Origin of the sequence: Sphingobium phenoxybenzoativorans (genome assembly GCF_001757355.1) — a bacterium.
In the GTDB taxonomy this organism is placed as follows: Bacteria; Pseudomonadota; Alphaproteobacteria; order Sphingomonadales; family Sphingomonadaceae; genus Sphingobium; species Sphingobium phenoxybenzoativorans.
This window is the reverse complement of sequence record NZ_MINO01000032.1, coordinates 1-42,343: the sequence shown is the minus strand read 5'-3', so window position 1 is coordinate 42,343 and position 42,343 is coordinate 1. Positions and strand designations below refer to the sequence as shown.

At 63.2% G+C, this 42,343-nt stretch carries 40 protein-coding genes and 1 tRNA gene; 16 read left to right on the top strand and 25 right to left on the bottom strand.

The genetic code is table 11. The features are described 5' to 3' along the window. The 4 genes from BHQ40_RS14945 to phhA all read right to left on the bottom strand — a co-directional run. A partial coding sequence (locus BHQ40_RS14945) for a peptidoglycan-binding domain-containing protein (protein WP_171905865.1) occupies positions 1 to 414 on the bottom strand: 414 nt, incomplete at its 3' end. Between the two features lie 35 nt (positions 415 to 449). Continuing rightward, positions 450 to 1,016: a hypothetical protein gene (locus BHQ40_RS14940; RefSeq protein ID WP_253183373.1), complete on the bottom strand. Its 567-nt coding sequence runs from the start codon at positions 1,014 to 1,016 to the stop codon at positions 450 to 452. Next, on the bottom strand, positions 1,013 to 3,364 hold the full coding sequence (locus tag BHQ40_RS14935; RefSeq protein ID WP_070156656.1) for a patatin-like protein: 2,352 nt from the start codon (positions 3,362 to 3,364) through the stop codon (positions 1,013 to 1,015). The genes BHQ40_RS14940 and BHQ40_RS14935 overlap by 4 nt, the downstream gene beginning before the upstream one ends. A gap of 78 nt (positions 3,365 to 3,442) precedes the next feature. Continuing rightward, a complete protein-coding gene (phhA, locus tag BHQ40_RS14930) occupies positions 3,443 to 4,303 on the bottom strand; it encodes a phenylalanine 4-monooxygenase (RefSeq protein ID WP_070156655.1) in 861 nt (286 codons plus the stop codon). 220 nt (positions 4,304 to 4,523) lie between these two features. Here phhA and BHQ40_RS14925 point away from each other — a divergent pair, with 220 nt between their 5' ends. After that, entirely contained in the window at positions 4,524 to 5,054 is a 531-nt protein-coding gene (locus BHQ40_RS14925; protein WP_070156658.1) for a cytochrome b, read from the top strand. Positions 5,055 to 5,210: 156 nt separating this feature from the next. Here the strand turns inward: BHQ40_RS14925 and BHQ40_RS14920 are convergent, their stop codons facing one another. The 3 genes from BHQ40_RS14920 to BHQ40_RS14910 are packed head-to-tail and all read right to left on the bottom strand — an operon-like array spanning position 5,211 to position 6,730. Next, a complete protein-coding gene (locus BHQ40_RS14920; protein ID WP_070156654.1) occupies positions 5,211 to 5,594 on the bottom strand; it encodes a type II toxin-antitoxin system death-on-curing family toxin in 384 nt (127 codons plus the stop codon). Between the two features lie 8 nt (positions 5,595 to 5,602). After that, a complete protein-coding gene (locus BHQ40_RS14915) occupies positions 5,603 to 5,830 on the bottom strand; it encodes an AbrB/MazE/SpoVT family DNA-binding domain-containing protein (protein WP_070156653.1) in 228 nt (75 codons plus the stop codon). A gap of 39 nt (positions 5,831 to 5,869) precedes the next feature. Further along, entirely contained in the window at positions 5,870 to 6,730 is an 861-nt protein-coding gene (locus tag BHQ40_RS14910) for a transporter (RefSeq protein WP_083276950.1), read from the bottom strand. A 241-nt stretch (positions 6,731 to 6,971) separates the two neighbouring features. On the opposite strand from BHQ40_RS14910, the gene rpsM reads away from it, so the two are divergent. The 9 genes from rpsM (at position 6,972) to BHQ40_RS14865 (ending at position 17,193) form a co-directional block, all read left to right on the top strand. Further along, positions 6,972 to 7,340, top strand: a complete 369-nt coding sequence (gene rpsM, locus BHQ40_RS14905) for a 30S ribosomal protein S13 (protein ID WP_070156651.1) — start codon at positions 6,972 to 6,974, stop codon at positions 7,338 to 7,340. Between the two features lie 64 nt (positions 7,341 to 7,404). Continuing rightward, entirely contained in the window at positions 7,405 to 7,794 is a 390-nt protein-coding gene (gene rpsK / locus BHQ40_RS14900; RefSeq protein WP_070156650.1) for a 30S ribosomal protein S11, read from the top strand. A 111-nt stretch (positions 7,795 to 7,905) separates the two neighbouring features. Then, positions 7,906 to 8,970: a DNA-directed RNA polymerase subunit alpha gene (locus BHQ40_RS14895; protein ID WP_070156649.1), complete on the top strand. Its 1,065-nt coding sequence runs from the start codon at positions 7,906 to 7,908 to the stop codon at positions 8,968 to 8,970. Positions 8,971 to 9,141: 171 nt separating this feature from the next. Continuing rightward, positions 9,142 to 9,567: a 50S ribosomal protein L17 gene (gene rplQ, locus BHQ40_RS14890; RefSeq protein WP_070156648.1), complete on the top strand. Its 426-nt coding sequence runs from the start codon at positions 9,142 to 9,144 to the stop codon at positions 9,565 to 9,567. Between the two features lie 195 nt (positions 9,568 to 9,762). After that, positions 9,763 to 11,973, top strand: a complete 2,211-nt coding sequence (locus BHQ40_RS14885; RefSeq protein ID WP_070156647.1) for a prolyl oligopeptidase family serine peptidase — start codon at positions 9,763 to 9,765, stop codon at positions 11,971 to 11,973. 46 nt (positions 11,974 to 12,019) lie between these two features. Next, complete coding sequence (locus BHQ40_RS14880; protein WP_253183372.1) at positions 12,020 to 12,691, top strand: hypothetical protein; 672 nt, start codon at positions 12,020 to 12,022, stop codon at positions 12,689 to 12,691. Between the two features lie 96 nt (positions 12,692 to 12,787). Next, entirely contained in the window at positions 12,788 to 14,041 is a 1,254-nt protein-coding gene (locus BHQ40_RS14875) for a TCR/Tet family MFS transporter (protein ID WP_070156645.1), read from the top strand. A 42-nt stretch (positions 14,042 to 14,083) separates the two neighbouring features. Beyond that, positions 14,084 to 15,643: a glutamine-hydrolyzing GMP synthase gene (gene guaA / locus BHQ40_RS14870; RefSeq protein ID WP_070156644.1), complete on the top strand. Its 1,560-nt coding sequence runs from the start codon at positions 14,084 to 14,086 to the stop codon at positions 15,641 to 15,643. Positions 15,644 to 15,936: 293 nt separating this feature from the next. Beyond that, positions 15,937 to 17,193: a tyrosine-type recombinase/integrase gene (locus BHQ40_RS14865; protein WP_070156643.1), complete on the top strand. Its 1,257-nt coding sequence runs from the start codon at positions 15,937 to 15,939 to the stop codon at positions 17,191 to 17,193. On the opposite strand, the gene BHQ40_RS25195 is transcribed toward BHQ40_RS14865, so the two are convergent. Beyond that, positions 17,159 to 17,443: a helix-turn-helix transcriptional regulator gene (locus BHQ40_RS25195; RefSeq protein ID WP_083276949.1), complete on the bottom strand. Its 285-nt coding sequence runs from the start codon at positions 17,441 to 17,443 to the stop codon at positions 17,159 to 17,161. The two genes, BHQ40_RS14865 and BHQ40_RS25195, sit on opposite strands and share 35 nt — an antisense overlap. 379 nt (positions 17,444 to 17,822) lie before the next feature. On the opposite strand from BHQ40_RS25195, the gene BHQ40_RS14860 reads away from it, so the two are divergent. Then, positions 17,823 to 17,907: transfer RNA gene (locus BHQ40_RS14860), tRNA-Leu, on the top strand. A 244-nt stretch (positions 17,908 to 18,151) separates the two neighbouring features. On the opposite strand, the gene BHQ40_RS14855 is transcribed toward BHQ40_RS14860, so the two are convergent. Then, positions 18,152 to 18,517, bottom strand: a complete 366-nt coding sequence (locus BHQ40_RS14855) for a winged helix-turn-helix transcriptional regulator (RefSeq protein ID WP_070156642.1) — start codon at positions 18,515 to 18,517, stop codon at positions 18,152 to 18,154. A 131-nt stretch (positions 18,518 to 18,648) separates the two neighbouring features. On the opposite strand from BHQ40_RS14855, the gene BHQ40_RS14850 reads away from it, so the two are divergent. Next, on the top strand, positions 18,649 to 19,404 hold the full coding sequence (locus tag BHQ40_RS14850) for an SDR family oxidoreductase (protein ID WP_070156641.1): 756 nt from the start codon (positions 18,649 to 18,651) through the stop codon (positions 19,402 to 19,404). A 216-nt stretch (positions 19,405 to 19,620) separates the two neighbouring features. On the opposite strand, the gene BHQ40_RS14845 is transcribed toward BHQ40_RS14850, so the two are convergent. Next, complete coding sequence (locus tag BHQ40_RS14845; RefSeq protein WP_070156640.1) at positions 19,621 to 19,983, bottom strand: aldo/keto reductase; 363 nt, start codon at positions 19,981 to 19,983, stop codon at positions 19,621 to 19,623. Positions 19,984 to 20,048: 65 nt separating this feature from the next. On the opposite strand from BHQ40_RS14845, the gene BHQ40_RS14835 reads away from it, so the two are divergent. Beyond that, a protein-coding gene (locus BHQ40_RS14835; RefSeq protein ID WP_139139315.1) for an IS3 family transposase occupies positions 20,049 to 21,220 on the top strand; the annotation gives its coding sequence in 2 pieces (ribosomal slippage) (positions 20,049 to 20,313 and positions 20,313 to 21,220; 1,173 coding nt in all). 58 nt (positions 21,221 to 21,278) lie between these two features. Here the strand turns inward: BHQ40_RS14835 and BHQ40_RS14830 are convergent. Both BHQ40_RS14830 and BHQ40_RS14825 read right to left on the bottom strand, forming a co-directional pair. Next, positions 21,279 to 21,947: an aldo/keto reductase gene (locus tag BHQ40_RS14830; RefSeq protein ID WP_070156637.1), complete on the bottom strand. Its 669-nt coding sequence runs from the start codon at positions 21,945 to 21,947 to the stop codon at positions 21,279 to 21,281. A 152-nt stretch (positions 21,948 to 22,099) separates the two neighbouring features. Next, positions 22,100 to 22,696, bottom strand: coding sequence for a TetR/AcrR family transcriptional regulator (locus BHQ40_RS14825; protein ID WP_070156636.1), 597 nt, complete (start codon positions 22,694 to 22,696; stop codon positions 22,100 to 22,102). Between the two features lie 111 nt (positions 22,697 to 22,807). Between BHQ40_RS14825 and BHQ40_RS14820 the strand changes: the two genes are divergently transcribed. Then, positions 22,808 to 23,551, top strand: coding sequence for an SDR family NAD(P)-dependent oxidoreductase (locus BHQ40_RS14820; protein ID WP_070156635.1), 744 nt, complete (start codon positions 22,808 to 22,810; stop codon positions 23,549 to 23,551). Beyond that, positions 23,529 to 23,975, top strand: a complete 447-nt coding sequence (locus tag BHQ40_RS14815) for a VOC family protein (RefSeq protein ID WP_253183371.1) — start codon at positions 23,529 to 23,531, stop codon at positions 23,973 to 23,975. The genes BHQ40_RS14820 and BHQ40_RS14815 overlap by 23 nt, the downstream gene beginning before the upstream one ends. Here BHQ40_RS14815 and BHQ40_RS14810 read toward each other — a convergent pair. From BHQ40_RS14810 to BHQ40_RS14790, 5 genes are all read right to left on the bottom strand, one after another. Next, the gene (locus BHQ40_RS14810; RefSeq protein ID WP_083276948.1) at positions 23,962 to 24,669 is read right to left on the bottom strand and encodes an SDR family oxidoreductase; all 708 of its coding nucleotides are present in this window, start codon (positions 24,667 to 24,669) and stop codon (positions 23,962 to 23,964) included. The two genes, BHQ40_RS14815 and BHQ40_RS14810, sit on opposite strands and share 14 nt — an antisense overlap. A 91-nt stretch (positions 24,670 to 24,760) precedes the next feature. Beyond that, entirely contained in the window at positions 24,761 to 26,866 is a 2,106-nt protein-coding gene (locus tag BHQ40_RS14805) for a molybdopterin-containing oxidoreductase family protein (protein WP_171905864.1), read from the bottom strand. Between the two features lie 168 nt (positions 26,867 to 27,034). Continuing rightward, a complete protein-coding gene (locus BHQ40_RS14800) occupies positions 27,035 to 28,249 on the bottom strand; it encodes an MFS transporter (protein WP_070156633.1) in 1,215 nt (404 codons plus the stop codon). 409 nt (positions 28,250 to 28,658) lie between these two features. After that, a complete protein-coding gene (locus tag BHQ40_RS14795) occupies positions 28,659 to 30,125 on the bottom strand; it encodes an aldehyde dehydrogenase (protein ID WP_070156632.1) in 1,467 nt (488 codons plus the stop codon). A 10-nt stretch (positions 30,126 to 30,135) separates the two neighbouring features. After that, positions 30,136 to 31,749, bottom strand: coding sequence for a GMC family oxidoreductase (locus tag BHQ40_RS14790; RefSeq protein ID WP_070156631.1), 1,614 nt, complete (start codon positions 31,747 to 31,749; stop codon positions 30,136 to 30,138). A gap of 463 nt (positions 31,750 to 32,212) precedes the next feature. On the opposite strand from BHQ40_RS14790, the gene BHQ40_RS14785 reads away from it, so the two are divergent. Further along, a complete protein-coding gene (locus tag BHQ40_RS14785) occupies positions 32,213 to 34,303 on the top strand; it encodes a TonB-dependent receptor (RefSeq protein WP_171905863.1) in 2,091 nt (696 codons plus the stop codon). Between the two features lie 310 nt (positions 34,304 to 34,613). Here the strand turns inward: BHQ40_RS14785 and BHQ40_RS14780 are convergent, their stop codons facing one another. The 8 genes from BHQ40_RS14780 to BHQ40_RS14745 all read right to left on the bottom strand — a co-directional run. After that, positions 34,614 to 35,858, bottom strand: coding sequence for a thiolase family protein (locus BHQ40_RS14780; RefSeq protein ID WP_070156629.1), 1,245 nt, complete (start codon positions 35,856 to 35,858; stop codon positions 34,614 to 34,616). A gap of 21 nt (positions 35,859 to 35,879) precedes the next feature. Beyond that, positions 35,880 to 36,671, bottom strand: coding sequence for an SDR family NAD(P)-dependent oxidoreductase (locus BHQ40_RS14775; protein ID WP_070156628.1), 792 nt, complete (start codon positions 36,669 to 36,671; stop codon positions 35,880 to 35,882). A 10-nt stretch (positions 36,672 to 36,681) separates the two neighbouring features. Beyond that, complete coding sequence (locus BHQ40_RS14770; protein ID WP_070156627.1) at positions 36,682 to 37,839, bottom strand: acyl-CoA dehydrogenase family protein; 1,158 nt, start codon at positions 37,837 to 37,839, stop codon at positions 36,682 to 36,684. A gap of 47 nt (positions 37,840 to 37,886) precedes the next feature. Next, entirely contained in the window at positions 37,887 to 38,669 is a 783-nt protein-coding gene (locus BHQ40_RS14765; RefSeq protein ID WP_070156626.1) for an enoyl-CoA hydratase/isomerase family protein, read from the bottom strand. Further along, positions 38,666 to 39,487 (bottom strand): alpha/beta fold hydrolase, encoded by an 822-nt coding sequence (locus tag BHQ40_RS14760; RefSeq protein WP_070156625.1) that lies wholly within the window; start codon positions 39,485 to 39,487, stop codon positions 38,666 to 38,668. Before BHQ40_RS14760 ends, BHQ40_RS14765 begins: the two co-directional genes overlap by 4 nt. Beyond that, entirely contained in the window at positions 39,484 to 40,845 is a 1,362-nt protein-coding gene (locus tag BHQ40_RS14755; protein ID WP_070156624.1) for an MmgE/PrpD family protein, read from the bottom strand. The genes BHQ40_RS14760 and BHQ40_RS14755 overlap by 4 nt, the downstream gene beginning before the upstream one ends. Positions 40,846 to 40,890: 45 nt before the next feature. Further along, positions 40,891 to 41,367: a MaoC/PaaZ C-terminal domain-containing protein gene (locus BHQ40_RS14750; protein WP_070156623.1), complete on the bottom strand. Its 477-nt coding sequence runs from the start codon at positions 41,365 to 41,367 to the stop codon at positions 40,891 to 40,893. A 2-nt stretch (positions 41,368 to 41,369) separates the two neighbouring features. Then, the coding region (locus tag BHQ40_RS14745) for a CaiB/BaiF CoA transferase family protein (protein ID WP_070156622.1) at positions 41,370 to 42,343 on the bottom strand (974 nt) is incomplete at its 5' end.

Sequence of the window (42,343 nt, the reverse complement as noted above, 5' to 3'; positions counted from 1 at the left end):
CGCGTCGCGCAGGGCGGCCACGAAGCGTTTCGCCTTGTCGCGGAAAGCGGGGGCGAGGTCGGACAGGGCGGCGCTGTTGGCGTATTTGCCCTGATTGGCCTTCCACCAGTCAGCGCCGCTGAGCTTGGTGGCGGGCCTGGGCGGGGGCTGCTGCGTGGCGGCTGCGGCGGCGCTCTGCAGCTTCAGGAAGGTGCGGCCGCCGGGGTCCATGCGCCCGTCAGGCGCGGTGAGGCCGGTAAAGCGGAACTGGAACGCCTTGATCGCGGCGATCGTCCCCTTGCCGCACAGCCCGTCCGCATCGAGCGGCGCGAGGCCCAAAAGTCCGATGACCGCGTTGAGCAGCGTCTGCACCTGTGCGACGTCCGCCCTATCATTGTCGCCGCCGTCGCCGACCGACCTTGTTATTCCCGGCAAATCTTCCTCCCCCTTCAGCCTCTCTGCTGGCCTGTCTATTCCGCGCCGCCCTCTATCCTGTCCTCATAATGGGCGAGGGCGGCGATCACGTCCGGGTTTCCGGCGTAACGGCCGCGCAGGGCGGCGAGCCGGGCGTCGGTGCCTGTGCAGAGCTGGCGCAGATTTTCCTCAAGAAATGCCGCCCGGTCGGCGTCATAGGCTTCTTCGCCCCGGAAATGGTCGCAACCGTCCCGGTCGATCATGAAGGCGGTGACGGCGGGCGGGAAGGGCTTGGGATCGGCGGCGCCTTCCCCCGGCGGCAGGTCTTGCGGCAGGGTGGTCGTGACGGGCGGGGGCAGAAAGGCGTCGGGCTGCGTTTTCAGGGGCGGCAGCGGCTCCTCCAACGCGACTTCGGCGGGCGTCACCTTCGGCAGAGGGGGCGGGGCAGGGCTGTCCTCCGCAGGTTCGGCGGCGGATGGTCCGGCCGCGGACAGGGCATGCGGCGAGGGCGCAGACCCGCGCTCCGTCTCCGCGGGCTTTTCCGCCGGGGACGGTGTGCAGGCAGGCAGCAGCAGGGCACAGGACAATGCGGGCAGGACCGCCCCCCACAGGCGGATGCTCACCCGATTTCCCTTCGCAGGCTCGCAATCAAGTCCGACGTCAGGCTCAGCCTCTCCTCCTCCTCATCCAGGATCGCGTTAAAGGCGCGTTTCCTATATCCGGCGATTGTTTCGGGGGAAAGCTGCGCTCCGGCAGGCAGAGCCGAAATCACGATATCCATCAGCCTCTCCGCACCATGCAGGCGGCCCCAGAGATAGTCATTTTCCCGATAGGCCCTGCTAAAGAATGCGCCGAAATTATTGAATTCTATGCCTTTCAAGGTCGTGTCAGCGCCGCCGGGGCGAATGGCGGAGCAATCTTCGGGCGAAATGCGGTCGACCTTCACCGGATCATATTCGTCCAGCGCCTCCCCCTGAAGCAAGGGCAGGGTGGCGATGTCGTAGAAGGGGAAGCCCAGATAGGCGAGGAGCATCAGCCGCCGCTCGTCCTTCGGCAGACCCCAGAGCGCCTCTGACAGCATGATGTCGGTCCGCTCATCCTTGGTGCGCAGGTCGCGGGCGTCGGCCAGCACGGTCATCGCGCGGGCGGGATCGTCCAGGGCTGCGCGCGCGGCGTAGGTGACGTCCGGGCCGTAATAGTCGCTCGCCTCGCACTCCAGATAGAGGGCAAGGCCGTCATAGATGGCGTCGTGCAGGGCGGTGACGGCATCGCTTTCCGCCGCGCTTTCAATCTCCAGCGTGTCGGTGAGGCGGCGGGCGAGGAAGCGCAGGCGGCGGACGCGGAAGCCCAGGTCATGCGCGCGGAAGAACAGGATCAGGTTGGACTTCACGCCGCCGCCGGCATCCTCGCGGATCTGGTCGATCCCTTCCTCGCGGATATGCGCCCAGATGGCCTGGCGATAGTGCTCGCGCATCATCCCGCTGCCGTCCCCGCCCAGGCGGAACAGCCGGTCGGCGATATCCTCGACAATGCCCGACAGCTTGAGATGGCCATAAGCGGGATAGGCGAAACCGGCGGCCTGCGCGGCGCGGCCCTGCGCCTTGGCGCGCCAGCCGGACAGGCGGGCGGGGGTGGGGCGGTTGAGAAACAGGCTGCGGCCGACGGCGGCCTCGACATCCTGCTCAATCTGTTCGCGCAGCGCATCGGTGATGCGGCGCATGCGCCTGATCCGGCGGGACCGGCTTTCAATCGCCTCCAGATTGTCGCGGATCGGCTGTTCGCGCGGGATGTCGCTCAGCGAACCGAAGATGGTGCGGAAGAAGCCGGGGGGCGGGGGATGCTCGCCCTCTTTCAGAGGCTCCTGTTCGCCGGAGCGGGTCAGGCGGATGCTGCGGTGCCGGGGCTTGGGATCGATATAGACGAAGCGGCGATCCACCTCCCGCCGGGAGGGGCGGCTGCGCAGCGCGCCGATGGCGGGGGCGAAGGGGGCGTTGGCGAGCACTGACCCGTCGATCAGGATCGCATCCTCCGCCGTGCCCAGGACCGTATGCCGGGGCAGGGCGCGGGCGAGGAAGTCCGCGCGGCCGGGCCAGGCGCGTTCCTTGTCCGCCAGCACCTTGTCCAGTTCCCGCACGGTGAAGGGCGGGAAGGCGCCGGGGAAGCTGGCGGTGGCGCGGGCGGCGAACACCAGTTCGGCGGGGTCCGCGAGGCGGCGATTGCCCTCATTGCCGCGCGCGCGGAAGCCGATGGTCAGGCGATGCTCCGTCTCTATCACATGGGCGGGGCTGTTGAGGGTCAGGCTTTCGGGATAGCCCTCAAAATCCGTGACGGTGACGAACAGGTCGAGCGGATGGCCGGGCGGCAGCAGCGGCAGCAGCGGCAGGTCGCAGGGCGTTTCCGCCATCGCGTCGAACGCCTCCAGCAGCATGGCGGTGAAGCCCGCCCCGCCAAAGGGCGGCTCGAACCAGCGGGAGCGGATGAAATTGGAGAGCTTCTGCCGCACTTCCTCCCGCGTGTCGGGGGCGACCGTGCGCTCCACCGTGTCGCCGGGGCGGCGCGCGGCCATCCAGACGAGGGGGGCGGCCCAGAATTTGGTGAGCCGCGCGCCCGGCCGGGCGTCCGGGTCCAGAAGCCGGTCGACATCGGCATTTTTCAGCCAGAGGTCAGTCAGCGGTTCGAGCGACTGGCCGGTCTCTATCGCCTGCGCCAGAAAGATGCCGTTGATGCCGCCCGCGCTTGCCCCGGCGATGATATCGGGCAGGATGCGGAGCCGGGTGCCGGTCTCCTGCTCGACATCCTCCAGTATCTGGCGATAGACCGCGCCGCTGCCGTCCGGCGCGGGCAGACCGTCATGATAGGCGCGGCTGGCGCGGGCGAGGCGCCAGATTTCCTTGGTGATGCCGTGCATGTAGATGGCGAGGCTGACCCCGCCATAGCAGACCAGCGCCAGCCTCAGTTCCTTCTCCCTCATGCGAAAGAGATGGCAAATGCTTAAGGGCCTGTCATCCAAATATCACGGGCAAATATCACGGGCCGTGCGGCTGGCCGGCTATTCCGCCGCCTTCGCGAGAGCATAAGCCTGCGTGCCATGGGTAATCACCCGGTCATCGGAGATCAGGGCGTCCGGTTCCAGATCATCGCTATCCTCCAGCTCGGCATAAAGCGGGGCGAAATCCGTCTCCATCGTCTGGCGCAGCAGATCGTCGAAACTGTCGATGACGAAATAGCTCTGCTGATAATCGTCGATCCGGTATTTCGTCCGCATCAGGCGCTTCAGGTCAAAGCCGATCCGGTTGGGCGACGGATCATCCAGCGCGAATTTGGACTCGCCGAAGGACGACACGATCCCCGCGCCATAGAGGCGCAGGCCGCCATCCTCGCGGATCAGGCCGAACTCCACCGTGTACCAGTAAAGCCGGGCCAGCTTGTGCAGCGCGCCGAAGCCCAGGCTGCGCAGACCGCCCTGGCCATAAGCCTGCATATAATCAGCAAAGACCGGATGGGCGAGCAGGGGAACATGGCCGAATACATCATGGAAGATGTCCGGCTCCTCCAGATAATCGATCTGCTCCGGCGTGCGGATGAAGCGCCCGGCGACGAAACGGCGATTGGCGAGATGATCGAAAAATACGGCGTCCGGGACAAGGCCGGGGGCGGCGACGACCTGCCAGCCGGTCCGCTGCATCAGCCGGTCATTCAACTCCTCAAAATTCGGGATGCCCGGCCGGGTCATGCGCAGCACGTCCAGGCCATCCAGGAAGGCCGGCGTCACGCGGCCCGGCAGCATTGCGGACTGGCGCGCAAACAGCCTGTCCCACATCGCATGTTCAGCAGGCGTGTAGCTGTCCCATGCCTGAGGCACGGTCCAGTCGGCGGCGGCGCCGGGAGGCGGGGGAGAGTCAGCAGCCATCCCTGCCTATATGGGCAATATAGTTTCGTTTGTCACTATCTGCGCGGTGGGAAAAGCACCCAATATGTCGCGCATCTTGCCCGATATGACCGGGTGTGAACCGACCGAAAGTATCTTTGACGGATGGCCCGTTTTCCCGGAGGTAATGGAGCATAAGATCGTCCCGGCCGTTCGACAGGGGGAGGGCCGGAAAAAGGCCGGAAACAGGAATGAGGCGCGCATGATTGAAGATCACACCGTCCGTTACAGCCAGGTGGCGCGCTGGCTTCACTGGACGATAGCCCTGCTGGTGATCTTCAACATAGTGGGCGGGATATTCCACGACGCGCTGGGCAAGGCTTTCCCGGTCATGCCGCTGCACAAGGCGGCGGGGATCACCATCCTGTTCCTGACATTGGCGCGGATCGCCTGGCGCTTGTCGCATCCCGCGCCGCCCCTGCCATCGGCCATGCCCGCCTGGGAAAAGCTGGCGGCCAACGCCACGCATTTCGCCTTCTACGCCCTGCTACTGATCGTGCCGCTGACGGGATGGGTCATGACATCCGCCGGAGACCGCCCGCTGACATGGTTCTGGCTGTTCGACATCCCCAAGTTCGCCGTGACGAAGGGGGAGGCCGTCGTCGACATATCGCGCGGCGGACATGGAGTGCTGGGATTGCTGTTCGGCCTGCTGGCGCTGCTGCATATCGGCGCGGCGCTCCGCCATCATTTCGTGCTGAAGGATGGAGTGCTGCGCCGGATGACCGGTTAGGGCTGGTCAAAATTCAGCGCATATGGGCCTGCAAAGCGCGATTTTCTGCGCTCCGGTGCTCACGTACCTTAAGTACGCTGCGCTTCGGTGCTCAAAAATCCCACTTTTCGGCTCCATCTGCACTGAATTTTGACCAGCCCGGCGTTCGTCTTGTTCCTATGCCAGCTGCTCGCGGAACCAGAGGGCGAGTTCATCCTCCGGCAGATCTCCGGATGCGAGGGCGAGAAACTGCACGACAAGCTCTGCGTCCGTCGCGTCGAGCCATTGGCCGTTCAGATTAAGGAATGTTTCGCTGACGACCAGAGCCGTCCGCTTGTTGCCGTCAACAAAAGGGTGATTTCGCGCGATGCCATAGGCATAGCTGGCCGCAAGCGCAGCCGCATCAGGCTCGACATAGGCGGCAAGGTTGACCGGACGCGACATGGCGCTTTCCAGGAGAGCCATGTCGCGCACGCCATCGCCCCCGCCATGTTCGGCGAGTTGCGCACGATGTGCGGCGATGGCCACTTCAAGCGCCACCCAAATCCATTCCTGGGCCATGGGTCAGCTTATTTTGCGAGTTCGCGCAGCGCGCGCCGCCGGCGATCCATGACCGCTTGCGCCGCAGCCATTTGCGCTTCGAAATCGCCATCGCTCGCGCGCAACTCCACGCCGCCGGGCGTATCGGATACGCTCAGTTCATCGCCCAACTGGACCTGCAGGCGCGACAGCACCTCTTTCGGGAGAATGACGCCGGTCGAATTGCCGATCTTGATGAGTTTCAGCGGCTTGTTCATACAAATGTTATAACAGACACTGGGGCCGCGCGCAATCGGTCAGAAGCGGCGGGTTATGCCTGCATATATTTCCGCGTCCGGGCTGTCATGGTTGAGGCCGGCGACGCCGCCAATGTCGAACTGTATATTGTCGCCCGGCTGCCAGCCGAAGGAGAGGCTGGCCAGGGCCTCAGTCATATGGCCGGAGGGATCATCGTCGCGGGTGGCCTGAAATTCCAGCGCTCCAGTCAGGCTGTCCGTAAGATCGACGCCAAGGCCCGCGACGCTGCCATAGGCGAGATGGCGGCCGTTGCGATCCTCATCCACGGCGGCATCGGCTTGTGGCGTCAGGCTAAGGGTGATGCGGTCGCTCAGGCTGAAGCTGAGAGGGATGAGCAATCCGAAAGCCGTGTCCCCCGCTCCGATGGCCTGACCGCCCGTGGGCAGAGTGACATAGGGCATGACGGCCGCGGAAAAGCGCGACCCGTCGGGATTGCGCAGGTTCTGGCGAACGGCGAGCGTCAGGTCGCCAGTGCCGGAGCGATGCGTGAGGGCGCCGGTTTCGCGGTCACGCTCCCGGACATGGCCGAAGGCGGTCCATCCGGCCTGCACCTCCATATCATCCGTGACGCCGAGCCGCAGAAGGAGATCCCCGGCGGTCAGGGTGCTGGTTCGCGTGTCAGCGTCCTTCTCATGCGTCCAGTCGCCAAGGCCGGTTTCCACCACCAGATGTCCCTTGTCCACCGTGCATGGCGGGGTGTCGAGGCCGGGGCGGTCGGCGCAGAGATTGCGCAGCGGCTGGTCATGGGAGGTTTGGGCGCTGGCCGGAACCGTGCAGGCGAAGAGCGCGCAGAAGCAGAGGGCGGCGTAGAGGACCGCGCAGAGGGCCACAGGGCTGGCGTGACATGCTATACGCTGCATTGGCTGGTCCCCCATCCGTCCGCCGCTTGCCTGATGCGGGGCGGGGGTTGAAACACGTTGAGAAGCGGGTGGTTCCCCGCCGCCCGCTTGACACCCCACGCCCGACTCAGTAAGGGCAACCCATCCCGACACGCTTGGTACCGGCAGCGCAGCGCGCTGGCCGTCTTTTTTGCGTCCGGGGTCATGGAAGCTTTGAGATGGGGCAACGCCACACGCCCCGTGGAGCAGGAGACTAGACTACATGGCACGTATCGCGGGCGTTAACCTGCCCACAAACAAGCGCGTTATCATTGCGCTCACCTACATTCACGGTATCGGCCGCAAGACCGCCGTGGACATCGCGACCAAGCTGGGCATCGACCAGAGCCGCCGCATCCAGGACCTTTCTGACGCCGAAGTGCTTCAAATTCGTGAAGCGATCGACGCCGACCTGACGGTTGAGGGCGACCTGCGCCGCGAGACGGCGATGAACATCAAGCGTTTGATGGACCTCGCCTGCTATCGTGGCCTGCGCCATCGCAAGGGCCTTCCGGTTCGTGGCCAGCGCACGCACACCAATGCGCGCACCCGCAAGGGCAAGGCCAAGCCGATCGCTGGTAAGAAGAAGTAAGCCGCGCGGCCCCGTCCGGGGTCTGGACGCAGCTTTCCTCAAGGTTTCGAGTAGGATTTAGCAAATGGCACGTGAACCTCAGCGCATCAAACGGCGCGAGCGCAAAAACATCTCCAGCGGCGTCGCGCATGTGAACGCCAGCTTCAACAACACGATGGTCACCATCACCGACGCCCAGGGCAACGCGATCTCCTGGTCCTCCGCCGGCATGATGGGCTTCAAGGGTTCGCGCAAGTCGACCCCCTATGCCGCGCAGGTCTGCGCCGAGGATGCGGGCCGCAAGGCGGCCGAGCATGGCGTCCGCACCCTGGAGGTTGAGGTCAAGGGTCCGGGTTCGGGCCGTGAATCGGCCCTGCGCGCCCTGCAGGCGGTTGGCTTCACCATCACCTCGATCCGTGACGTGACGCCGATCCCGCACAATGGCGTGCGTCCTTCCAAACGCCGTCGCGTTTAACAGTTCCAGCCGTTACCGGGGGCGGCGGACGCGCCACCCTCCACATTTTGCACCGGCCGGAGCTTCCAAGGACCACCAGAGCGGTTCCGGCCACATTCCCAGGGGAATTACATGACTGTCAACATGAAGAACTGGCAGGAATTGAAGAAGCCGAACGCCCTTGAGATCAAGGTCAGCGGCGAAGGCAAGCGGAAGGCGACGTTCGTTGCCGAGCCGCTGGAGCGCGGTTTCGGCCTGACGCTCGGCAACGCGCTGCGCCGCGTACTTCTGTCGTCGCTGCAGGGCGCGGCAGTGACCTCGATCAAGATCGAGAACGTGCTGCACGAATTCTCCTCGCTTGCCGGCGTGCGCGAGGATGTGACCGACATCGTCCTCAACGTGAAGCAGATCGCGCTGCGCATGGAAGGCGAAGGCCCCAAGCGCCTGCAACTGGCCGCCACCGGCCCGGCGGAAGTCAAGGCCGGCGATATCGCCGTGTCCGGCGACATCGAGGTGATGAACCCGAACCTGGTCATCTGCCATCTGGACGAGGGCGCGACCCTCAACATGGAACTGACCGCTGACGTCGGTAAGGGCTATGTCCCCGCCGTCGCCAACCGTCCGGCGGATGCGCCCATCGGCCTGATCCCGATCGACGCGCTCTATTCGCCGGTCCGTCAGGTCGCCTACAAGGTCGATAACACCCGCGTCGGCCAGGAACTGGACTATGACAAGCTGTCGCTGACCGTCGAGACCGACGGCACCGTGACCCCGGAAGACGCCGTGGCCTATGCCGCGCGCATCCTTCAGGACCAGTTGCAGCTTTTCGTCCATTTCGAGGATGCGCTGCCCGCGGCTGCGCCTTCGATCGGCGGCGGCGCCGTTTCGTCGGCTTCCGAAGGCGAGAGCGACACGAACACCATCAACCGCTACCTTCTCAAGAAGGTGGACGAGCTGGAACTGTCCGTCCGTTCGGCCAACTGCCTCAAGAACGACAACATCATCTATATCGGCGATCTGGTTCAAAAGACCGAAGCCGAGATGCTGCGCACCCCGAATTTCGGCCGCAAGTCGCTGAACGAGATCAAGGAAGTGCTGTCGTCGATGGGCCTGCGCCTTGGCATGGACATCCCCGGCTGGCCGCCCGAGAATATCGAGGAAATGGCCAAGAAGCTGGAGCAGGAACTGCTCGGTTAAGAAACAACCGTCATCCCAGCGAAGGCTGGGATCTTGGGCCTCTAGGTCGTATCTGGCGGCATGAGACCCCAGCCTTCGCTGGGGTGACGAAACAGGGGGATGGCGGTCCCCTGATAAACCGCCTGGTCTGGGATACCTGATACGGTCCCTTAACGAACGAAGGAAAAAGACATGCGTCACAAGGTTGGTCATCGCAAGCTGCAGCGCAGCGCCGGGCATCGCACCGCGCTTCTCCGCAACCTCGCGGCTTCGCTCATCAAGCATGAGCAGATTCTCACCACCACGCCGAAGGCGAAGGAACTGCGTCCCTACGTCGAGAAGCTGATCACGCTGGCGAAGAAGGGTGGCCTGTCCAACCGTCGCCTGGCGAACAGCCGCCTGATGGACGATGCGCAGCTCACCAAGCTGTTCGACGTTCTGGCCGAGCGCTACAAGGGCCGCAACGGCGGTTACACCCGCGTCATCAAGGCCGGTTTCCGCGCTTCGGACGCCGCGCCGATCGCGATCATCGAACTGGTCGATCGCGACGTTTCGGCCAAGGGTCAGGATTCCGGTCCGGTCCAGAACGCCGACGAGGACGAGCTGGAAGCCGCATAATCCGCTTGGCTGGCCCGGTAAGGGCTGGAAATGCTTCACAAACAGGCCGCCGGTCCGTAGATCGGCGGCCTGTTTTGGTCTAGACGCCGTCCGATTTCGATAGGATCAAAGTGGCGGTTTAGTCCTTTGTCGCGCCGTGATTTCCGGGCCATGAAATGTTCCATTTCATCCGAAATCGCTCAGGAGAGGATATCGATGCAGTTGCCCGCCAGGCTGATCGCCGCGCTTCTGGCGATGTCCGTGCTGATCCATGGCGGCGCATATGCAGAACCGGCGGCGATGGGCGGAGCGGCCGGACTGACGGCTGGCGCGTCCGCGAAGCCGCTCATCCGCTATCCCGCCACGCGCGCCCTTGACTTGGTGGAAGACCATTTCGGCGTGAAGGTCCGCGATCCCTATCGCTGGCTTGAGCAGGATGTGCGGCGGGACAAGGCGGTCGAGGATTGGGTGGCGGCCGAAAACCGGGTGACGCGCGCCTATCTCGACAAGCTGCCCGGCCGAGACCTGTTGCGAAAAAGAATGGCCAAGCTGTTCGATTATGGCCGTTTTTCTACGCCGCGCAAAGCCGCCGGGCTATATTTCTACACCTATAATAGCGGCCTGCAGAATCAGTCGCCGCTCTATGTGCGGCAGGGGCTGCATGGCGAGCAACGGCTGCTGCTCGACCCCAATGCGCTGGCGGATGACGGGACGACGGCGCTGGCGGAGTGGGAGCCTGCGCCCAATGGCCGTCTGCTGCTCTACGCAACGCAGGATGCCGGGACGGACTGGCGCACGCTGCACATGCTGGACGTCGCCACGGGCCGGACATTCCACGAAAATATCCCCTGGGTGAAATTCTCCAGCCTTAGCTGGGATGCGCGCAGCGAGGGCTTCTTCTATTCGCGGTTCGAAGCGCCCGCGCCGGGGGAAGCGTTCCAGTCCGCCAGCCGGGGGCAGAAGGTCTGGTATCATCGGGTCGGCACGCCGGCGGCGCAGGACCGGATGGTCTATGAAACGCCCGACAGGCCGGAGCTTAATCACCGTGCGCGGGTGACGGATGACGGGCAATGGCTGGTCATCACATCGTCGCGTGGAACGGAGGCGCGGCAGGAGATCACCCTGATCGCGCTGAACGGTTTCCTGGCCGGAGGACCGGTAAAGACCCGGCCGCTGGTGCGGGGCCTGCAGAATGAATGGCGTTTCGTCGGCAGCCGCGGCGACACCATGTGGTTCGTCACCAATCTGGATGCGCCCAACAGCCGCCTGGTGACGCTGGACGCCAGGCGAAGCCGCCGCAGACCCGCAGAAATCGTGGCGCAGCGCGCGCAAACCCTGTCGGGCGCATCGATGATTGGCAGCCGCATCGTCATCGCCTATCTGGCCGATACGCGGACCTATGCCGAACTGGTGGAGATGGATGGCCGGCGCGTGGGCGACGTGCCGCTGCCCGGCATTGGGACGGCGGCGGGATTTGCGGGCAAGGGCGGAGACCCGGAGACTTTCTTCAGCTTCTCCGGCTTCACCATGCCCTCGACCGTCTATCGCTATGACACCGGGACGGGGACCATCGAGATTTTCGCCCAGCCGCGGCTTGCCTTCGATCCCGAAGCGTTTGTGACGGTGCAGCTCACCTATCCGTCGAAGGACGGCACGATGATCCCGATGACCATCATCCGGCGCAGGGACATAGCGATCAGCGGCCGCACCGCGCCGACCCTGCTTTACGGCTATGGCGGGTTCAATATTTCCCTCAATCCCGGCTTTTCTGCCACGCGCCTTGCCTGGCTGGAGCAGGGCGGGGCTGTCGCCATCGCCAATCTGCGCGGAGGCGGGGAGTTCGGCCAGTCCTGGCACGATGCCGGGCGGTTGCAGAACAAGCAGAATGTCTTTGACGACTTCATCGCCGCTGGCGAATATCTGAAGGCGAACGGCTATACGGGCAAGGATCAGTTGGCGGTCGAGGGGCGGTCCAATGGCGGATTGCTGGTCGGCGCGGTCGTCAATCAGCGCCCCGACCTGTTCGCAGCCGCGCTGCCCAGCGTCGGCGTGATGGACATGCTGCGGTTCGACAAATTCACCGTCGGCCGCTTCTGGATCGACGATTATGGCGATCCGGGCAAGGCGGAGGACTTCCCGCTCCTCTACAGTTACTCGCCCTATCACAACATCCTGCCGGGCAAGGATTATCCGGCGATACTGGTGACGACGGGGGACACGGACGATCGTGTCGTGCCCGCCCACAGCTTCAAATATGCCGCGGCCCTGCAGGCGGCGGACATCGGGCCGAAGCCGCATCTGATCCGCGTGGAGACGCGCACCGGCCACGGATCGGGAAAGCCCGTCGACAAGGTGATCGACGAATATTCCGATATATACGCCTTCGCCGCCTATTGGACCGGCCTCAAAATATCCGATCCCGACTGACCGGCAGCCCGATTTGTTCAGACATGCGACAGCCGGGGGCGTATAGATGCTGTCCGGTACAGCAGAGGATATGGCCATGCGGCTCGGACGGATTGCAGTGAGTTCCCTGGTTGGCGCAGCGCTGATCGCTGGCAGCATCACTCCCGCCATGGCGCGCGACGGGCGCTGGGACCGTGGATATGGGCGCGGCTGGGGCGATTACGGTCACGGGCATCATCGCGGCAACGGCTTCGGCTTCGGCGATGCGGTCGGCATCGCCGCCCTGCTGGGCGCGGCCGTGATCGTCGCCAATTCGATGAAGAAGGATCGCGATTCGCGGGATCGCTCCTATGAGGGCGACAATGGCGGCCCGGTCACGGCCGACGGCGGCAGCAGCACCGGCGTTGGCGGCGCCTATGCCGGAAACGCAGCCGATCGCGATGCCGGGGATTATTCGGATGACTATGCCGGCAAGGGCGACATCGCCAGCGAGGAAGCGGCGGTTGACGCCTGCGCCGTCGCGGCGCGCGACAAGGCGTCGTCGGGCGGGACCTATGCGGAGGTCAAGGACATCGGCAATCCGCAGGCGACCGGCAATGGCGGATGGAATATCGACGGCAGCGTCGAGCAGCGTTCCGGCTATCGCAACAGCGGCGGCAAGCTGCGCAACTTCACCTGCACGGTGAAGAATGGCCGGGTGGCCGAGGTCTATCTGGCGCGCGACCCGGCGACTATCTGAGGCGCGCCCGCCACTCTGATCAGCTTGCATCGCGCCGCTTCGGGCGGTAGGCGCCGGACGGCACGATAACTGCCCGCGGGGCGTCCGGAGTTTGCCATGCCCCTGGTGGGCCACACCCATCGCAAGGCGGCGGTCGCCTTCATCCTGGTGACAGCGCTCCTCGACATCATGTCGATGGGCATCGTCATTCCCGTGCTTGCCCCGCTGATCGAACAGCTTGCCGCTTCGCCCCATTATGCCGGGGTGTGGAACGGCGTGTTCGTGTCCCTCTGGGCCGCGATGCAGTTTCTGTGCTCGCCCATTATCGGGTCGCTTTCCGACCGGTTCGGGCGGCGGCCGGTCGTCCTTCTTTCGGTTGCCGGGCTGGCCGCGGACTTCCTGCTGATGGCCGTCGCGCCAAGCATGTGGTGGCTGGCGGTCGGCCGGATATTGGGGGGGATCACCTCCTCCAGCTTCACCACGGCCTTTGCCTATATGGCCGACATCACCGCGCCGGAGGATCGCGCGCGGGGCTATGGCCTGATTGGCGCGGCGTTCAGCGCCGGTTTCGTCGCCGGGCCGCTGATCGGCGGCGCGCTGGGCGAGATATCGCTGTGCGCGCCATTCTGGGCGGCGTCGGGCCTGTGCGGCATCGCCTTCCTCTACGGATATTTCGTGCTGCCGGAATCGCTGGCGCCGGAAAAGCGCATGGCTTTCTCCTGGAAACGCGCCAACCCGTTCGGCGCGATGCGCCTGCTACAGTCGCACCCGGAATTGGCGGGCCTGGCGACCGTGAATTTCCTGCTTTATTTCGCCCATCATGTCTTTTCCGCCGTGTTCGTTCTTTACGCGGGCGAACGCTATGGCTGGAGCGCGTGGCAGGTCGGCGCGCTGCTGGCGATGACCGGCGGTCTCGACATGATCGTGCAGGGGATGCTGGTCGGCCCCGTGGTGAAGCGGCTGGGCGACCGGCGGACGATGATCATCGGCCTGTGTTTCGGCGCGATCGGCCTTGCCTGCATGGGGCTGGCCCCGACCGACTGGCTGTTCGTGGCGGCGATGTTCCCCAATGCGTTGTGGGGCCTCGCCATGCCGACCATACAGGCGCTGATGACCCGCCGCGTGTCGGAATCCGAACAGGGCCAGCTTCAGGGCGCGAACAACAGCGTGGGCAGCATAGCGGGCGTCATCTCCCCTCTGTTCTTCGGCACCATCTATTCGCTGTCGGCCGGGTCCGGCGCGCCATTGCCCTTCCTCGGCAGCGCGTTCCTGATCGCGGCGCTGGTGCTGGCCCTGGCCGCTTTCATCGGCCAGAGGGGAACGGCCAGGGATGAAGGCGGTTCGCTGGACTTTGCCGCCCCGCCGCATTAACCGCGCCGCATTCCCCACCGGCGCGCGAGAAAAGGCGATTCGATGACTCTCCCCGTCCAGGACTCCATCCTGATAGTCGATTTCGGCAGCCAGGTGACCCAGCTCATCGCGCGCAGGGTGCGCGAGGCGGGCGTCTACAGCGAGATCGCTCCGTTCAACAGCGCCGCCGAAGCGTTCGAACGGATGAACCCGAAGGGCATCATCCTGTCCGGCGGGCCATCCTCCGTCATGTGGGAGGACAGCCCGCGTGCGCCGCAGCCTTTCTTCGACGCGGGCATTCCGATCCTGGGCATCTGCTATGGCCAGCAGACGATGATGCAGCAGATGGGCGGCAACGTGGAAGGCGGCGAGAGCGGCGAGTTCGGCCGCGCCTTCATCGAAGTGAAGAAAAGCTGCAGCCTGTTCGACGGTCTGTGGAAGGCAGGCGAGCGGCATCAGGTGTGGATGAGCCATGGCGACAAGGTGACGCGCCTTGCCGAAGGGTTTGAGGTGGTCGCGACCAGCGAGGGCGCGCCCTACGCCATTGTCGCGAATGAGGCGAAGCGCTTCTACGCCATGCAGTTCCACCCGGAGGTGGCGCACACGCCCGACGGCGGCAAGCTGATCGCCAATTTCGCGCGTCATGTCTGCGGTCTGGCCGGCGATTGGACGATGGCCGAGTTCCGCGCGACCAAGATCGCCGAAATCCGCGCACAGGTGGGTGACGGCAAGGTGATCTGCGGCCTGTCCGGCGGCGTCGACAGCGCCGTGGCCGCCGTGCTGATCCATGAAGCGATCGGCGACCAGTTGACCTGCGTGTTCGTCGACCATGGCCTGATGCGGGCGGGGGAGGCGGAGCAGGTCGTTTCGCTGTTCCGCAACGCCTATAATATCCCGCTTGTCCATGTGAATGCGGAGACGCTGTTCCTCAGCGGGCTGGCGGGCGTCACCGACCCCGAGGCCAAGCGCAAGTTCATCGGCAAAACCTTCATCGACGTGTTCGAGGATGAGGCGAAGAAGATCGGCGGCGCCGGGTTCCTGGCGCAAGGCACGCTCTATCCTGACGTGATCGAGAGCGTCAGCTTTACCGGCGGCCCTTCGGTGACGATCAAGAGCCATCACAATGTCGGCGGCCTGCCTGAGCGGATGAACATGAAGCTGGTCGAGCCGCTGCGCGAACTGTTCAAGGATGAGGTGCGGGCGCTGGGCCGTGAGCTGGGGCTTCCCGACATCTTCGTCGGGCGGCATCCCTTTCCGGGGCCGGGCCTTGCGATCCGCATTCCGGGCGAGGTCACCAAGGAGCGGTGCGACATATTGCGCAAGGCGGATGCTGTCTATCTGGAGGAAATCCGCAATGCGGGCCTCTATGACGCGATCTGGCAGGCTTTCGCCGTGCTGCTGCCGGTGCGGACCGTGGGCGTGATGGGCGATTACCGCACCTATGACAGCGTGTGCGCGCTGCGGGCGGTGACGTCCACGGACGGCATGACGGCCGACATATACCCCTTCGACGCGGCATTCCTGAGCCGCGTGGCGACCCGGATCATCAATGAGGTGAAGGGCATCAACCGGGTGGTCTACGACTATACGTCAAAACCGCCCGGCACGATCGAGTGGGAATGATTTTTGCCTGTCCGGGCATATCCGAAACCACGCTAAAGTACGATCTAACCCACTGATAAAAATAAACATTCCTGCCGGCATCTATCGATGCCTATCGGTGGGGAGAGATCGCGGCCGTCGGCCCCGTTGACGGGCCTTGGCCATATTGATCGCGACGAAATTTGAAAGTACCGTCAAGGGAGATGAGGCTCCTGACGGTACTTTTTTGACGCTAAGCTGCTGACAATACGCAGACTTTTCCGACGAGAGCCCCCCAAAACCGCGCGACGGTACTTTTTTGGAGGCGGCATGGCATGTTGACGGATGCAGCGATCAAAGCGCTGAAACCCAAAGAGAAAATGTACAAGGTGACGGACCGCGACGGCATGTATGTGCGCGTCGCGCCATCTGGTGCGGTGTCGTTCAGGTTGGACTACCGGCTTAATGGTCGACGTGAGACAGTCTATCTGGGCAAATACGGGCGAGATGGAATATCGCTAGCGCGAGCGAGGGAGCTTTGCCTGGACGCGAGGCGAGCTATCAGCGAGGGCAGGTCGCCAGCCATTGAAAAGCAGCGGGAAAAGCGCCGCATCAAGGAGGCGAAGAGCTTCGGCGAGTTCGGCGAAAAATGGTTGGTGAACGCGCCGATGGCCGACAGCACCCGAGCAATGCGTCGTTCCATCTTCGAACGAGAGCTATTGCCGGTTTGGCGCAACCGCCTTCTCACCGAAATCACGCCGGACGATCTTCGCGCGCAATGCGGAAAGATTGTCGATCGCGGCGCGCCAGCTACCGCGATCCATGTCCGGGATATCCTGAAGCAGATCTACGGCTTCGCGATCTTGTACGGCGAGAAGGTGGCCAATCCGGCCGATGACGTCGGACCATCATCGATCGCGACGTTCGCGCCGAAGGACCGCGCACTGTCGCCTGCGGAAATTCGAGTGATGTTGAAAGAGCTGGAAAAGGTCGCGACGTTGCCGACGATCCGGCTCGGAATGCGACTCTTCTTACTGACGATGGTGCGCAAGAGCGAACTGCAGGACGCGGTGTGGGATGAGGTCGATTTTGAGAACGCCGTTTGGACGATTCCCAAGGAGCGAATGAAGCGGTCGAAGGCGCACAACGTCTATCTCTGCCGCCAGACTCTCGACATTATGATTGCGCTCAAGACCTGTGCCGGCAACTCCCGGTATCTGCTACCTTCGCGCTACGACGCCGACGCTCCAATGTCTCGAGCGACGTTCAATCGGGTCACTTATTCGGTTGTGGAGCAGGCCAAAGAAGATGGGCTGCCGCTCGAACCATTCACGGTACACGACCTGCGGCGAACCGGATCGACCCTACTGAATGAGTTGGGTTTCAATCGCGACTGGATCGAAAAGTGCTTGGCGCACGAGGACGGGCGATCGTCTCGCGGCGTCTACAACAAGGCGGAATACGAGGTGCAGCGCCGGCATATGATGCAGGAATGGGCGGATACCGTGGACGCTTGGGTGGAAGGTCGCAGGCATACCCCCACGCTAATGCCTGCAACTATACCTTTGATGGAGCTTGATCCCGCTCTCTGACCGGACGGGATTTGCGCTTAGTGACGTCGGGGTGCTGCGCACGACGGATCGGGGCGGTCCGTCGTGCGATCAACCAAGCCTCGACCTCGGCCAGATCCCACACGATGCAACGTGGCGAGAGCGCGAACCGTCGTGGGAATTCGCCACGTTGCTCCATTTCATAGATAGTGCTGTCGGCCATCGGCACCATTTCACGCAACTGCTGCCGCCGGATTGTTCTTCGGATTTGCGTAGCTTCAAGCTTTGCCATCTCAATCTCCTACGTTGCCGGAGCGATTGAGACCGATAGATGTTGATACTGGAAGCCTTCTCGAGATGCTGTGCGGTATTTTCGGGCAATGGCGTACACATCGGCGGGTTTCCCTGACCGGTAGGTGCAGCATAGGAGCGAACAGGCGCTGTTGAACGCGCTCGAAAAGGGGTTGGCTCGCCACAAGAAGGAAGCATTCAGTAAACGCGCCTCCCTTCAAAAAGTGGTTTGTCTACCAATCCACAGAAAAACACGACGAGTTGGAAACGTCTTGTTTTGAGCGGGTTACGGGTGAAGGCAAAGTGGCTGTTGAAGTTCGGTTTTCGCTCTAGGTGCAGTATAGGCGCAGAGAGCGTCGGCTAGAATCGGCGGCAAATGTGCGGGTGTGGTGAAACTGGTAGACGCGCCGGATTCAAAATCCGGTTCCGAAAGGAGTGTCGGTTCGATTCCGACCACCCGCACCAATTCTCCTGATAATGATTGAGACGACCCGGAACGGCGGAGTCGTCCTACCATCAGGATGGAGCAGACCCCATTCCGCGCGTTTCCTTTCGGCTTAGCTGTCGGATAATCGAAGCCGACGCATCTTGACCGACATCGCCTTCCCCCAGATACCGCGCCGAGGTTTCGCGTGGTGCTCTGGTCGCGCCGAGGGCCGCGCTAGGCCCAGGCCGGGATGCCCGTATCGGTTGGCCGCTGAGGACTGACTCAGCTGGCCATCGCGGGTTCGACCTGCATGGGCTGGCCGGAGATGCGTTCGATATTCTTGGCGCCCCAGTCGCATAGCGGCTGTGTTGCCTCGCCGAGCTCGATGCCCAGCGCGGTCAAGCTATACTCCACGCGCGGCGGCACTTCCTTGAAGTCCTTGCGGCCAATGATGCCGTCGAGTTCCAGTTCCTTGAGTTCCTGGATCAGCATCTTTTCGCTGATACCCGTTACCGCCCGCCTCAGTTCGCCGAAGCGTTTGGTGCCTTGGTGCGAGAGCACCCACAGTATGAGGAACTTCCATCTGCCGCCGGTCACCGCGAGTGCGGCCTCAAGGCCGCAACTGTACGTCTTTTTCCGTTTGCGCATCGTATGTCTCCTCACGAACCAAAAAGTTCGTGTCGCCACGGCCACATACCAAAAGGTATGTACTATATAGCGGTCGCTATATCACCTAAATCGGATGGGAGACAACGGGAAACAAGCGAAAGGTTCAGTCCATGTCCGGCAAACTTGAAAACAAGGTCGCGGTCATCACCGGGGGTTCGAGCGGCATCGGCCTTGCCATAGCCAAAGAATTCGTCGCGGAAGGCGCATATGTCTTCATCACCGGCCGTCGCGAAAGCGAGCTCGACAACGCCGGCAAGGAGATCGGGCGAAACGTGACACCGGTTCAGGGTGATGTCGCCAGCTTCGAAGACCTCGACAGGCTCTACGATGTCGTGCGCCGTGAAAAGGGCCGCGTCGACGTGGTCGTCGCCAATGCCGCCGTTGGGGGGCTGGCGCCTGAGGGCGCGGCCGCGTCGCCGGAACATTTCGACAGGGTCTTCAACGTCAACACCCGCGGCGTGTTTTTCACCGTGCAAAAGGCGCTTCCGCTCCTGAGCGATGGAGCGTCCATCGTGCTGACCGCTTCGAACGCGCATTACAAGGGTATCCCCGGCTTCGCGCCTTATTCCGCTTCGAAGGCAGCGGTCCGCTCATTCGCGCGGACGTGGGCGGCCGAACTCAAGGATCGTGGCATCAGAGTCAATACGCTGAGCCCAGGCCCGATCGATACGCCGATCATGGGCACGTCAGGCCTCACCCCGGAACAGGTCGATGCCTTCATGGGGCAGATCATCGCGGTTGTACCGCTGGGCCGCATCGGTCGTCCCGAAGAAATGGCCAAGGCGGCCCTGTTCCTGGCGTCGAGCGACTCCAGCTTCGTCACCGGCATCGATCTTGTCGCAGATGGCGGCATGACTCAGATCTGAGTCTCCCGCTCGGACAACATGGTTGTCGAACACAGGCCCCCGGGGACACCCGGGGGCTTTCCCTTGGACGGTCCCCAGGCGGAGGCAGATCGGAAATCGCCCGGCGAGCATTTGGTGTGCCGCCGCATCGAAGCAGGGATTTGCTGGTCGCAGCGCCAATAGCTAAGGTCGACGTGGCTAACCCGGCCGTCATAGATCCTGTCGCCGCGTCCGTGTTCAGGCCGTTGGAGAGAGGGGGAGTGCAGCATCTTGATGGACGAGATTCTGCTGCCTGAGGTCCTCCCAAAGCTCGGTTGGAATCTTGGCCTGCATCGAATTGTAGTTTTCCGTTATCTGCGCCTCGCTGCCAGCACCGACGACAAGGGCAACCGCTTCGGAACCCGCAGCCGAGAACTGGAGCGCGGCAGTTCGCAAATCTACGCCGTGGAGCGCGGCAGTGGCTTTGAGGCGATCGCGTTTCTCGATGGCCTCCGGCGGGATCTTGTAGTTCTCAGGACCATAGTTGTAGCGGGGGCTTCCGGAAATGAAGCCCGCGTTAAGCGACGAGCCGATCACCAGCGAGACGTTCTTCTCGCGCACTGAGGTGGTGCCGGTTTTCTGGACAGGGTGTTAAGCTACACCCGACCTGAATGACTGGTACGGGAATGAAGACGACGAGAAAGCGCTACAGCGCGGAGTTCAAGGCCAAGGTGGCGCTGGAAGCGATCCGGGGCGACTTGACGCTGGCGGAGCTGGCAGCCAAGCACGGCGTGCACCACACGATGATCGCATCGTGGAAGCGGCAAGCCATCGACGGGATGGCCGGCACGTTCTCCGGATCTGGCGATGTGGCCAAGGCCGTCAGCGAGAGCGAGGTGGAAAAGCTGCACGCCAAGGTCGGGCAACTGGTCGTGGAGCGGGATTTTTTAGCGAAAGCCTTCGGTCGATGAGCGTGGACCGGAGGCGGGCGATGGTCGAACCTGCTCACCACCGCCTGTCGATCTCGGCGCAGTGTCGCCTGCTGCGGATCAGTCGTTCGTCCTATTACTACGCGCCGGTGCCGGAAACGGACGAGACGCTTGCACTGATGACGGTGATCGACACGACGTTCCTGGACTGCCCATGGTACGGCAGCCGCCAGATGGCCCGGCATCTGTGCCGTGCAGGCCATGAAGTCGGTCGCCGCCGTACACGACGACTGATGGCGAAGATGGGGCTGACGCCGATCTACCAGCGGCCGCGCACGAGCGATCCGCACCCGCAGCATCGGGTCTATCCGTATCTGCTGCGCAAGCTGGTAATCGAGCGGCCCAATCATGTCTGGTGCGCCGATGTGACATACATCCCGATGCGGCGCGGCTTCCTCTATCTGGTGGCGATCATGGACTGGGCGACGCGCAAGGTGCTGGCCTGGCGGTTGTCGAACACGATGGATGCCGGGTTCTGCGTCGCGGCGCTGGAGGAGGCGCTGGCCCGGTTCGGCAAGCCGGAAATCTTCAACACCGATCAGGGCAGCCAGTTTACTTCGCTAGCCTTCACCAGCGTGCTGCGCGAGGCCGAGGTCCGCATCAGCATGGATGGTCGAGGGCGGTGGATGGACAACGTCTTCATCGAGCGCCTCTGGCGCTCCCTGAAGTACGAATGCGTCTACCTCCATGCCTTCGAGACCGGCTCGGAGCTGAAGGCTGGCCTTGGCCGGTGGATCACCTATTACAATACCCAGCGTCCGCACTCGGGCCTTGCCGGAGAAACCCCGGTCGAGGCCTATCGGCGGATCGGGCAATCAGATCATGGGGGGCATGCCCCCCATGATCTGATGATCAAACAGGCGGCATGAATGACAACCGGGATTAGCTTAACTCAGCCGCCAAACTGTCCAAGAAGGCGAGACCACCTCACCCCGCCGGGACGACCTGCTCGATGGCATTGGCATGATCGATGAGCGAATATTGGCGGGCGCATAGGCACACATCCGGATCGGCGTCCTCGATAACCTTCAGAATGGCGAAAGGCGTATTCACGCCGACGCCCCACGCGCGGATGATGCCCTCCTCGCGCATTTTCGTCAGCTCAGGAAAGGCACCTTTGCGTGCGATTTCGTATGACTCTTCCCAGCCGTTCGGGTGGTAGGGGAAATCGGGCGAGAGATCGTGGACATATGCGATATCGAGATGGGAGACGCCCAGGCGCTGCAGGCTGTCTTCGATGGAGCGGCGCACGCCATCGGCCGTGTAGTCCATAATCAGATCGTTCGGTGAATCCGACATGGGGAAGACGTCGGCATGCCTGTTGTCTTTTGATGCCTTGAAGAGCTTTCCCACCTTGGAAGACAGCACATAGTCGGCACGGTTTTTGTTGTGCAGAAAATGGCCGAAGCGCCGTTCGGCAAGCCCGAAGCCGTACCAGGGCGCCACGTCATAATACCGAACGCCGAGCGCCCACGCCGCTTCGAGCGTTGCTTCAGCCTCCTTGTCGGTATGCTTGTTGAACTCGTTGCCGAGCGGAACGCCGCCGAGGCCGAATTTGAATTGGGGCTGGAATATCTGCTCTGCGCGATTGGGCATCTGGTCGATTCCTCTCAGGTTGATGATGGCGTGGGCTCTCGACGACAAAGAGCGGTTCGCGTTGTCATCGGTCGTTCGAACGCTATGCTGTCTGTTCGAGCGCCTGCGCGGCGCTGACGTCCGCGTGGGATCGCGGTCATGACCGCCGCTAATCAGGCGCCCTCAAGTTCTTTCGCGAGCAGCTCGCCGGAAAATCGGGCCACGGCTGCCAACCTCTCTGGGTCCATGCCGGCATATGCCGCGGCCGAGAAGCCGCGCAACGTGGTCGTGACAAAGTCCGTCAGCCTGTCAGCATCATTGGGGGATCGGACGGAGATTGCAGAGCGGAGCGCGTCAATCATGTGCTGGCCGATCCTCAGCGCGGCTGCCCGGGCTTCAGGGTCTGCAGCCCGCGCACCTTCGGTGACCAGGCAACCGGGACAGGACGTGTCGCGGCTGTACTGTTGGGCAGCCACAGAAAAGAGTTGCGCAATGGCCTCCGCGAGAGACCTGTCCTCGGTGAAGATGTCCGATAGCGGCAGCGCCTCTTCAGCGACATAGCGCTGGAGCGTGCGTTCGAAGAGGCCGAGCTTGCTTCCATAGGCGGCGTAGAGGCTTGGTGGATTGATATTGAGGGCCTCGGTCAGTGCGGCAACGCCAACGCCGTCGAACCCATGCCTGTGAAACAAGGCCTGGGCTTTTGCCACGCCTTCTTCGCGGTTGAACTCCCGTCGTGGGCGGCGCTGTCGATTTTGCTCCTGCACGGACATTCCTCCTGTCTCTCACGATAATAGCGTTCACTACAAAAAATTCCAGTAGAGCCTTGCTATGAGATTGTAGTGATCGCTATTATTGCGTGATCGAAGCAAGGAGTACAGAGAGTGAGCACATCGGATAGAAAGATCGCGCTGGTGACAGGCGGGAGCAGCGGGATCGGTTTTGCAATCGCGCAAAAAATGGCGACGCAGAACATGCGCGTCATCATCACGGGGCGGCGGCAAGACGCGCTTGATCCTGCGGTTGCCAAGCTTGGCGGCGACGCGGTCGCCATCGCCGCGGATGTCTCAAGCCCCGCTGGCCTGGCAGCGCTGTTCTCTAAGGTTCAAGCCGATTTCGGATCGATCGACGTCCTGGTCGCCAATGCCGGCGGTGGTGTTCATGCGCCGCTGGGGAAGATCACCGAGCAGGACTATGACCAGCAGTTCGACACGAACGTCAAAGGCATCGTGTTCACGGTTCAGGGGGCATTGCCACTCATGAAGCCGGGTTCGTCCATCGTTGTCGTCGGATCGACGGCATCGATTGATCCCGGCCCCAACATGAGCATTTACGGCGCGACAAAGGCGGCTGTCCGCAATCTGGTCCGCAGCTGGGTGAGCGACCTCAAGGGTTCTGGCATCCGCCTCAATATCGTCAGCCCCGGCCCTACAAATACGCAGTCGCTGCGCGATGCCTTTGGCGAGCACGCGGAAGAAGCTCTGGCATTCCTCAACGACAAGAGTCCGATCGGCCGCATTGGTGAGCCTGAGGAGATTGCGGAGGTCGCGGCGTTTCTTGCGAGCGATGCCGCCAGCTACGTCAACGGCATCGAACTGTTTGCCGATGGCGGCGCGTCGCAAACCTGAAGATGCGCGGATCATGTCCACGGATATCATCAATCACATTGAACTGCCCGTCGCGGACGCGGAACGTTCGCGGCAGTTTTACGAAGCTGCCCTCGCGCCGTTGGGGATGTCGCTCGTCATCAGCATCGATCCGAGCCGCACGTCTCATGGCGGGGCGCGGCACGGTTTTGGCAAGAATGGCTATCCGAGCCTGTGGTTTCACGAGCAGGGAGGAGAAAAGCTCCCGATCCATCTGGCATTTTCCGCCGATGACAGGGAGACCGTGAGAGCGTTCCATGCGGCAGCACTGCGCAATGGCGGGGCGGACAATGGTGGCCCCGGCATTCGCGAACAGTATCATGCGGATTACTACGCCGCCTATGCCCTAGATCCCGACGGCAACAATATCGAAGCCGTCTGCTTCGCCGTGCCTAATATGTGCTGAAACCGCCGTCGACCATCAGCATATGACCAACGACGAAAGAGGAGCCATCGGAGCACAGCCATAGTGCTGCTTCGGCTATCTCCTCGGGCAGGCCCATCCGGCCGATCGGGTGCTTAGCTAGAATGGGATCGAGCGCGTTGGGGTTGTTGGCAAGATATTGGGAAACAATCGGCGTATCGATCGCGCCCGGACCGATCCCGTTGATCCGAATTCCCGCCCCGGCGTACTCGCGCGCCACAGACCCCGTCAGGCCCACGACCGCGAACTTCGAGCCGCAATAAGTTGACAGCGATGCTTGGGCGATACGGCCCGCGGCCGAGGCGACATTGACGATCGCGCCTTTGCCTTGCTGCACCATATGGGCCAGCTGATGACGCATGCAGAGCCAGACGCCCTTGGTGTTCACGTCGAACAGACGGTCGTAAAGATCGTCCGGCTGTTCGAGCAGTGGTAATGCAGGCTGCGTTATCCCGGCGCAGTTGACGGCGAACTCGATCGTGCCGAAGGCCGAGACGCCTTCGTCGATCACCGCTTTGACCTCGCTTTCATGTGCAACGTCGGTCTTTCGAAACCTCGCCTGCCCACCCAGTGCCTCTATCATGCTGACCGTTTCACGTCCGCCCGCCTCGTCGCGATCGGCAATCATTACGCGCGTCCCCTGACGTGCAAACGCCAGCGCCGTCGCGCGGCCCATTCCGGAGCCCCGCCGGTTATGATTGCAGCCTTACCGTCGAACTCCGGATATGTTGGCATTTTACCGCTCCTCTTGATGGATGAATCGAACTTTATTCCGTGGTCATTTCGGCGGGCTCGATCGCGACGGGCACGGCGCCCATGAGCGGGATGCCCGATATCGAATCGTGCAACTCGTCCATTCGGAGCAGCCGGTTGACATTCGCTCCACCGCGCGAGGGATCCTCGTCCTCGCCGGGCATTGCGCCGTAACCATGGCTCATTGATACGACCCCCGGACGTAGCCCAGCCCCCGCCTCTGCAATCGCGATGATCTCTCCGTGAGGGGAACTGATCCTGATCGGGGTGCCCGGCTGGATATGAAGTCTTTCAAGGTCCGCGGGCGCCATGAATGCCGGATTGTCATGCCGTTTGTGCATGCCAGGCGTTCGCCGGTACATCGAGTTGACCACGCCATCGCTGCGCCGGGGGGTGAGGCGGAAAGGAAACGCAATATCGGATGGGCTTGCCTCAAGCGTCGGCGCGTACCGTACAAGCTCCGCCATCATGAGAGAGTCGCCTAGGTTCAGTCGATCGGAGCAGCTCGGATCTCGTGAGCCTATGATGCGGTCGGCCTCCGCATAGACCCGGCCGGCGCGCGCATCGCGGACGACGCCGAGCGGAACAACGGATCCCTCGCAGAGCAGATCGATCATCTCCTCGGAAGTCGGCTCGCGCGTCATATCCACAGGACGCATGCCGCCGTCCGCACCCGGAATTTGAAGCTGCAATCCCATCCGCTGGGCCAGCCTGAAAAAGAATTGCCATTCTTCAATCAGATCCGATCCGCTTGGGGCATTGAGGAGGACAGGAGTGTGGTGGGCATATCCTTCGTCCCATCCATAGCCGTGATGGACCTTGCGCACCTGCTCGGCGAATTGAGTGGTCGCCGGGGTTTCGAGGATCGTTTTTATCGCGATGACATAGTTCGCCAAGTCTGCGGTCTCGGACATCTCGACCGTAGGCACGATCAACAGGTCGAGTTTCGCAAGCGCTCGTCGGGCTCGTTCAGTGTCTGGCCAGGAGGAAGCCGGATTGCCCAGTGCGATCAAGGCACGAACCTGCCCCGGTCCGTCGAGAAGAATCTCGTCGGGCAGGCCGCTCGCCGGCATGCCGACCACCGATTGCTTGAGATTGCGGACGCGTAGCCTTTCGTCGCCGAACAATGGTTTGAGAGGCAAAGGCTGGGCGGTCGGCGGCATGGTGGGCGGCAGCAGGACCGACGGGCCCGCAACGCGCGTCCCCGCGCGCGGCCAGAAGCCGCGCACCGTCTGCAGGCATCGTAACAAGTAGAAACAAAGGTTGCCGTGTCCGCTCATGCTGATGCCGGTGCCACCGGCGACATAGCCCATCTTCGCTTCCCCCAGGATATGGGCCGCGTCGATGATGGCCTGGGCGTCGAGCCCGGCGTGGCGCGCGACGCGCTCGGGAGTGAAGGGGGCAACGGCCCGCGCGAGACTGTCGAAGCCCTTCGCATTCAGGGCGAGGAATTCGCGATCGACCTTGTCGCTGGCGATGAGAAGATGGATTATCCCGGCTATTACCGCGACATCGGTCCCGGGGCGGGGCTGCAGGTGTACGTGCGCACGTCGCGCCGTTTCGCTGCTGCGAGGATCGACGACGATCAGCTTCATCCCGTCGTTGACGCTGTCCTTGAGACGCCGGGCTGGATTCTGTGACAGATATTGATGCGATATCACGGGGTTCGCACCAATCACGAGCGCGGCGTCAGCGTCGGCAGCGCGTACCTCGCCTCCGCCCCACTCACCGTGGAGCGTGCGGCCAATGATGAGGCCGGGCTGGTCAAGCGTCTGCACCGAAAAGATCATCGGCGTCTGGACGGCGTTGGCGAACGCCCGAGCCACCGAGTAGGTAATGGAAGAAGCGTTCTGCGCGCTCGCGAACCAGAATGCCACGGATCGCGGCCCGTGCTGCTCGATCAGCGCCGAGAGCCTGGCCGCGATCTCGTCGATGGCGGCGTTCACTTCGATGGCTTGCCGGCGTCCTGCGGCATCCTTTTCCAGACTGTGAAGGACGCGGGCCGGGTTTGCGTGTATCTTCGGGAGCGACCGGCCCTTGATGCATGTGTAGCCCCCATAAAGGGGATTGGTCCGATCGCCGGTAACGCGAAGCGGAAGATTATCCTCGATTTCCACCACGGTCGCGCATAAGGCCATCTGCCGAAAGTAGGTTCGGAACGACTGGTCATTTCGTCCTCCGCAGGGGGGCTGAGACTTCTGCGCTGCTCAGTGTGTCAAGGTCTCGCCTCGGCAGGAAATTTCTCCGACAAGACCAATTGGCGCGGCCCAAGATCTAGACTGCGGACGTCAGGAGGGCGCGCCGTCACCCGGGACTGCCCGACGTAAAGTTTGAGATGTCGATTTGCCGCGCTCGGAAATGGCCAGCCGGCCGAAGCCCAGCGCTGCTCCCGCAAGAGCGCACGATACCGTCAAGAGTACGGTGTCATAGGATCGTGTTCTGTCGAAGAGGAAGCCGGCGAGCGGGGCGGCGCCAAACAGGAATGGCACCATGATAAAATAACCGAATCCCATTGCCCGTCCGACATTGGCGGCTCTGAAAAGATGACTCAGCGCCATGCCATGAAGCGGAACAAGCGCCCCGAGGCAGAGCCCGATTATTGCCGAAAGCCCGACCATCATTGGCAGCCCGTCAGCGAGCGTCAGCGACAGCCAGCATAGAACGAGCGCCGCCGCGTTGATCGCTAAGGCAAGAAACGGACCGATCCGATCGGCAAGCCATCCAAATGCCATTGCACCAAGTATCGCGGCGAGCCCGAACGCCGACATCAAACTGGCCGCGGAAGGAAGGTCGATCCCTTTGGATGTCGCCATGGATACACTGTGCACGGCAAAGATGGTGGAGGCGCCCGACATGACTCCGATCGCGAGACTCACGATCCAGAAGCTCCCATTGGCCAGAAGGCTTCGAATTGGCAGGAAGTCCTGACCCGCGGCGTTCGGCTCGATGTCAGTCCCCGCGTCGGACGGCTCGACGATCAGCGACAAAATGGGAATAAGAAGCGCAAATATCGCAGCCAACGATAGAAACAGTAGCGGGCGTCCGCCCGACAGAATCAACACTGCTGCGATCGGTGGCCAGATCGTGAGAAATAACAGCATGTTGGCCAGCCCCAACGCCTTGCCGCGATCTTTGTCAAACCAGCGGCTGATCATCAGCGATACGGGGATAACGCTTAACAAGCAGACCCCTGGACCGATCAGAAGCGCATATGCCGAGGCAACAAGAGCAAAATTATTGGCTTCGGCGAGCAGAAGATTGCCGAGAATATTTAATATCGCTCCCGCGATCATCACCGATCTTATGGAAAAGCGCTGCAAAGCCATTCCTACGAGGGGCGATACAAGGCCGAGGGCAAGATAGACCAGCCCAAGCGCGCTCGAGGTGGCGGCGCGAGTTACTCCGAACTCGGTTTCGATCATGGCTAGCGCGGGGCCGAAGGTGCCAAAAGTCACGCCAGTCGCGCAATTGATGGCCAGGAACCCGACGACACCATCCTCCACGGTGAAGGTGAGCCCCGTCGCATGCTATTTGCCATCAACATGAAGCCTCTCACCAGCTACTGCCCGCAAGTGTACAAACCCGCGATGTCATTTCCTGGGTGCTAACCAGATGGTTTGAACACGTCGATAATGCAGAACTAATTTTCGCAATGCGAAATTAGTTAGGCCGGATCTTAGAACGGAAAGGGGAGAGCGTGTGGCTCGCCAGACGTCTCCCTGCTGCATACGTGGTCGTCCAACGGTGTTCGCCAGCGTCGCTGAAACCGGGAACCAGTCCGAAGGATCCATGTGTCGCCATCAGCCCCTAAGGATGTCGAGCCGCGCTGGCTTGGGCTCCATTCCCTTCACCAGCCGCCCGATGAGCAGCAAAACAATGGCAACGCTCGACCCGATCTCTTCCCGGCCAGTCCTAGCTCTCCAGCAAAATTGTCTTGGTCTCGGTATAATGCCGAAGGCCTTCGATCCCGCCCTCTCGGCCGATGCCCGACTGCTTGAAGCCGCCGAAAGCGATCGTGAAGTCATTCCTGAACGCGTTGTGGGCGACGGTTCCCGACCGCAGCCGGCGCGCAGCCGCAATGGCGCGGTCGCGGTCGTTGGTGAAGACCGACGCGTTGAGACCGTAATCGCTGCGATTGGCGATCTCCATCGCGTGCTCCTCGTCGTCGGCGATCATCATCGAGAGCACGGGCCCGAAGATTTCCTCCTGCGCGATGCGCATATGGCTTTCGACGTTTGTGAACAGCGTGGGCTCGATATAATATCCGCGCTCCAGATCGGACGGCCGCTTGCCGCCCGCGACCAGTTGCGCGCCTTCGCTTTGTCCCTCGGCGATATAATATTCGACCTTCTCGCGCTGCCGCGCCATCGCCAACGGACCTAGCTCGGTCGCGGGATCGAACGGATCCCCGATCCGGACGGTATCGAATCGCGCCTTTATCGCCTCGGCGACCCTGGCGTGCTTGGTGCGCGGAACGATGATCCGGGTCAGCGCCGAGCAGGCTTGACCCGCCATGATCAGCGCCGCCTCGGCGACGGTGACGGCGAATGTGTCCGGATCATAGTCGTCTAGCAGGATCGCCGGCGATTTGCCGCCCAGTTCGAGCGTGCAGCGGGCGATGCGATCGCCGCAGATCCCGCCGATGCGGCGTCCGGCCGCGGTCGATCCGGTGAAGCTGACCTTGTCGACCCGAACGTCCCTGACCAGGAGTTCCGAGTTTTCGCGATCCGCGACCAGGACGTTGAGCACGCCTTCGGGCAGGCCGATCGCCTCCGCGGCCTCGGCCAGCAGATACAACGTTCCCGCCGCCTCGGGCGACGCCTTGAGGATCACCGTGCAGCCTGCGAGCAGCGCTGGCGCGCATTTCCAGTTCGCGAGCATCAGCGGCCCGTTCCAGGGCACGATCGCCGCCACGACCCCGACAGGCTCGCGCACGAGCAGGCCGGAGCCCCCGCCGGCCGGCGCATGCGGTTCCACGAACGGAAAGCTGTCCCCCATGTCCGCGTGATCGGCATAGATGCCCGTCAGCATCGGCATGAGCTGGGTGTTGATCGAAAAGAGCGCCCCCATTTCGCCGGCCCAAACGCCGCTGAGGATCTCGGCGCGGGCTGTAAGCTCCTTCGACAGCGCGCGCAGGAAGCCGGCCCGCTCCCCAAGGCTGAGCCGAGGCCACGGGCCTTGGTCGAACGCCGTGCGAGCGGCGGTGATCGCAGCATCGATATCGGCCGGACCAGCGGCGGCGAGCCGGAAGAAATTTTCCTCGGTCGCGGGAGAGACGACGTCGATAACCTCGTCTGATGTCGGGGCGACCCAGCGCCCGCCGATGAAGAGCTGGTCGGGATGCGCGATGACCCCGCGAAAATCGTCCTGTATGGGCATGCCCTGCTCCTTAAACGCCGGACCGGATCAGATCGGCGGCCTTTTCGGCGATCATCATCGTCGTTGCATTGGTGTTAGCGCTCGTGACGGTCGGCATGATCGATGCGTCCGCTACGTGAAGCCCGTTCACCCCGATAACGCGAAGGTCCGGGGTGACCACGGCGTCGTCGCCCGTTCCCATCCGGCAGGTGCCGACGATATGATAGCCGCCCGCCACCGTAGCGCGGACGTACTCCTCCCAGTCTTCGGTCCGGGTGGGGACGGGGGCGGGGACCCGGTCCCCGGTAACGATCTTGGCGAAGGCCGGCGTGTTGAAGAGGCGTTCCATCCACCGGCAGGCGCCGATAAGCGCCGTCATGTCCCGCTCGTCGCTGACAAACGAGTGGCGGATACGCGCCGTCCCGTCCGCCTTGAGGCCGACTTCGCCCCGGCTGTAAGGCCGGCATAATGTCGCGGCGACATTGAGCGCGGGGGTTTTCGGCAACGTAATCCGGCCGTCGGGCTCGAAATTATAGCTCAGCGGGATGAAGTGCAGCTGCATGTCGGGCTCGGCTAGCTCGGGACGGGTGCGCGCCAGGGCCATGGCCTGCGCGATCGGCTGCGTCATCGGGCCGTGACGGTTCCACAGGAACTGCAGGGCATAACGAAACATGTCGAACGGCCCCGATGCGCTGCTGAGCGTCGGCCGGTTGACGAATTTGTGCAGACCGACGGTCGGATGTTCCTGAAGATTGCGGCCAACGCCGGGAAGGTCCCGTACGGTCGCAACGCCGGCATCCTGAAGTGTCGCCCCCGGTCCGATTCCCGAGCGCAGCAGCAGGGTCGGGCTGCCGATGGCGCCCGCGCTGAGCACTACGCCCCGCCGCGCGGTCGCTTCCCAGCGCTGCCCGCCGCGCGTGAAGGTCACGCCGTTCGCCGTGCCGTTCTCGAGCCCTATCCGCTCGGCCGCGGCATGGGTCAGGACCTCGAGGTTGGGCCGTTTCATGACCGGACGGAGAAAGCCTTTGGCCGCGCTGCAACGCCAGCCATTGCGCTGGGAGACCTGCGTCAGAAACGCACCGTCCATGTCGCCACTGTTATAGTCGTCGAGGATCCTCAGGCCGATATCGCGGCAGGCTTCGAGAAAGACCTGGGTGAGCGGATGGGCATCGCGCATCGGGGTGACCGACAGCGGGCCATCGGTACCACGATTGGCATTCGGCGCGCCGTGCCAATGTTCGAGCTTCTTGAGATAGGGAAGCACGTCCTCGTAAGACCAGCCTTGTGGGGCGGTGTCTCGCCAGCGATCATAGTCGCTCGCCGTGCCGCGAATGAAGATCTGGCCGTTGATCGAGCTCCCGCCCCCCAGCATGCGGCCGGCGGACCAGGTCTGGGCCCGGCCGTTTGCGGCCGGGTCGGGCTCGCCAGGGTAGAGCCAGTCGAAGCGGGAGTTGCCGACGAGCCTGGTGTAGCCTGCGGGAATCTGCACGAGCAACTGGCTGCCATCGCTGCCCGCCTCCAAAAGTAGGACCTTGTTACGCGGGTCCTCGGATAGCCGAGCAGCCAGTACGCTACCGGCTGAACCTCCGCCGACCACCACGTAATCGGCGTCGATGAGCCTGGGATTCCCACCTCCTGCTGCCATTATCACTCTCTCCGGTATGACTACTTCGGTATCGGCGAATCTAGCTATGCCGTTCGCGGCTGGTCGTCAATAAAATGAAACCAATATTCGCACAGCGGAATTATAACCCTCCGCCGGCCCTTCCCGGGTGTGCCGGCCGGCGTGCTGAGGAAGGCTGCCAGAAGAACGGATATGTTCCGTTAAGCGAAATCAGATTTCGCGTATTGACACGTTGTGGTTCTATGGAACATACCCTCCTACGGCGCGCGGCGGTCGCGATCGTTGCGATGTGCCATCGCAGTATGCGGTGAGAGAGAAAACAGAAGTCGGGGAGAGCGCTATGTTAGCCAGAACAACTTGGATAATTTCGGCCGCGTCCATCATTGCGCTAAGCGCGGCCCCGGCCGTGGCGCAAACGGCGCCGCCGGCGCAAGCCGACGATACGGCAAACGGCAGCGATGCGCCGGCACCCGGGGAAATTGTCGTGACGGCACGTAAACGCGCCGAGTCGGTACAGACTGTGCCGACCGCCGTCACTGCCATCAGTCCGGAGCTCATTGAGCAGCGCAACATCGGCAAGCTCGAGCAGCTGGGAGCCATCGTTCCGGGCGCCACGCTCAAGCAGGCGCCTTCCATCCCGACCGAGGTTCAGCCATTCATCCGCAGCATAGGCGACCGCTCGTCCGAGCCCAGCCAGGACCTGTCGAATGCGATCAGCATCGATGGCGTGTATCTTGCGACGGCCGCAGGCTCGAACGTCGATATTTTCGACGTAGAACAGGTCGAGGTGCTGCGCGGCCCGCAAGGCGTTCTTCAGGGACGCAACTCGGTCGGCGGCGCGCTCAATATCAAGACGCGCAGGCCTTCGGGCGAGTTCGGTGCGCGAGCGCTGGCGAGTTACGAGCGGTTCGGCCTTCTCCAGCTCAAAGCCTTTGTTGAAGCCCCCGTCGTCGAAGATCTTTTGGCGGTCAAGCTTTCGGCATTTCGGACGAAAGGCGGCAATTATCTGCGTAACATCACGACCGGAAAGCGCGATGTCGGCGGCCAGTCGGTTTATGGGGGGCGCCTGGGCATATTGCTGACGCCCGGCGACGACTTCACGGCCTATCTGACGGCGGAATATACAAGGGACAGCTCGCCGCCGCCGGCCATCCGGGCGCGCAATCACGCGGACACGCTTCCCGCGCCCTATGAAGGCGCCCTGCCCGAGGGGCCTCCCGCCGTGTGCGCAACCTTTGGTGAATGTTCGACCTATCCGGTCGGGAAGGATGGCTTTGGCTTCTTTGGTCCGAACCGTTCAAAGGTCCGCGCCATCACACTCAATGCCGACTGGGACCTGGGGCCTGCGACGCTGACCTCGATCACGGGCTACCGTGCGACGGATCAGATCCTTACGATCGATCTCGATGCGACCCCTTCCACCGTCTATAATCTTGCGCCCCGCAAGGTGCGGGCGAGGGCGTTCAGCCAGGAAGTGCGGTTGACGTCCGACGACAGCAACAGGTTCAAATGGCTGGTCGGGGGCTATTATCTGCGCTCGCGTATCGATGTGCAGCAAAGCTCCGAGATCGGGGGACCGCTGTTCGGTCTGCCATCGACCGTATTGCTGACAAATACTGAATTTCGCAGTCCCGACACGGACAGCTATGCGCTGTTCGGTCAGGCAAGCCTTGATATCACCGACAAATGGGATGTCTCGCTTGGCGGTCGCAAGACCTGGGATCGCAAGCGGCTCGTTTCCACGCCGTCCCCGACCAGCGGCACCGGACGCTTTTCACGCCAGTTCAGCGAGTTCACGACCGAACTGTCCACCCGTTACCGGTTCAACCGCGATCTCATGGCCTATTTCCGCTTTGCGCAGGGATATCGCGGCGGCGGCTTCAATGGCTCTGCCACGAGTATCGCGGCGATCAACTCATTTGAGCCCGAGACGATCGACTCATATGAATTGGGCCTCAAGACCAGCCTGTTCGACCGTGCCGTCACGTTCAACCTCACGGCCTTCCATTACGACTACAAGGATGTGCAGCTGATCGCGATCGATGCGGTGCCGGGACTTGGATACGTCAATCGGGTCATCAACGCACGCGGTCTCGGCGCCGATGGCGTGGAAGCTGAATTCGTCATACGCGCATCGGACCGCTTCAAGCTCAGCGGGAACCTCGCCTATCTCGATACGGACTACCGCCCGCAGGTCATCAATTTCGGAACCGGCGACGTCCTGCTCCAAAATGTGCGGAGGCAAAATGCGCCGCGGTGGTCGGGGCTTATTCAAGCCGACTACAACATCCCCTTGGGCGATGGCGAACTGGCGTTGATGTCGAGCTTCAACTACAGGTCGTCAGCGCAGGTCAACGACGTTCCAAGCGCGGTGAGCTTTCAAAAGGCTTATGGCCTGATCGATGCCGAGATCAGCTACAGCGGCCCCGACAAGCGTTATTCGATCGCCCTGTTCGGCCAGAACCTCACGAACAAATATTATATGACTTACGGCGAACCGGTCGGCGGGCTCTTCTATTTCTCGATCGACGGACGTCCGCGTACCTTCGGGGTCAGGGTGACGGGCTCGTTCTGAGCCCGGTCATTCCGGCCTTGCGATAGATCGGTGGCGACCGGCCGGCCGTTTGGGCCGTGCCGGTCGCTTCTTTTTTGAACCGGGCAATGGCATCCGCGGGCGTTTCTCGCGTCTCAAGCGGGACCCCGGATCAATTCTGGGGTGACGGTGAGTCTTCCACCGCTCTTTTCCAACTCAGATGTGGCCGCGCGTTAGGTAGCTTGAATTGCAAGGCGCAGGCGGCTCCGGCGCGCGCCAGAGCTGCCTGCCGCAAGCTGCGGCAGGCGATCACGGGGTAAGCGGGCCGGCCTCTTTGGGGCAGCCCGTGTGGTCAGGGGCGTTCGAGGATCGTCACGACGCAGGCGGCTTCCTCCAGGCCGTGGAACCCGCCGCCATTCTCGGCAAGGCCGAGGCGGGCGCCGTCCACCTGTCGCGCGCCGCACTCGCCGCGTAGCTGTCCGACCAGTTCCACGATCTGAATCGCGCCGGTCGCGCCGATCGGATGACCCTTGGAGAGAAGGCCGCCCGAAACGTTGATCGGAAGCCGGCCGCCGAGCTTGGTCTCGCCGCTCTCGGCCAGCGGTCCCCCTTCACCGTAGGCGCAGAACCCGACATTTTCGCTATGGAGGATTTCGGCGATTGCCGACGCGTCGTGCAGTTCGGCAAAGTCGATATCGCCGGGGTCGACGCCTGCCATGGAGTAAGCGCGCTCGGCCGCTACGCGCGTAAGATGGCGGTTATATTGGTCTGCGGTGCGATCCGAACTGCTGCTGACTCCCATGCCGCGGATCCTGACCGCGCGTTCCGCGGCGCCGAGCCGCGCGACCGCGGCGTCGGACGCGACGATCAGCGCGGCTGCGCCATCGCTCATCGGCGCGCACATCGCGCGGGTCACCGGCCAGATGATCATCCGGTCGTTCAACACCTCGTCGACCGTCATCGGAAAGCGGTACTGGGCAAGGGGATTGTGCACCGAATGGGTATGGTTCTTGGCCGCGACCGCCGCGATCTGGCGCTCGGTCGTGCCGAACCGGTGCATGTGCGCGCGGGCCTGCGCCGCGTAGATATCCATGAAGACCGAGCGTTCGGCGCTCGCCTCGGCGGTGCCGGAAGGAGGCTGCAAGCCTTCGCCCGTCGCCAGGAGGCGGGCGATATGTTCGTCGGCAAGCTCGCGGTCCCAGCTTCCCTTGAACGCGTCGAACATCTCCTTGCGTTTTTCGGGGTAGTTCATTTTCTCAGCGCCTACGACCAGAGCAACCTCGTGGATGCCAGCCTTGACCGCTGCAAAAGCCTGGTAAAGCCCCGAGCTCGAGCTCGCGCAGGCGTTGTCGGTGTTGAAGATCGGAATGCCCTCGAAGCCGTAGGCGCGAAGCGATGCCTGGCCGCGAACGCCATGCTGGCCTTCCAGCGCGCCCTGGCGGGTGTTGCAGAACCACGCCGCCTCGATCGCATCCTTGGCGATGCCGGCGTCGGCCAGGGCTGCGTCGACGGCATCGGCCGTTAGCTGCTTGACCGACTTGTCGAGATGCTTGCCGAGCGCGATCATACCCGCGCCGACGATATGGACATTGCTCATGTTCTATCCTTTCGCCCCCGATCAGGGCATAGCGAAACCGCCGTTGACGCTGATGACCTGGCCCGTGACCCAGGACGCGCGGTCGCTCGCGACATAGGCGATCATCGAGGCGATATCGTCGGGTCCGCCGATACGGCGCAGCGGGTACATCCTGAGCACCTTCTTCTCGCGCTTGGCGTAGTTCTCAGGTCCCATCTGGTCGAGAAGGCTCGCCTCGCGGGCCTGGCGCAAGGACGTGTTCGTCGCCCCGGGGGACACGACGTTCACGGTTACCGACGAAGGGCCCAGTTCCTGCGCCACGGACTTGCACAGCGCGATCACGCCCGCCTTTGCCGCCGCATAATAGGACAGGCGAGCTTGTCCGAGGCGGGCTGAATCCGAGGCGAGGCAGATGATGCGGCCATATTGCCGCTCGACCATCGCCGGAGCGAAAGTCTTGATCAGGTTCATCGGGCCGTAGAGACAGATTTCGGTCATGCGCGACCAGTCGCCATAGTCCGATTCCAGGAACAACTTGTCGGAGACGATCGCCGCGCAGTTGATCAGGATCTCGGGCTCGCCCATTTCGCCGCGGACGGCTTCGGCCATCGCCAAGACGCTCGCCGGGTCGGCGATATCGGCTGCATAGCCCCGCACTTCGGTGCCTGTCGCCTCGGCCAGCTTCCGCGCGGTGGCCGCGATCGCATCGCCATCGATGTCGACAAGCGCCTGCCGGGCGCCCTCGGCGGCCAGCCGCTCCGCGACCCGGAATCCGATTCCGCCTTCGACGGCACCGGTGACGAGCGCGAGACGCTGTGTATCGAGAAGTTCCATCGTCGCCTCCTCAAGCCGCCTTGGGCGGACGCTGCGAGAAGCGGCGCTCGAATATCTCTTCGGCGATCCGGTTCTTCATCATCTCGATCGATCCGCCGGCGATCATCCAGCCGCGCGTGCGGCGGAAACAATATTCGACCAGCGACTCCTTGGAATATCCCATGCCGCCCATGATCTGGATCGATTCATTGGCGGCGTTGAAGCCGGCCTGGTTGCAATAGGCTTTGGCGATCGCCGTTTCGGAAGCGCCAGGCAGGCCGCGATCGGCGTTGACCGAGGCGCGATAGAGCAGCAGCCGCGCAGCATCGAGCTGCATGCGCATGTCGGCGAATTTCCACTGCAGGCCCTGGAACTCGCACAACGGACGGCCGAACTGCTTGCGGTCGATCGCATATTCGCGCGCGACCCGGAAAGCGTATTCGCCCAGCGCCAGCGCGCGCGACGTATTGCCAAGCCGCTCGATATTGAAAGCCGAAATCTGCTTCTTGAACCCGCCCGCTCCAAGCAGGACGTTCTCTTTGGGAATATAGACGTTGTCGAAGAAGAATGTCGTCCACTCCTCGCCCGACATGAACTCCGAACCCTGGCCGAAACGCATGCCCTCGGCATTGCGCTCGACAAGCACGGAGCCGATCCCCTCCAGACCGGGACCGAAGCGGACATAGACGAGGAACAGATGCGCATGCATCCCGTGCGTCGTGAATATCTTCGAGCCGTTGATACGGAACCCGTCGCCGTCCGGGGTGGCGGTCGTAACGAGCTCGGTCGCGGCCGAACCCGCACCGGGTTCGGTCATGCAGACCGACATGATCGTGTCGCCGGCGAGGATGCCGGGCATGTAGCGTTCGAGCAGCGCGTCGCTCGCAAATTCGGAGAAGACGCGCACGGCGCCGAAATTGCCCGCCTGAATGACATCGGCCGAGCGCGGGCAGGCGAGGGCGATCTGCTCGATCGCCAGGACCGCGTCGAAAAGGCTGCCACCCTGGCCGCCCTTGTCTTCGGGGATGGTAATGCCGAGCAGGCCCTGACCGGCAAGCTTCTTCGCCGCATCATAGGGATAGTCGTGCGAATGGGCGCGTTGGTGCGCTCCGGGCTTGAGTTCGCGCTCCGCGAAAGCCCGCACCGAATCTTGGAACATCTGTTGTTCGGCGGTCAGGTTGAAATCCATATCTCTGTCCTTGTTGCAGAAGGGGCCGGCGCGCCGCGCCGCGTCAGCTATTTTCCGGTGAACTTTGCGGGGCGCTTTTCGAGGAAGGCCGAGATTCCCTCCTGCTTGTCCTCGGTGCCGTAAATGGTGGTGACGAGAAATGTCTCGAACTCGAGGCTCGATGCGAGGTCGAGGTCCATGCCGCGATAGACCGCGCGCTTGGACAAGGCGAGGCTGAGCGGTGCGCGCGTCGCGTAAAGAGCCGCCAGGGACTTCGCCTCGGCAAGCGCGGCGCCGTCTTCGACCAGCCGATTGATCAGGCCGATCCGATGCGCGTGCTCGGCGTCGATCGGCTCGGCGGAAAAGAGGATCTCGAGCGCGTTGGCGCGTCCGACGATCCGCGGCAGGCGCTGCGTGCCCCCGGCGCCGGCCACGGTGCCGATGCGCGCGCTGGTGATGCAATATGTCGAGGACCGCGCACCGATCCGCAGGTCGCAGGCAAGCGCCAACTCGAACCCCGCCGTGTAGCAATAGCCCTCGATCGCGGCGATGACCGGCTTGGTGCTGTGCTCGAGCGCCTCGCAGAAGCGGTGCCATTGCCCGAAAAACGTCATTCCGTCCTGCGCGGTCTTGACCTTGATCGCCTCGTTGAGGTCGGCGCCCGCGGCAAAACCCTTCTCGCCCCCGGTCAGGATGATAGCGCTGACCGATGGATCGGACTCCGCGCTGGCGATTGCCGCCATCACTTCGTCGACAAGCTGCAGGCTCAGCGCATTGCGCTGCTTTGGCCGGTCGAACTGGATGACCAGCGCCGGCCCGTCCTGCTCGACCTTGATGGTTTCGTAGCTCATGGCTGTCCAAACTCCGCGAGAAACGGCAGCAAGGCCTGGTTAAATGCCTCGGCCCGTTCGTATTGAATCCAGTGACCGCCGCCCGGGATGAGATCGACGCGCGCGCCGGGCTTGGCCGCGCGCACACGCTCGGCGCGCGCCGAGGGCGAAGGTGTCGCCATTCGGTCGCCCAGTCCCCAGATGAGCTGGATCGGGCAGGTGACCGGGGCGAGATCGCTCTCGATCCGGTCCTGCCAGCTGATGCGCCGCGTCGGGAAGCGCGCACGGCGAACATTCTCGATCTGGAGATCGACGGTCGCCTCGTCGGCCGAGGCGATGTCGGCAAACATGATCTGGCCGAGATTGTGGCGGGCATTGGCGCGCTCGTCGACTTCGACATCGTCACGCGCGCGCATCGGCTTCACCGTGACGTCGCGGCGCTCCGGCCGCCCAAAGCTGCCGGGAGCCACCAGGCTGAGCGCCGAAAGCCGCTCGCCGAGCAGCCTTGCCGCCGCCGCGGCGACGCTGCCGCCGAACGAAAAGCCCACCAGGGAAAACGGGCCGTTACAGGTCCGCAGGATTGCGTCGGCCGCCCAGGCAAAATATTCGTCGTTCGACCAGGTTGACGGGAAATCGGGCGAATCTCCGCAACCCGGCAGATCGAAGGCATGAACGCGAAACCGCTCGCTCAGCGCCGGGATCGTCCGGATCCAGTGCGTCCACGAGCCGGCCCCGCCGTGGATCAGCACGACGTTGGGGCCATCCCCTTCGATCTTGACGGAGAGCGGCGGATAAGCCGTCTCCGCCGATCGCATCAGTTCTGTTCGCGCACCGTTCATTTGACCAGCAGCTTGGCGATGTCGGCCATGTCGGGTGCATCGACCACCGAGCGCAGCGCTGCGATCATCGCATCGGCCCGCTCGCGGCCCATCACATCGACGACCATCGAGCGGAATTTCTCATCGACCTCATCCGACGTCAGGCGCTTGGCCGGCGATCCCTTGGCATCGATGACGAGATCGTCGTGCTTGGCGCCCGACTTGGTGGTCACCGTCACGCGCGCCGGCATATGGCCGACGAAGAGCTCGTCGAGCTCCTTCTCGTTCGTCAGCGTCACGCGTGCCGCCATCGCGCGAATGGCCGGATCGGCGATCGCCTCCATCGTGTAGGCGGCCGGCGTGTTCTTTCCGGTCAGCACGGTCGATGCCAGCGAGAAGGCGGTGCTGAACTGCATGCCCAGGATGTCCTTGGGATCGGTGATCGCGGCATGGTGATGCGATCCCTTCGGATAGCCGACCTCGATCGCCTCGATATCGTCGGGCTTGATGTCGTGCTTGCTCGTCACGTTGCGGATGGCGTCGATCGCCGGGTGAATGATCGCACAGCAGCAATAGGGTTTGAAGAGGACGTGTTGCAGCGTCCAGAACTTGCCCAGGTCGCTGGTCAGCGGTTCGGGGGTATATTCGTCCGGATAGATCTTGAGCAGGCCGCGGGCGCCTTCGAGGATTTCCTCCGGCCCGGTGATTCCGGCCTTCGAAAGCATCGCGGCCTGAAGCCCGCCAATGGCCGCGACGGCGGTGAACATACGCTTCACCGACCCGCCGCCCTGGTCGTATTGCATCAGGCCGCCCGAGAACGTGCCGGCGACGGCAAGCGAGTTGTGAAGGCCTTCGGCGCCATAGCCGAGCAGCTTGCTGACCGCCGCAGCCGTGCCGAACGGGCCGCAGGTGGTCGAATATTGCGGACCGCCGCGCTCGAGCATCGTCGGCGACACGGCCCAGCCGACGCGGCCGCGAACCTCGTAGCCGGTGATCAGCGCGGTCAGGAACTCGCGGCCCGAAAGATGGTCGCGTTCGCTGAGCGCGAGGAGCGGCGGGAGTAGTTCGCCGCCGATATGGCCGTGGATCAGCGGATTGGCGTCGTCATATTCGAAGCTGTGGCCGAACACCGAGTTGATGAAGGTCGCGTTGAAGACCGGGAGCTTGTCCCCGTAGACGACCGTCGATGCTTCGCCCGCACCGCCCGAAGCCTTGTAGGCATCGCGCACGCCCTGCGCCCAAGGAAGATGGGCGCAGCCGATCTGGATGCCGATCTGATCGACCAGCAGGTCGATCGCGATGCCGCGCATCTCGTCGGGAACCTGATCGAGCGTCAGTTGGTCGGCCCAGTTTGCGAGCGTCCGTGTCTCTCCAGTCATTCGAACTTTCCTTTGTCGCTCCGGCTCCTGCCGGAAATTGCAGGTTCAGGCGGCGCGGCGGCGCATCAGGCGGACCTTGTCCATGACGAGGACGTCCTCGCCGGTCTGCTTGCGCACGGTGTGCCGAAAATTGACGATGCCCCGGTCGGACTTCGACGTGGATTCCCGCTTATCGAGGACTTCGAGCACGACATGCACGGTGTCGTTGCAAAAGGTCGGCGCGGGCCAGCGCATATTGTCGATCCCCAGCAGCGCCATGCCGGTATGGTGGATCAGGCCCAGCTGGATCGCGAGGCCTTCGGCGATGATGAAGGTCAGCGGCCCCGGTGACACGCGCTGGCCGAACATACTGTGTTCCTTGATATATTCGGTGCTCATGTGGAGCTCTTCGAACACGCCGGAGATCCCCATGAAGTTGACGATGTCCGCCTCGGTGATCGTGCGCGACATGGTCTTCGCCGTGTCGCCAACCTCGAGATCCTCGTAGAAAAGGCCGGTCGGCCCCTTGAGCTCGCGTCCCATGTTCAAACTCCCGCTAGATCTTCGGCGCGCCGCGCCAGGATGATCTTGTCGTCGGCCAGCGCCGCGATCTCGTCCGCGCCCATGCCGAGCCACTCCTCGAGAACGTCGCTGCCGTTCGCGCCGAGCGCCGGCGCTACACTGGCCAGCGTCGGAGGCGTGCGCGACAGCCTGGCCGGATTGCCGAGCAGCCACAGCGTCTCCCCGCCGGGGGCTTCGACCGCGACGATCATCGCGCGCTCGGTGACAAGCGGATCGTCGACCAGCGCCCCGAGCCCGCGCACCACCGAGGCCGCGACGCCTGCCGCCTGGCACCGGGCCGCGACGCTCTCGGCGTCTTGCGGGCGCACCCAGTCGGCGATCGCGGCATGAATGCGCTCGATATCGGCGAGCCGCGCGGCAACGGCATTGAAGCGCGCGTCCTTGAGTTCCTCGTTGCCGATGAGCTCGGCGAGGGCGTGCCACTGTGCATCGTCGGTAACCGAGATCGCGACGAGTTCCCCATTGGCGGCTTCGAATATGTCGTGCGGCGCGGCGCCCGCGATGCGGTTGCCGAGCCGGATCGGATGGGTTCCTTCGCAGATTAGCTGCGGCCATGCGGCCTGAGTCATCCAGACGCCGACATCGGCCATCGCAAGATCGATGCGGAGGCCCGAACCCGTCCGGTCGCGCTGTCGCAGACCGGCGAGGATTGCGGCATAGGCCGCGGTCGCGGTGGTAAGATCGACCGCCGAGATGCCGAGCTTGACCGCCTTGTGATCGGGATAGCCGGTCATATGCATAAGGCCGGCCGCGGCCTGCACGACGGTATCGAGCGCGCGCTTGCCGCCATAGGCCGAACGCGCACCGAAACCGCTTACCGAGCAATAGACCAGTCCGGGATTGGCCGCGTGCATCGCATCGGCCCCCAGGCCCATCTTCTCGACACTGCCGGGCGCGAGGTTCTCGACGAAGACGTCGGCCTCGGCCGCAAGCTTGA

What these genes read in the sequence shown, in the direction of transcription:
- BHQ40_RS14790 (WP_070156631.1), bottom strand. Translation starts at nt 31,749, where the DNA reads ATGGCAGCAGGAGGTGGGAATCCCAGGCTCATCGACGCCGATTACGTG.
- BHQ40_RS14795 (WP_070156632.1), bottom strand. Translation starts at nt 30,125, where the DNA reads ATGCCCATACAGGACGATTTTCGCGGGGTCATCGCGCATCCCGACCAG.
- BHQ40_RS14885 (WP_070156647.1), top strand. Translation starts at nt 9,763, where the DNA reads ATGCAGTTGCCCGCCAGGCTGATCGCCGCGCTTCTGGCGATGTCCGTG.
- BHQ40_RS14780 (WP_070156629.1), bottom strand. Translation starts at nt 35,858, where the DNA reads ATGAGCAATGTCCATATCGTCGGCGCGGGTATGATCGCGCTCGGCAAG.
- phhA (WP_070156655.1), bottom strand. Translation starts at nt 4,303, where the DNA reads ATGGCTGCTGACTCTCCCCCGCCTCCCGGCGCCGCCGCCGACTGGACC.
- BHQ40_RS25195 (WP_083276949.1), bottom strand. Translation starts at nt 17,443, where the DNA reads ATGGCAAAGCTTGAAGCTACGCAAATCCGAAGAACAATCCGGCGGCAG.
- BHQ40_RS14850 (WP_070156641.1), top strand. Translation starts at nt 18,649, where the DNA reads ATGTCCGGCAAACTTGAAAACAAGGTCGCGGTCATCACCGGGGGTTCG.
- BHQ40_RS14915 (WP_070156653.1), bottom strand. Translation starts at nt 5,830, where the DNA reads ATGAACAAGCCGCTGAAACTCATCAAGATCGGCAATTCGACCGGCGTC.
- BHQ40_RS14770 (WP_070156627.1), bottom strand. Translation starts at nt 37,839, where the DNA reads ATGGATTTCAACCTGACCGCCGAACAACAGATGTTCCAAGATTCGGTG.
- BHQ40_RS14880 (WP_253183372.1), top strand. Translation starts at nt 12,020, where the DNA reads ATGCTGTCCGGTACAGCAGAGGATATGGCCATGCGGCTCGGACGGATT.
- BHQ40_RS14935 (WP_070156656.1), bottom strand. Translation starts at nt 3,364, where the DNA reads ATGAGGGAGAAGGAACTGAGGCTGGCGCTGGTCTGCTATGGCGGGGTC.
- BHQ40_RS14760 (WP_070156625.1), bottom strand. Translation starts at nt 39,487, where the DNA reads ATGAACGGTGCGCGAACAGAACTGATGCGATCGGCGGAGACGGCTTAT.
- BHQ40_RS14925 (WP_070156658.1), top strand. Translation starts at nt 4,524, where the DNA reads ATGATTGAAGATCACACCGTCCGTTACAGCCAGGTGGCGCGCTGGCTT.
- BHQ40_RS14755 (WP_070156624.1), bottom strand. Translation starts at nt 40,845, where the DNA reads ATGACTGGAGAGACACGGACGCTCGCAAACTGGGCCGACCAACTGACG.
- BHQ40_RS14875 (WP_070156645.1), top strand. Translation starts at nt 12,788, where the DNA reads ATGCCCCTGGTGGGCCACACCCATCGCAAGGCGGCGGTCGCCTTCATC.
- BHQ40_RS14765 (WP_070156626.1), bottom strand. Translation starts at nt 38,669, where the DNA reads ATGAGCTACGAAACCATCAAGGTCGAGCAGGACGGGCCGGCGCTGGTC.
- BHQ40_RS14855 (WP_070156642.1), bottom strand. Translation starts at nt 18,517, where the DNA reads ATGCGCAAACGGAAAAAGACGTACAGTTGCGGCCTTGAGGCCGCACTC.
- BHQ40_RS14865 (WP_070156643.1), top strand. Translation starts at nt 15,937, where the DNA reads ATGTTGACGGATGCAGCGATCAAAGCGCTGAAACCCAAAGAGAAAATG.
- BHQ40_RS14810 (WP_083276948.1), bottom strand. Translation starts at nt 24,669, where the DNA reads ATGGGCCGCGCGACGGCGCTGGCGTTTGCACGTCAGGGGACGCGCGTA.
- BHQ40_RS14825 (WP_070156636.1), bottom strand. Translation starts at nt 22,696, where the DNA reads ATGTCCGTGCAGGAGCAAAATCGACAGCGCCGCCCACGACGGGAGTTC.
- BHQ40_RS14895 (WP_070156649.1), top strand. Translation starts at nt 7,906, where the DNA reads ATGACTGTCAACATGAAGAACTGGCAGGAATTGAAGAAGCCGAACGCC.
- BHQ40_RS14815 (WP_253183371.1), top strand. Translation starts at nt 23,529, where the DNA reads ATGGCGGCGCGTCGCAAACCTGAAGATGCGCGGATCATGTCCACGGAT.
- BHQ40_RS14775 (WP_070156628.1), bottom strand. Translation starts at nt 36,671, where the DNA reads ATGGAACTTCTCGATACACAGCGTCTCGCGCTCGTCACCGGTGCCGTC.
- BHQ40_RS14920 (WP_070156654.1), bottom strand. Translation starts at nt 5,594, where the DNA reads ATGGCCCAGGAATGGATTTGGGTGGCGCTTGAAGTGGCCATCGCCGCA.
- rpsM (WP_070156651.1), top strand. Translation starts at nt 6,972, where the DNA reads ATGGCACGTATCGCGGGCGTTAACCTGCCCACAAACAAGCGCGTTATC.
- rpsK (WP_070156650.1), top strand. Translation starts at nt 7,405, where the DNA reads ATGGCACGTGAACCTCAGCGCATCAAACGGCGCGAGCGCAAAAACATC.
- BHQ40_RS14830 (WP_070156637.1), bottom strand. Translation starts at nt 21,947, where the DNA reads ATGCCCAATCGCGCAGAGCAGATATTCCAGCCCCAATTCAAATTCGGC.
- guaA (WP_070156644.1), top strand. Translation starts at nt 14,084, where the DNA reads ATGACTCTCCCCGTCCAGGACTCCATCCTGATAGTCGATTTCGGCAGC.
- BHQ40_RS14910 (WP_083276950.1), bottom strand. Translation starts at nt 6,730, where the DNA reads ATGCAGCGTATAGCATGTCACGCCAGCCCTGTGGCCCTCTGCGCGGTC.
- rplQ (WP_070156648.1), top strand. Translation starts at nt 9,142, where the DNA reads ATGCGTCACAAGGTTGGTCATCGCAAGCTGCAGCGCAGCGCCGGGCAT.
- BHQ40_RS14750 (WP_070156623.1), bottom strand. Translation starts at nt 41,367, where the DNA reads ATGGGACGCGAGCTCAAGGGGCCGACCGGCCTTTTCTACGAGGATCTC.